This is a genomic window from Pseudomonas fragi, assembly GCF_002269505.1.
Taxonomy (GTDB): Bacteria; Pseudomonadota; Gammaproteobacteria; order Pseudomonadales; family Pseudomonadaceae; genus Aquipseudomonas; species Aquipseudomonas fragi_D.
Genome location: NZ_NQKQ01000003.1, coordinates 230,686 through 276,516 on the forward strand (window position 1 = coordinate 230,686; position 45,831 = coordinate 276,516).

36 protein-coding genes and 1 pseudogene (1 of these 37 only partly in view) are annotated in these 45,831 nt (G+C 57.6%); 24 read left to right on the top strand and 13 right to left on the bottom strand.

Annotated features, from left to right (window positions below; translation table 11 throughout):
* From CJU81_RS04855 to CJU81_RS04895, 9 genes are all read left to right on the top strand, one after another.
* A protein-coding gene (locus CJU81_RS04855; protein ID WP_095035719.1) for a long-chain-acyl-CoA synthetase crosses the window boundary here: on the top strand, window positions 1-1,667 show its 3' portion. It extends 196 nt beyond the left edge of the window; only the last 1,667 of its 1,863 coding nucleotides appear in the window; the start codon falls outside the window, past its left edge; the stop codon is at window positions 1,665-1,667.
* A gap of 150 nt (window positions 1,668-1,817) precedes the next feature.
* Window positions 1,818-3,059, top strand: a complete 1,242-nt coding sequence (locus tag CJU81_RS04860; RefSeq protein ID WP_095035720.1) for a helix-turn-helix transcriptional regulator — start codon at window positions 1,818-1,820, stop codon at window positions 3,057-3,059.
* Between the two features lie 101 nt (window positions 3,060-3,160).
* Window positions 3,161-4,198 carry a Rieske 2Fe-2S domain-containing protein gene (locus tag CJU81_RS04865; protein ID WP_095035721.1) on the top strand — a complete coding sequence of 346 codons (1,038 nt, stop codon included), beginning with the start codon at window positions 3,161-3,163 and terminating at the stop codon, window positions 4,196-4,198.
* Between the two features lie 23 nt (window positions 4,199-4,221).
* Window positions 4,222-5,409 carry an MFS transporter gene (locus CJU81_RS04870; RefSeq protein ID WP_095035722.1) on the top strand — a complete coding sequence of 396 codons (1,188 nt, stop codon included), beginning with the start codon at window positions 4,222-4,224 and terminating at the stop codon, window positions 5,407-5,409.
* Window positions 5,410-5,529: 120 nt separating this feature from the next.
* Window positions 5,530-6,147: a dTMP kinase gene (locus CJU81_RS04875; RefSeq protein ID WP_095035723.1), complete on the top strand. Its 618-nt coding sequence runs from the start codon at window positions 5,530-5,532 to the stop codon at window positions 6,145-6,147.
* Between the two features lie 546 nt (window positions 6,148-6,693).
* Window positions 6,694-9,348 (top strand): glycosyltransferase, encoded by a 2,655-nt coding sequence (locus CJU81_RS04880; protein WP_095035724.1) that lies wholly within the window; start codon window positions 6,694-6,696, stop codon window positions 9,346-9,348.
* Complete coding sequence (locus CJU81_RS04885; RefSeq protein ID WP_095035725.1) at window positions 9,348-10,787, top strand: radical SAM protein; 1,440 nt, start codon at window positions 9,348-9,350, stop codon at window positions 10,785-10,787. Before CJU81_RS04880 ends, CJU81_RS04885 begins: the two co-directional genes overlap by 1 nt.
* A gap of 13 nt (window positions 10,788-10,800) precedes the next feature.
* On the top strand, window positions 10,801-11,607 hold the full coding sequence (locus CJU81_RS04890) for a hypothetical protein (protein ID WP_095035726.1): 807 nt from the start codon (window positions 10,801-10,803) through the stop codon (window positions 11,605-11,607).
* A complete protein-coding gene (locus tag CJU81_RS04895; RefSeq protein WP_254924773.1) occupies window positions 11,600-12,280 on the top strand; it encodes an MFS transporter in 681 nt (226 codons plus the stop codon). The genes CJU81_RS04890 and CJU81_RS04895 overlap by 8 nt, the downstream gene beginning before the upstream one ends.
* 208 nt (window positions 12,281-12,488) lie before the next feature.
* Here the strand turns inward: CJU81_RS04895 and CJU81_RS04900 are convergent.
* Window positions 12,489-12,884, bottom strand: a pseudogene (locus CJU81_RS04900) (NAD(P)/FAD-dependent oxidoreductase); the annotation flags it as partial.
* A 19-nt stretch (window positions 12,885-12,903) separates the two neighbouring features.
* Between CJU81_RS04900 and CJU81_RS04905 the strand changes: the two are divergent.
* Window positions 12,904-14,511, top strand: a complete 1,608-nt coding sequence (locus CJU81_RS04905) for a metal-dependent hydrolase family protein (RefSeq protein ID WP_254924774.1) — start codon at window positions 12,904-12,906, stop codon at window positions 14,509-14,511.
* A 39-nt stretch (window positions 14,512-14,550) separates the two neighbouring features.
* Window positions 14,551-15,180 (top strand): glutathione S-transferase family protein, encoded by a 630-nt coding sequence (locus tag CJU81_RS04910; protein WP_095035728.1) that lies wholly within the window; start codon window positions 14,551-14,553, stop codon window positions 15,178-15,180.
* A gap of 62 nt (window positions 15,181-15,242) precedes the next feature.
* On the opposite strand, the gene CJU81_RS04915 is transcribed toward CJU81_RS04910, so the two are convergent.
* The gene (locus tag CJU81_RS04915) at window positions 15,243-16,334 is read right to left on the bottom strand and encodes an NADH:flavin oxidoreductase/NADH oxidase (protein WP_095035729.1); all 1,092 of its coding nucleotides are present in this window, start codon (window positions 16,332-16,334) and stop codon (window positions 15,243-15,245) included.
* 47 nt (window positions 16,335-16,381) lie between these two features.
* Here CJU81_RS04915 and CJU81_RS04920 point away from each other — a divergent pair, with 47 nt between their 5' ends.
* Window positions 16,382-16,717 carry an ArsR/SmtB family transcription factor gene (locus CJU81_RS04920; RefSeq protein ID WP_254924775.1) on the top strand — a complete coding sequence of 112 codons (336 nt, stop codon included), beginning with the start codon at window positions 16,382-16,384 and terminating at the stop codon, window positions 16,715-16,717.
* A 135-nt stretch (window positions 16,718-16,852) separates the two neighbouring features.
* On the opposite strand, the gene CJU81_RS04925 is transcribed toward CJU81_RS04920, so the two are convergent.
* Genes CJU81_RS04925 through CJU81_RS04935 form a run of 3 tightly spaced genes read right to left on the bottom strand, consistent with a single transcriptional unit; the run spans window position 16,853 to window position 20,780 of the window.
* Window positions 16,853-18,436, bottom strand: coding sequence for an aldehyde dehydrogenase (NADP(+)) (locus CJU81_RS04925; RefSeq protein ID WP_095035731.1), 1,584 nt, complete (start codon window positions 18,434-18,436; stop codon window positions 16,853-16,855).
* Window positions 18,437-18,448: 12 nt separating this feature from the next.
* Entirely contained in the window at window positions 18,449-19,441 is a 993-nt protein-coding gene (araD1, locus tag CJU81_RS04930) for an AraD1 family protein (protein WP_095035732.1), read from the bottom strand.
* Window positions 19,442-19,457: 16 nt separating this feature from the next.
* Entirely contained in the window at window positions 19,458-20,780 is a 1,323-nt protein-coding gene (locus CJU81_RS04935) for an MFS transporter (RefSeq protein WP_095035733.1), read from the bottom strand.
* 191 nt (window positions 20,781-20,971) lie between these two features.
* On the opposite strand from CJU81_RS04935, the gene CJU81_RS04940 reads away from it, so the two are divergent.
* The 6 genes from CJU81_RS04940 (at window position 20,972) to CJU81_RS04965 (ending at window position 29,655) form a co-directional block, all read left to right on the top strand.
* Window positions 20,972-22,708: an IlvD/Edd family dehydratase gene (locus CJU81_RS04940; RefSeq protein ID WP_095035734.1), complete on the top strand. Its 1,737-nt coding sequence runs from the start codon at window positions 20,972-20,974 to the stop codon at window positions 22,706-22,708.
* A 106-nt stretch (window positions 22,709-22,814) separates the two neighbouring features.
* Window positions 22,815-23,528 carry a FadR/GntR family transcriptional regulator gene (locus CJU81_RS04945; protein WP_095035735.1) on the top strand — a complete coding sequence of 238 codons (714 nt, stop codon included), beginning with the start codon at window positions 22,815-22,817 and terminating at the stop codon, window positions 23,526-23,528.
* 376 nt (window positions 23,529-23,904) lie between these two features.
* The gene (locus CJU81_RS04950) at window positions 23,905-25,392 is read left to right on the top strand and encodes an MFS transporter (RefSeq protein ID WP_095035736.1); all 1,488 of its coding nucleotides are present in this window, start codon (window positions 23,905-23,907) and stop codon (window positions 25,390-25,392) included.
* Between the two features lie 398 nt (window positions 25,393-25,790).
* Window positions 25,791-26,216: an N-acetyltransferase gene (locus CJU81_RS04955; protein WP_095035737.1), complete on the top strand. Its 426-nt coding sequence runs from the start codon at window positions 25,791-25,793 to the stop codon at window positions 26,214-26,216.
* Window positions 26,213-26,725 (top strand): MepB family protein, encoded by a 513-nt coding sequence (locus tag CJU81_RS04960; RefSeq protein WP_095035738.1) that lies wholly within the window; start codon window positions 26,213-26,215, stop codon window positions 26,723-26,725. The genes CJU81_RS04955 and CJU81_RS04960 overlap by 4 nt, the downstream gene beginning before the upstream one ends.
* A gap of 509 nt (window positions 26,726-27,234) precedes the next feature.
* Window positions 27,235-29,655 carry a glucose/quinate/shikimate family membrane-bound PQQ-dependent dehydrogenase gene (locus CJU81_RS04965; RefSeq protein WP_095035739.1) on the top strand — a complete coding sequence of 807 codons (2,421 nt, stop codon included), beginning with the start codon at window positions 27,235-27,237 and terminating at the stop codon, window positions 29,653-29,655.
* A gap of 43 nt (window positions 29,656-29,698) precedes the next feature.
* On the opposite strand, the gene CJU81_RS04970 is transcribed toward CJU81_RS04965, so the two are convergent.
* A complete protein-coding gene (locus CJU81_RS04970) occupies window positions 29,699-31,255 on the bottom strand; it encodes a TerC family protein (RefSeq protein ID WP_095035740.1) in 1,557 nt (518 codons plus the stop codon).
* Window positions 31,256-31,516: 261 nt separating this feature from the next.
* The gene (locus tag CJU81_RS04975; protein WP_095035741.1) at window positions 31,517-32,413 is read right to left on the bottom strand and encodes a LysR substrate-binding domain-containing protein; all 897 of its coding nucleotides are present in this window, start codon (window positions 32,411-32,413) and stop codon (window positions 31,517-31,519) included.
* Between the two features lie 156 nt (window positions 32,414-32,569).
* Between CJU81_RS04975 and CJU81_RS04980 the strand changes: the two genes are divergently transcribed.
* Window positions 32,570-33,871, top strand: a complete 1,302-nt coding sequence (locus CJU81_RS04980; RefSeq protein WP_095035742.1) for an NAD(P)/FAD-dependent oxidoreductase — start codon at window positions 32,570-32,572, stop codon at window positions 33,869-33,871.
* Between the two features lie 50 nt (window positions 33,872-33,921).
* Window positions 33,922-35,010, top strand: coding sequence for a polyamine ABC transporter substrate-binding protein (locus CJU81_RS04985; protein WP_095035743.1), 1,089 nt, complete (start codon window positions 33,922-33,924; stop codon window positions 35,008-35,010).
* Between the two features lie 117 nt (window positions 35,011-35,127).
* Here the strand turns inward: CJU81_RS04985 and CJU81_RS04990 are convergent, their stop codons facing one another.
* Window positions 35,128-35,973, bottom strand: coding sequence for a site-specific integrase (locus tag CJU81_RS04990; RefSeq protein WP_095035744.1), 846 nt, complete (start codon window positions 35,971-35,973; stop codon window positions 35,128-35,130).
* 392 nt (window positions 35,974-36,365) lie between these two features.
* Between CJU81_RS04990 and CJU81_RS04995 the strand changes: the two genes are divergently transcribed.
* Window positions 36,366-36,842: a hemerythrin domain-containing protein gene (locus CJU81_RS04995; protein ID WP_095019143.1), complete on the top strand. Its 477-nt coding sequence runs from the start codon at window positions 36,366-36,368 to the stop codon at window positions 36,840-36,842.
* Window positions 36,843-36,863: 21 nt separating this feature from the next.
* Here CJU81_RS04995 and CJU81_RS05000 read toward each other — a convergent pair whose 3' ends face one another.
* On the bottom strand, window positions 36,864-37,502 hold the full coding sequence (locus tag CJU81_RS05000) for a LysE family translocator (protein ID WP_095029345.1): 639 nt from the start codon (window positions 37,500-37,502) through the stop codon (window positions 36,864-36,866).
* Window positions 37,503-37,631: 129 nt separating this feature from the next.
* Here CJU81_RS05000 and CJU81_RS05005 point away from each other — a divergent pair, with 129 nt between their 5' ends.
* The gene (locus CJU81_RS05005; protein ID WP_095035745.1) at window positions 37,632-39,035 is read left to right on the top strand and encodes an aminotransferase-like domain-containing protein; all 1,404 of its coding nucleotides are present in this window, start codon (window positions 37,632-37,634) and stop codon (window positions 39,033-39,035) included.
* Here CJU81_RS05005 and CJU81_RS05010 read toward each other — a convergent pair.
* Both CJU81_RS05010 and CJU81_RS05015 read right to left on the bottom strand, forming a co-directional pair.
* The gene (locus CJU81_RS05010) at window positions 39,022-39,657 is read right to left on the bottom strand and encodes a response regulator transcription factor (RefSeq protein WP_095035746.1); all 636 of its coding nucleotides are present in this window, start codon (window positions 39,655-39,657) and stop codon (window positions 39,022-39,024) included. The two genes, CJU81_RS05005 and CJU81_RS05010, sit on opposite strands and share 14 nt — an antisense overlap.
* A 2-nt stretch (window positions 39,658-39,659) precedes the next feature.
* Window positions 39,660-41,465 carry a PAS domain-containing sensor histidine kinase gene (locus CJU81_RS05015; protein WP_095035747.1) on the bottom strand — a complete coding sequence of 602 codons (1,806 nt, stop codon included), beginning with the start codon at window positions 41,463-41,465 and terminating at the stop codon, window positions 39,660-39,662.
* Between the two features lie 180 nt (window positions 41,466-41,645).
* Here CJU81_RS05015 and CJU81_RS05020 point away from each other — a divergent pair, with 180 nt between their 5' ends.
* Together CJU81_RS05020 and CJU81_RS05025 are read left to right on the top strand one after the other, a co-directional pair.
* Complete coding sequence (locus tag CJU81_RS05020; RefSeq protein ID WP_095035756.1) at window positions 41,646-43,268, top strand: acyl-CoA synthetase; 1,623 nt, start codon at window positions 41,646-41,648, stop codon at window positions 43,266-43,268.
* A 52-nt stretch (window positions 43,269-43,320) separates the two neighbouring features.
* Window positions 43,321-45,093 carry an acyl-CoA dehydrogenase C-terminal domain-containing protein gene (locus CJU81_RS05025; protein ID WP_095035748.1) on the top strand — a complete coding sequence of 591 codons (1,773 nt, stop codon included), beginning with the start codon at window positions 43,321-43,323 and terminating at the stop codon, window positions 45,091-45,093.
* Between the two features lie 64 nt (window positions 45,094-45,157).
* Here the strand turns inward: CJU81_RS05025 and CJU81_RS05030 are convergent, their stop codons facing one another.
* Window positions 45,158-45,454, bottom strand: coding sequence for a putative quinol monooxygenase (locus CJU81_RS05030; protein ID WP_095035749.1), 297 nt, complete (start codon window positions 45,452-45,454; stop codon window positions 45,158-45,160).
* 26 nt (window positions 45,455-45,480) lie between these two features.
* The gene (locus CJU81_RS05035) at window positions 45,481-45,717 is read right to left on the bottom strand and encodes a YdcH family protein (RefSeq protein ID WP_095035750.1); all 237 of its coding nucleotides are present in this window, start codon (window positions 45,715-45,717) and stop codon (window positions 45,481-45,483) included.
* Between the last annotated feature and the right edge of the window lie 114 nt (window positions 45,718-45,831).

A 45,831-nucleotide genomic window follows, 5' to 3' on the forward strand; every position in this document is an offset into this window, starting at 1 on the left:
AGCAACGTTTGAGTTACGCCCGGATCAATGCCCGCGCCGACCGTTTGGCCCATGTCTTGTATGCCCGCGGCCTGCGCCCGGGTGATGTCTGCGCATTGGCCATGGAAAATCGCCCGGAGTTTTTCTGTTGCTGGTTCGCCCTGGCCAAACTCGGTGTAGTGGTCGGTTTCGTCAATACCCAGGTCAGTGGCCGGCCATTGGTGCACGCGCTACAGGCGATTGATGCCAAGGCCATGCTGGTCGGCGAAGAGGTACTGGGCAACGTCCTCGCCACTCAAGGCTTGCCGCCGGTGCCCTTGTGGCTGGTGGCGGATGCCGAGCAGCCATGGACCGCAGACATGCCGTCACAGGTCGATACCGGACTGGCTCAAGCCCTGGTCACTGCCCCCGATACACCCTGGCCCCGTGAGCTGCGCGCCAACTTGAGGGCCGAAAGCCCGTGCCTGCTGATTTTCACCTCGGGCACCACAGGCCTGCCGAAAGCGGCGCGTTACAGCCACATGCGCTGGATGTCGACCGGCGACATCATGGAAATCACCCTGCAGACCACGACCCATGACGTGTTCTATTGCTGCCTGCCGCTATACCACGGTGCGGCGGCCACCTCGGTGACCTCCACGGCACTGAAAACCGGCGCAGCCATTGTGGTGCGACGCAAGTTCAGTGTTCGCGAGTTCTGGGGCGACCTGCGCAAGCATCAGGTCAGCGTCTTCCAGTACATCGGCGAAATCTGCCGTTATCTGCTCAACCAGCCCGAAGTGGCCGGTGAGCGCGAGCACAGCCTGCGCTGCATGCTCGGCGCCGGGTTGACCCGCGAGACCTGGCAGAACTGGCTGCGTCGTTTCGGGCCGATTCAGGTGTTTGAAGGCTGGGGCTCCACCGAGTCCAATACCAACGTGGTCAACGTCGACAATTACCTCGGTGCTTGCGGCCGCGTGCCGTACTGGGAAAAGAGCAACCTGCGCCTGGTGCGCTATGACGTTGAAACCGACAGCCATCCACGGGACGAAAACGGCTTTTACCAGCTGTGCGAGACGGGCGAGGTGGGCGAAGCCCTGGGCTTTATCATCGATCATCCTGAGATCGGCGGCGGGCGTTTCGAGGGGTACACCTGCGCGCAAGCGACTGCCGGCAAGATTCGCCGCAATGTGTTCCGTGAGGGGGATGCCTACTGGTGCTCCGGAGACCTGCTGCGTTTTGATGAGGACGGCTATCTGTATTTTATCGACCGTATAGGCGACACCTTCCGCTGGAAGAGTGAAAACGTTTCAACCCTTGAGGTAGCCGCTGCGCTGGGTGATTTCGAGGGCCTAGAGCTGATCAATATTTATGGTGTGCAAGTGCCCGGGCAGGAGGGACGCGCCGGCATGGCGGCGGTGTTGATGCAGCCGGCCCGGGACTTCGACCCCCAAGCCTTCTATGCCCTGACCGAGGCGCGCTTGCCGCGTTACGCTGCGCCGGTATTTGTGCGGGTATCGGCGGCGGCGGACCTGACCAGTACCTTCAAATTGCGCAAGGTTGACCTGCAGCGCCAGGGTTATGCCCCCGCAGCATTCAGCGACCCGCTGTTTATCCGCGATGACAGCAGCCGCAATTATGTGCCGTACAGCGCACAGGTGCTTGAGCGCATCGGCCTGGCCGCCTTTGTCGGTGATGCCGGCCAGTGACCGGACGGGCAAGCGGGGTAGGCCATTTGGACGATGCCCCGCGGGCCATGCACAGCGACTATCGGTGAACCTCAGTCAGCAGCGGTTGCGGGCACGGCATAACAATAAAAAACGGGCAGGGCCCAGGCAGTGTCCCGTGAGGAGAGGGCGATGGATAATAGCGGTTTGAGTGTTCAGACCCTGGCAGACATGGGCTTGAATCTGACCGAGTATGACAGCCTCATCGGCGAGTTTTACGATGGCTCGCTGGACCCCAAGCTGATGGCCAAGACCCTGCGTCATGTGCGCAGCCTGTACCAGGCCAACTATGTCATCCTGATCTTGCGCGTCCCCGATCAGCCGGACCTGGGGCTGATGATAGTGGTCGGCGACATCGAGCGCGAAGGCGAGGTCAGTTACTGGGCCTACCCGCAAGCGGTCACGCCTTTCAACAACCCGCCAATGGACCAGGTGTTCACCGTCGACGACCTGATGAGCGAAGAGCAGTGGACCCGCTCGGTTTACTTCAAGACCTATGGCACCGTTCATGACACCTACCACATCATGGGCGCTGACATTTCCACGCCTGATGGCGGCAAGCTGCGTTTTCGCATCACCCGACCAAAATCCGCCGCCAATTTCAACGCTAGCGAACGCACGCTGTGCGGCATGTTCATACCGCATCTGCGCCGTGCCATGCATGTGCACAACCTGATCGACCGCAGTGAATCGATGAGTGAACTGTACTCGCAGGCAATCAGCCGTTTATCGGTGGCCACCATCGTGCTGGATCAACAGGGCAAGGCTCTGAGCCTCAACCCGATGGCCAGCGAGCTGCTGGAGCAGGCAGATGGTCTCAAGCTGGTCGGCGGGCATCTTGAGGCGACCTATCCCAGCGACAACCGCGAGCTGCAACGCCTGGTCCGCAACGCCTTTGCCGGTGACGGCAACAATGTGCAGCAAGGCACGGTGGCTGAAGCCATGTCGGTCTCCAGGCCCTCGGGGCAGATCAACCTGGGCGTGGTCGTCGAGGCCATTGCGACCCGGGACTGGGCCGAGGGCAAGGGCGCGCCAGGGGTAGTGGTGTATATCCGCGACGCTGTCGGGCGCTCGCTGGCCAGCGAAACCCTGACCAAACAACTGTTCAACCTGACACGGGCTGAAACTGCGCTGGCAATGGAGCTGGCCAATGGTCTGTCGCTGGAAGAAGCCGCCGAGGCGTTGAATGTGCGCCGTAACACGGCAAGGGCGCATCTGCGCTCGATTTTCTCGAAGACCGGCGTACGCCGCCAGACCGAACTGGTGCGCATCATCCTCAACAGTGTGGTTGCCCTGGGCAAACCCGGGCTGGCGATAGTGCCCGGCGCCAAGGCCAGCAGGAAAAAAACCGGATTGACGCAAAACAGCGCCTGAAAGCAGGCATTGTTAGTCCATGCGGAGGATGAAGGCGGCAGCGGGTTCGGTGAAAATCCAGCGGGTACAGGACCGGGGATTTTCACACGAGGACAATAACAATGACCAAACTCGCAGCAATCAACGTTGACAGTATTCTGGCCCCTCGCTTTGGCCGGGGCTGGCATTGCCTGGGTGATGCCGCTGACTACCGTGATGGTCAGCTTCACACGCTGAATGTTTTCGGCACACGCTTGCTGGCATTTGCCACGGCCAGCGGCCAGATCAGTGTTATCGATGCCCATTGCCCGCACATGGGCGCTGACCTGTCGCAGGGCACCCTGGAAAACGACCGGGTAGTGTGCCCGTTTCACCATTGGCAATACGACGCCGCTGGCAAGTGCGTCGAGATCCCGTATTGCAAGCGCATCCCGCCAAAAGCCAAGACCCGGCGCTGGTTGACCTGCGAAGAAAACAACCTGCTGTTCGTGTGGAACAACCCTGAGGGCAAGGCCCCGGCAGACAACGTGGTGATCCCCCATTTGCCGGAGCAGGACAGCGACGAATGGCTGCATGACTGGCACATGGACAAGCTGATCATCGAGACCAACCCGCGGGAACTGGTCGACAATCTGGCCGATGCCCAGCACTTCGGCCCGGTGCATGGCACTCCGACCAAGTACTTTGCGAATATTTTCGAGGGCCACATTGCCCAGCAGATTTTCCACGGTGACTCTGACCGGCTGGGCGGTGACCTGGTTGCCGAGTCTGCGTATTACGGCCCGGCGACGCACTTCACGCGCATGCGCGCAGTATTCGAGGGCATGGAAATTCACTCGATCCTGCTCAATTGCCACGTACCGATCGACGCCAACAGTTTCGAGCTGCGTTTTGGCTGCATGGTGAAAAAGATTCCGGGCTGGAGCGAAGAACAGAGCAGGGCGCTGGCCCAGGATTACGTGCTGCGCAACCGCGATGCCTTCTATCAGGACGTGGTGATCTGGCAGCACAAGATCCGGGTCGACAAACCGGTGCTGGCTGAAGGTGATGGTCCGGTCTATCAACTGCGCGACTGGTACGCCCAGTTCTTTATGGACGAAGACAGCATGCCGGCATCGATTGCCGAACGCAGCGAAATCATCACCGTCGACCACCGCTGATTCATCCCGGGCAGGAACGCGCAATGAACATGAGTGGTCGTAAAACCTTGGCGATCATGCTGGCTGCCAGTTTCGCCTCGACCATTGGCGGTTTGCCGTTCAATACCTTGCCGATCCTGCTGGGTTCGATGGTCGACAGCCAGGGCTTGAGCGTCGAGCAGATCGGTTTGCTGGGCGCAGTCTGTTTTGCCGGTTACCTGCTGGGCACCCTGATGGCCGTGGTGCTGATCGACCGCCTGAACTGGCGCTGGCTGACCCTGGGCTGCGCCACTGGCGCCGCTACGGCGTACTGGATGTCGTCATGGCTGCCCGCCACGGCGCAGTTGCCGCTGTGGGCATTGATCGGTTTTTTTGCCGCACTCATGACCTGCCTGGGCATGCGCATCATGGGCGAAATGGCCAACAAGGAGCGCGCCCTGGGCTTGCGCCTGGGCATTGAACTCGGCGTGGTGGCGGCCGTGTTGTTTGCTTTGCCATCGCTGGTAATCGCGTATTTCCACTACACCGGCGCCGTCGTGATGCTGGCAGCGATTATCCTGCTGCTAAGCCTCAGTGCCCTGGCATTGCCCAGGCGAGAGGACTTTATCGACCAAAGCAGGCTGCCACAGGGTGGTTCGGTGCTGTCACGTTTTCAATTTCCGCCGGCGGCTTATGCGGCGCTGGGGTTTTTCTTCCTGTTTGGTGCCGGGCAAATCGGCCTGTGGGCATTCCTGGAACGTCTGGGCCATGGCCTGGCCTTGCAGCCGACCGAACTGGGTATCGTTTTTGCCGTATTGAAGCTGCTAGGTGGCGCGGCGGCGCTGATCCTGGCTGCGATCGGTGACCGCCTGGGCGTACGCGCACCGCATATCATCGTCATGCTGGTGCTGGGCACCGGGCTGTTATTGCTGGGCAATGCCGAGGGCTTTGTGATGTACGCCGCGGGCGCATGGATCTGGGAGGTGGGTTTTACCTGGGGCTGTGTGTATCAGACCGCTGCAATTGCGCGGCTGGATCCTAGTGGTCGCTCGATCATGTTGATCCCCGGGGCGTTTGCCTTGAGCTCCATGGCCGGGCCGGCACTGGCCGGGCAACTGGTGGGTCAGGGTTACACGATGCTGTTGTCGATAGCCGCTGCTTGTGCGGTGATCCCGGTACTGGCGTTTACCTGTTTGCTGGCCCGACGCTTGAGTGGGGAGGGTGTAGAAGTCGAGCGGGTGGTAGCGGTGTGATAATTGGTTGATTGCTGGTTGACGGCTTTGGCCGCAACGGCTGTAAGCCTGTATTTGTCAGACCCGATAGCCCGCAATCAGGTTAGAGTGTTCATCAATTAATTAATCGTTATGTGAAGAATGAATCGTGCGCTGTTTGTTGCTCTGGATGGGCCCAAGGGATCTGGCAAAACCACACTGCTGGAAGCCGTCACCAAAGCACTGAGGGCAGACAACAAAAAGGTCATCCGCCTTTGCGAGAAAAAAAGCGATCCCTGGCGAGGTGAAACAATGGCCCTCGTGAACAAACTCGTCAGAAATCCCGACCGGGAATTAGAGTTGCGGGTTTGTGAGCGCCTTGCTGAAAGCCGTAGCTGGATTTCCCGGCATGTATTGGCTAAACAGCCACCCGACAGCATCATCCTGATCGATCGCTGGTACCCCTCTGATGCCGCATTTCGCCGGATAGTCCCGTTTGCAGAGATTCTCCAGTTGAACATTGATCGCAACGTGCAAGTCCCGGACCTGCATGTCGGGGTTGTCACCGCCCCTGAAATGTCATGGGCGAGGGCAGCGGCCCGATCGCGCGGGCTGAACAGTACGGTGATCCATAAGCTGGAAGAACATGTCGATTGTACCCGGGCGTTCGAGCGGGCGATTGCAGATCACGGCTGGGTTTTATGCCGTAATGAAGGAACAATCGAAGACGCAACGATGCAGGTGGTTTCACAGATCCATAAAGTCTTCAATGCCCCGTAAACACAGTTTGCCGCGCCGGTGTTGATACGGTTGAGAGAGGCTGTTGCGCGCAGATGCGCTGGTTTGTAGGAATTGTGGGATGGCTCTGTTAGTGAAAACGGATGAATTCATGTCATCTATGCCTCTTAATTAATACGGACGGTTCCAACAGATCCAGGACGCTGCCAAGGAAAACCGACTGACAGTGGCCTTGGCAACTGGCAAAGAGGCAGCCCAGTGCGGCTGCGTCGGCAGAGCCTGACGATTTGTCGATCACTCAGGCTTGAGTACCGACTCGATATCGGAAAAATCGAATTTGCTCGCTGCCGAACAGACGAGTATTTTCAATTAAACAAAGTGTTTATGGCGCTCTCCAAATACAAATACTGACATGACCAGCTGCGCGCTGCATCAAGCTTTGATGGCGGCGAATTAGGAAGTTTGCCACAACATTCACCTGCACTTTTCGTTGGGGCCGATCCTATATCAAAGAGCTACTGTTCTTTGAATTTGCTTGTTTGGTTCATGGCAAACAACGAAGGCTTGAGATATTGAAGGAGCAGGGGTATGTATACTGGTGCTATTTTCATATCATTTGATGCCGTTGCTGTATCGGGCATAACTGTCGAGGCCTTGAAAGTGGCCAAGCGTCTTGGGCACAATGATATCAAGTGCTATCTTGATCTGGGCTATGACATCAAGGTCGACAAAGGTAACTTCAACAAACCCTATGGCGACGAACGAGACATTTATCGAAGTGTATTTACGCTCGTCCGAGTTGAAGGTATCGATTCACTTCCGAATTACAGCGTGGGATTTATTACTCATGCGCATGACGTACTGATCGGCCAGAGAACTCCTGTTTCTCCCGAGCGTAGAGAGCAGCTACTGACCTTGATTCAGAAGTTGTCAGAGTCCCTGGCCTGGCGAATCATCAAGCTATGGGAATCATTGAGCATACGCTATGTGTTTGTTGAAAATGGAACACTTCCGGAAAATATTATTTATACAAAAGCGCTGTACCAGGCCATTGAAATATACGGAAAGAATCAGGGTCTGGGCAACTTCGTCATCTGGCGCGATCACGACTTGATGTGGAACAGTGAAAAAACGGTTATGAAGTATGGGGCAGAGCCTTATCCCCACGCGGTCAAACCGGTGCGCTCGCCTTATATCACGTATGTAACGCTCAATGAACATTTGAAAAACAGGCTTGAGCAATGGTGCGACCATCAGGTTAAAGTCGTGGTGCGCAAAAACACCTACGATTTCGATAGGCAGGGCGCCAAGGTTAATATCAGGAACGGCCTGGGCATTCGAGAAAGTGATTTGGTGATTGCCCGGACCACACGCATCATTCCTCAAAAGCGACATGACCGGGATATCTGGCTGATCCATCGACTGAGCCTGCTTTTTGCTCGCAATGGCGGGGAGCGTAACGTGTATCTTGTGGTGGCGGGGGATCCACATGAGCACTCAGCCTACTTTTCCGAGTTGAATAAGCTTGCCAGACAGCTTCAAGTCATACACCTGGTAAAGTTTATCGGTTCGTTATCCCACGCTTGTATGCCCTCGAAAGAAAACACCATCACCATCGAGGATCTTTATGACGCCTGCGATCTGGTTTCCTTTCTAACGTCGTGGGGGTATGACAGTTACGGCAACCCGGTGGGAGAGGCCATCAGCAGCCAGCGTTGTTACATGACGACCCGCTATGAATATTACCATGAGGTGTATGGTCAATACGGGTTTAAAGCGCCTGTTATGGATATTTCGCAAGCGAGTGACGGGCTGCCTGATGACAGGTTCGTCGAAGAGGTCTACCAATTACTGAATAATAAAAAGCTGGCGACGGAAATAGTCAGGCACAACTTCGAAATTGGTCGGCGTTTCCTTTCCAATAATATCGTCGATATACTGGGATTGAATGATGCCGGAGGTGTTATGCGTGACGCTATATTCGTGTCTGTCGTGTTGCCCGTCTATAACGAGTCTGACCGTATCGATACTGTACTCGAATCTCTGTTCAGTCAAAGGACTCGGGACGGGCTGATCACCCATTCCACCTATGAACTGATCATCGTTGACAATAACTCCACCGATGATTCGGTACAGAAAATCAACGCCTTCAAGGGGGATAACCCCTCTCTGGATATCCACGTCATACAGGAGCGCGTGCAAGGTGTTTCCTCTGCGCGAAAGCGAGGCATGGACTATGCCTCTGTACGTGCAACCCAGCGGGATCTGCGCCTGGGCACCCAAAGTAAACACTACATTGTATCCGCTGATGCCGACTGCACAGTCGACACTTATTGGCTGCACGCGCTGATCGAGAAAATGATAGAGCAAGACGGTGACTTGGGTACCTGTAATTACTATTACAACGAAGACTCTTTTCATAAGCGTCCCAACTTGTTCAAAGAGATCCAGAAGACTTTGCGCTGTCGTGAGCTGTCGTTTTCGTTGTTCGGCGGTTTCCCGGATGGCAAGGGCTTTGCCGTGGAACGAAGTTTCTACGATAAGGTGGGGGGTATCGAAATTTTCTATCAGCTACAAAACGGCCGCTTTGTAGAGCATCTCTCAGACGACTGGGATTTCGGTATTCGAGTCATTGCCTGGGGGGGCAAGCCGGTTTATGCCCATGAGTCGCGTATCGAAATCAACAGCCGCCGGGTAGACACCCTCCTCGACGAGGTGATCACAGGCAATGCCTATGGGCAGGACGGGATCATCATCATGAAGGATGTGCGTCCGGATGTAGAAAAGCAAACGCCCTCCCAATGCGACACCAACCCCGAACAGTCGCGCCAGGCCTGGAATTATTCGATCAAGGACTACGCCCCCAAGAACGTCGTTCTTCCCGCGTTACTCAACCCCCATATTCTGCTGGAAAACACGGCCGTGCGCCTGTTCTTCACAGGGCCTGTGGCTGACCGTCTTTACCAGCGTATTCATGAGATCAAAAATGAATCACGCATCATCGACTTCAAGCCCATACACGCTTACAAGACTCCGGCCTATCGCCTCTATTTCGAATTTCGCGAGGAAATTTTCAGTGCGCTGCGCCGTGCAGTGGGTGAGGACATAGGTTTTCCTCCGCCCTTGCCTGATTGCTTCAATGATGTGAAAACCGAGGACTACGAACGGTTCGTCTACTACTTCTGTGAAGACCGCGAGTCTGGTGAAGCCCATAACTATTTTGCCAATGGGGGTGTATTTTGATGAACAGTGAAGCGCTTGGTTCTCTAAACGACCTCGACCCGAATTACCCAGTGCCCCGGGTACATGATTTTCTTTCCCGCCCGGTCAACAGTACCTTTCTGGATTATGTTTTCAATGATCCGTTCGGCTGCCATGTTTTTCCTGGCGATATCCCGGACTATCCAATGCCTTCGTTTTTTGCAGACATGGACCGCGATATCACTCAGGCCAGGCAGATTCATCTGTGGGCTTACATTCCCACTTGCCGCTACCGCTGTCATTTCTGTCAATACCCCACGATTACCCTGAATCCCAAAAGTGCTTCATCCCGGCAAGTGTTTGTGGATCTGGTGGATTACAACATCAAGGAAGCCAGGATGTGGCTTCAGAAAGTCCCAAGCCTGGCCAAGGCCGAGGTTGGCGAATTCAATATTTTTGGCGGCACACCTTCGCTGCTCCCGGAACCCGAGCTGCGTCGGCTGATGGATTTTTACCTGCGCCATTTCAATTTCTCGGCCGCAACCATGCGTTTCGAAGGCGAGCCGGGCAGCCTTGACCGAAACTATCTCCTGTTGTTGAAGGAGCTGGGGTTCACCAAGATCAGCTTTGGTGCCCAGTCTTTCGATGACCGCATCATCTCTGCCTGTGGGCGCATGCATTCGGCCGCCGAGTGCGAGGAGACCATTCGCCATGCGCGGGAAATAGGTCTGGATTGGGTCAGTATTGATCTTATCTACGGCATGCTGGGCCAAAGCGTAGACAACATAAAGTACGACATGGAAAAGACGCTTGATCTTGAGCTTTCCCATGTGGTTATCACCAAGTTGCACATGCAAGAGTTCATGAAAACGCGAACCGGTGTTTCAGGGGACCGACAAAGCCATTGGCAACGAAAAGGGTTGATCGGAACCGACAGCATGACTTTTCCCGGTCTGGGCAAGCAGTACCAGATGCGCGAACTGGTTGAGCAGTACCTTACGCCCGACTATCACGAACACCCGACAATGTATTTTCATCAGAACCACCTGCAGCCGGAGAAATGGAAGGGGATCATTACCGATCTCGAGACCCAGTATCCGGAAGTCGCTATCGGGCTTGGCGGAAGTTCGAAATGCACCCGTGCCGAGGCCATCAACATCACCGGCTACAAAAAATACAAGGAGGCGCTTGATGATGACCGTCTTCCCATCGAAGGGAGCCGTGGTGTCTCGCCGCTGCAACGGGAGGTCAACGCTTTCAAAATGGCGCTTTCCACGCTAGTCCCTGTGGATGACGCCGTATTCAGGCAACGTTTCGAAGGCAGAAGTTTTTACGACAATCCGATCATCAGTCTTGCGCTGAAAACCCTCCTGGACAAGGCTCTCGTGACCGTCGAAGACAACAGGGTGAGCCTGACGCAAGACGGCGTGACGCTGGTCGAAGCCATCATCAACACGCAGTTCGTCACGCCGCAGGTCTGAGGAGGGATCACAGATGACCAAGCCAGATACTTGCGACACTCCGGTTTTCAGCCTGTATTACATCGCCATCGATACCGAGGCTGGCGTTACGCCGCAACAGTTTGAAAGTTTTGTGCGCCGCAAGGGCGTGCACATTGCGTGTTATCCCGGCTGGAACTGGACGTTGTTGCGAGGTATTCGGGGGGAGAGGACCGGGCAATACCTCATGCTCTTCGAAGTCGACAATGCTGCGCAACGCGATCTCTATCTGAACGCAGACGGCAACAAGACCACGCTTGCCCATGAGTTCTGGCTCGAGCATCCCGAAAGCCTGGACATTCTTGGCGAGTGGAAACGCTACGGCACGTTCAGTGAATTGCCTACCCTTTATACCGACTATCGATTGCTGGCGCAGAACACCAGAAGCAATGTTGCCTGTGGTCCGCGTTACCAGGAACGTGCCGGTCAAGCGCCTGTCGAGCGGGTCATCGGCATTCACAATCTGGCGTTGCGCGCGGGCGTTCTGGCACATACCTTCGAGACCTTTATCGCGCAGAACCACCACCGTATCGAGGACTATCCCGACTGGAAATTCCGTTTGCTTAAAGGCGAACGGGGAAACCGGCTGGACCAATACGTGGTGCTGATGGAGATCACAAGTCTGGAGGCGCTGGATGTGTTCTACCCAGAACCTGATATTGCGACCGATCAGGCCGCGACATTCGCCCGAACACATCGCGATACCAAGCAGATGTATGAGGAGTGGAAGCAACTCGCTTCGTTTTCCGGTTCACCACAGATTTACACTGACTATCTGTCGGTAGCACAGAGCATTGGTTGAGGCGAAGAGTTCGGTAACCGCGGCGAACGGCACTGGCAATCTTCACCAGCAGCGTTCAACACGAGGCATCTTCTTTATCGCCGGGCTTGCGCCGATTCAGGCTGTCGGGCTAGTCGTGATGCTGATTGCGCTCTTCGCCCTGCATGCCAGCGGGCATTTACTGGGCAGGCGTGTAATGGATAGCGACGATTGCGGCGGCGCCTTTCAGGCCCTGTCCCATCCCGGAGTCCTGTTTATCGCTGTACTGTGCTTTTTGGTCTTTTTGATCGAGGGCGCGATGCTGGACTGGTCAGCCGTGTTTCTCCATATGGAACGCGGTCTGGACAAAAGTCAGTCCGGGTTCGGCTATACGCTGTATGCCAGCGCTGTCGCATTGAGCCGGTTTTATGGCGACCGGCTGGTAAAGGCTTATGGTCGCCAACGCTTGCTTATGCTGGGTAGTGCCTGTGCCTCGGCCGGGCTGCTGCTGATCGTTGCGATCGATCTGCCGGTTGTGACGCTGGCAGGCTTTATCCTTACCGGCATGGGTTTGTCCAACATGGTCCCGATCCTGTTCAGCGCTGCAGGCAACCAAACCGATGTTCCGGCTAACTTTGCGCTGTCAGCCGTGACCCTGATCGGCTACATGGGCTTACTGAGCGGTCCGGCACTGATCGGCTATGTGGCTAATTAGTGGAGCCTGACCGCAGCGTTCAGCGCGGCAATCGTGATGATGCTGTTTATTTGTGCCAGTGCCCGACGCATTGCACGCAACGGCCTTGGCTGATGTGTATTCAAACGGCTCTAAGCAGCGCCTGTTGCCAACACACTACTCGATCAAAAATGCAGCGCCGCCGACATCCAGCCCGGACTCCTGCAGTGCTTGGTCCGCAATACGTCCGTAATCGGCTGCCATCGTTAAGTACGACGGCATCTGCTTCGATATATTCGACACCAAGCCCAGGTGCGCTCTTGAGCTTGATCGTGCCGTTAGCGATCAGTTCGCTGGCTCCGACATCGATGTAGTAACCGGAACCACGGCGAACATACTTCATGAAAAGACCAGACTCGTCGTCACCGAAATCGAGCATGAAGCCAGCCTTGGCCAGGCGCTCGTAGAAGTTCTTGTCACGCTCCTTGATCGCGTCAAAGATAGGTTGGTGGAAGCTTGGCATCACCTTGTACGGGATCGAGGCGAACAGCATATCGGCCCTGTCCGTGGTCAAACCTGTCTCCAGGGCGTCTTCCGAGTAAAGCCCGCCGAAGATCAGATCCATCAAACTGTCGGAACGCACGATTGGGCTAGGGGTGGATAGGATGAATGCCCAGGTGCCTGCAGGCAGGGGATCACCTTGCCAAGGATTTTCCGTTATTCGATCAGTGTTTTTAATTCGATCTATAGTCTCTGTTCCTGAAAATGCTTACGGAACGCTCGATATGAGGCTTAAATCTGCCAAGGCCAATTCGCGTTTTACTTACTGTCAGCCTGTTGAACTTGATGTTCATGACCTGTGCACCTGTAGCTCACCGGCCATACAGGATTTTCACGCGAGAATGATGCTCGATCTGTCTCGACGTGACGTCTATAGCGGTCTCAAACCCAAAGCTCCGCAGCTTTCTGAAGTGCGCCCATCGAGTGCTTCAGGACAGGGCTCGAACGCTGAATCCAGCGCGAGCACGCTGTTGCTCAAGAATCTTCGCTTATTCAACGGCAGCGTTGTGCTTGACGATAGCGTCTGTATCCTGATCAAGGATGGCGTGATCGACTCACTGCTGCCCGCCAATACCGATGTCGAAGGCGTCGTGGTTATCGATTGCGGGCGAAGGGTGGTAATGCCGGGATTGATTGATGCCCATTGGCACACTACGTTAGCGGGCATCACGCAACTTGACGCGATGAGTGCAGACCCGGGCTATATCCATTTAATCGCCGCCCGCGAAGCAGAAAGTACCTTGATGCGCGGCTTTACGACGGTACGCGATCCTGGGGGACCTTCGTTTGCCTTGAAGCGTGCTATTGATGAGGGCGTTATTGCAGGGCCTCGTATTTATCCTTCCGGCGCCATGATTTCACAGACCTCTGGCCACGGTGATTTCAGGATGCGATCAGAGATTCCCCGCAACTCACTCAGGCCATTGAGCGTGACTGAACAGCTGGGTGCTGCCGCCATCGCCGATGGTGATGCCGAAGTGCTCAGACGGGCCAGAGAGCAGCTTATGCTCGGGGCATCACAGCTAAAATTGATGGCCGGTGGCGGCGTCGCGTCTACTTATGATCATCTCGATAGCACCCAGTTTCTGGAGTCAGAATTAAGAATGGCGGTTGAAGCCGCTGCCGATTGGGGCACCTATGTGATGGTGCATGCGTATACGCCCAGAAGTATCCAGCGCGCCATTCGAGCCGGTGTGAAATCGATCGAGCACGGTCAACTGGCTGATGAAGAAACCGTGCGCATGATGGCAGACAACGATATCTGGTGGAGTCTTCAGCCTTTTCTGCAAGATGAAGATGCCAATGTTTACCCTGATCCTGTACGGCGTGAGCGTCAGCGCGTGGTGGCTGAGGGCACCGCGAGAGCCTATGAGTTTGCTCAGCGCTTCAATATAAAAACGGCCTGGGGGACAGATGTTTTATTTAATCCGCAGAAAACATCCACTCAGGGAAGACAGCTTGCAAAGCTGACCCGGTTTTACGCCGCACACGACGTCGTGAACATGGCGACAAAGATGAATGGAGAACTGTTGGGGCTGTCAGGAGCCCGCAATCCATATCCCGGTAAAATTGGCCGGATAGAACCAGGCGCATTGGCCGATCTGTTGGTTGTCGAGGGTGATCCCACGGTAAGCCTGGCGTTTCTGGAGACCCCGGATGCAACTATCAGCCTGATCATGAAAGGCGGGAAAGTATATAAGAAGAACTTCTAATCATCAGTAGCTGTATGCACATCATCAGAGAGAGCCTTTATGATCACACTTCACCACCTCAACGCGTCCCGATCGCTGCGTATCCTTTGGCTACTTGAGGAAATGGGAGAGCCTTACACCCTGATTCGCTATCAGCGTGACCCTGCCACTCGTCTCGCCCCGGCCTCACTGAAAAACATTCACCCCCTGGGCAAGTCACCGGTGATTGAGCTGGACGGGCAGGTGCTGGTTGAATCCGGCGCCATCGTCGAATACCTGATCCGCCGGTTTGCGCCCCGGCTGGAGCCCGCGTTCAGCTCACCGGATTATCTTCAATACCTGCAATGGATTCACTTTGCGGAAAGCTCGGCGATGGTGCCGGTGCTACTCAAGCTGTTTACCCAGTTTGAGATCAATGCCGGGACTCAGCTCAAGTTCCTGGACGGCTACACCCGGACTGAGTTTGATAAAGTCCTGGGGTTTCTGGACAGTGCGCTTGCGAACAGAACCTTTATTGTGGGGGACACATTGTCAGGAGCTGACTTTATGCTGGCCTTTGTTGCTATCACAGTGGTCGAGCAGATGAAGTGCGGGGCGCAGTACCCGCACCTGCAGGCTTACCTGCAACGTCTGGCGGCACTGGACAGCTGGAAACGAGCATTGAAGCTCGAGAGTGAACTCGACGAATAGTTGGGGTGCGTCTGGTGATGCGGGAGCGGGCTGGCTCGCTCCCACAGAGGGTGGAATCGAACTTATCTGTAGCGTTCAAGCCAGTGCGCGTAGGGCGCTGGGAGTGTCCAGGAGGCCTTTTCTACCCCCAGTTCCTTGGCTGCAAAGTACGGCCAGTGTGGATCCGCCAAGTGCGCCCGGCCCACGGACACCAGGTCCAGCTGGCGAGATTCTATAGCGGCATTTGCCAGCTGCGGGGTACCAAAGCCCCATGCAGAAGTCACAGGCAGACCGGACTCACGACGCACCCGTTCGGCGATCGGGCCTAGAAAGGCGGGGCCCCACGGGATATTGGTTTGCGGGATGGTGAAACCTACACTGACGCTTAACAGGTCAAGCCCACCGTCCTTGAAGCGTCGCGCCAACTCGATCGATTCACTCAGGGTCTGCTCATCGCGCCCGTCGTACTCGATAACCCCGAAGCGCGCAGTGAGCGGCAGATTCTCCGGCCACACCTCACGTACAGCGGCCAGCGTCTCAAGCAAGAATCGGCTGCGGTTTTCAAAGCTGCCACCGTACTCATCGGTGCGCTGGTTGGAGTGCTCGGAGAAGAAGCTCTGGCCCAGGTAGCCGTGCGCAAAGTGCAGCTCGATCCATTCAAACCCGGCATCGCGGGCCCGACGTGCCGCATCCACGAAGTCCTGGCGCACGCGGGCAATGTCTTCATGGGACATTTGCTTGGGGACTTTAGGCAGGTTGGCGCCAAACGCGACAGGCGAGGGCGCAATCGTCTGCCAACCCTCGGGGTTGCCTTCAGGAATGTGATCATCGCCTTCCCAGGGCCGGTTGGCGCTGGCTTTGCGACCGGCATGCGCGATCTGAATACCGGGCACAGAACCGGCATCCTTGATCGCCTTTACCATAGGTACAAAAGCCTGGGCATGGGCATCGCTCCAGATGCCTGCGCATCCGGGGGTGATACGTCCTTCCGGGGAAACGGCCGTCGCCTCGATCACAACCAGGCCAGCGCCGCCCCTTGCCAGACCGGCCAGGTGGACCAAATGCCAGTCATTGACCATGCCGTTTTCTGCCATGTACTGACACATCGGCGGAATGGCAATGCGGTTTCTTAAGGTGACGTCTTTTAAGGTGTAGGGTTCGAACAGGGCAGACATGGGCAGGCTCCAGTAGATTGATTCGCTTGTTCGATAGTAATCGAAGTATGGCATTCATTAAAAGCCTTCGTTATCATCGACACATGCGTACCTTCAAACATCCTGTTCCATCTGACTTTATTCTCGAGCGTTTGCTTTACGCCCTGAGCGACCCCGTCCGTCTCGAGATTGTCCGCTACCTTGCGGGCGTCACTGAAGCCTCGTGCGGCGAGCTGGATGGTGGTCGACCCAAGTCCAGCATGTCCCATCACTTTCGGGTCTTGCGCGATGCAGGGCTTGTTCATACCCGAAATATCGGCACCACGCACATGAACTCACTGCGCACGCAGGAGCTCAATCAGCGCTTCCCAGGCTTGCTGGATTGCATCCTGTCCCAGGCCTGAGTGACTGGCGACGCCTCTTCAACCCTGGGGCGTCGCAACCGCCACAACCGACGCGCACGGGCATGTAACGCAGACACACTGGTATCTGCGCACGTGATCCTGTGGTCTCGGCAATTTCCCTCTGTTACGCCAGGATCAACCCAGCGAGCGGTCTGACAATTGACCATCCACCAGGCGGTGAAGGCCCAGAGGGTTGGCGTTTTTCAATGCGTCAGGCAACAGCTTGTCAGGGTAGTTCTGGAAACACACCGGGCGCAGGAAACGATCGATCGCCAAGGTGCCCACTGAAGTGCCCCTGGCATCGGAGGTGGCCGGGTAGGGGCCGCCATGGACCATCGAGTCGCAGACTTCCACGCCGGTCGGGTAACCATTGAGCAGGATGCGTCCGACTTTCTGCTCCAGCAGCGCAGTCAGTTCGCCGAACTGTTCAATGTCAGTCACTTCGCCGATCAAGGTGGCCGTCAGTTGGCCATGCAAACTGTTTATCGCGGCACTGAGCTGAGCCTGATCCTCAACCTCAACCACCACGGTGCTTGGCCCGAAAACTTCTTCCTGCAACACCTCATCCCCTCCGAGCAATAGGCTGACATCAGCCTTGAACAGCTGCGGCCATGCCTGATTGCCCTGCTGCGCCTGCCCGGCTAGGCGTTGGATAGCGTCATGGGCAAGCAGTTTGTCCAGGCCTTGGCCGTAGCTGCGCAAGGTGCCGGGATTAAGCATGGTCTGCGCAGGTTGCTCGCTGATCTGCCCGGCCAACTGTTCAATGAAGGCCGTGAATGCAACCGAGCGCAGGCCAATGACCAGCCCCGGATTGGTACAGAACTGCCCGCAACCCTGCACAACCGAGGCGCACAGTTCGCGGGCGATGCTGGCGCCGCGTACGACAAGGGCCTGGGGCAGGGCGATCACCGGGTTGATGCTGGACATCTCGGCAAACACAGGGATTGGCCGGGGGCGTGCCGCCGCCATGTCACACAACTGGCGGCCGCCCTTGAGCGAGCCGGTAAAACCGACGGCATGAATCGCCGGATGCTTGACCAGCGCCTCACCAACGCCGGCGCCGTAGATCATATTAAAGACTCCGGCGGGCATGCCGGTGCGTTCGGCGGCACGCATCAAGGCATCGGCGACCCATTCTGCAGTAGCCATGTGCCCGCTATGGGCCTTGAACACGACCGGGCAGCCGGCTGCCAACGCCGAGGCGGTGTCACCGCCCGCTGTGGAGAACGCCAAAGGAAAGTTGCTGGCGCCAAACACCGCCACCGGCCCCAGTCCAATGCGGTACTGGCGCAAGTCGGGACGAGGCAGCGGAGTGCGATCCGGCAGTGCCTGATCGATGCGTGCAGCATAAAAATCACCACGGCGCAGCACCTTGGCGAACAGGCGCATTTGTCCGCTGGTGCGCCCACGCTCACCCAGAATACGACCCGCAGGCAATGCAGTTTCCCGGCAGACAACCGCCACGAAGTCATCACCCAGGGCATCCAGCTCATCGGCGATCGCGTCCAGAAACCTGGCGCGGCGTTCCGCACTCAACCCGCGGTAGGCCGGGTATGCCGACGCGGCAGCTGTGGCAGCATGGTCAACTTCCTCGGGGGTGGCTTGGTGAAAGTCGTAGGCGAGGGGCTCGCCGGTGCTGGCGTCGACACTCTTGACGATAACGCTGCCCAGGGCGCTGCGTTGGCCACCGATGTAGTTGTGACCGAGAATCTGAGTCATTGGGGGTTTCCTTTAAAGTGTGCCGATGCCGCCGGGCGCGAAGACCCCATCGACCGGGGTGATACCGTTGATCAAAGGCGCGCCGAAATCGGCCTGGCTGATTTCGAAGCGATCACCCGGCTGTGTGCGAATGTCATCGGCGAACGAGAGGGTCGCCGTGCCAAAAAAGTGGATATGCACATCACCCGGACGCAGGAACTGGCTGTACTTGAAGTGATGATATTCAAGGTTTTCCAGGCTGTGGCACATGTTGGCTTCGCCACTCAAAAACTCGTTTTCCCACAGCACCTCGCCATCGCGCAGGATCCGGCTGCGGCCCGACAAATGCTGGGGCAATGCACCTACCCGCAGTTCAGGACCAAACGAGCAGCTGCGCAATTTGGAATGGGCCAGGTACAGGTAGTTTTTGCGCTCCATCACGTGATCGGAGAATTCATTACCTACGGCGAACCCCAGTCGATAGGGTTTCGCGTCATGGCCGATAACATACAGGCCGCCGATTTCCGGCTCCTCGCCCGCGTCTTCGGCAAAGGGTGGCAGTGGAAATGCAACTCCAGGCCGTACGACGATGCTGCCATCGCCCTTGTAGAACCATTCCGGTTGCACCCCCGCTTGACCGGCGGCGGGCTTTCCGCCTTCCACTCCCCATTTGAAAATTCGCATGGTGTCGGTCAGCGCCGCTTCGTCACCGGCCTGCTGGTGCATTTTATCTCGCGCAGACGCGCTGCCCAGGTGGGTCAGGCCCGTACCGCTAATCAGCATATGGGCCGGGTCCGGGTGATCCAGAGGGGGCAGGATACGCAACTCGGCCAACAACGCCGGATAGTCATGGGTAATGCCCAGGCCGTGCTGGTCGACCTGCTGTGCCAGGCTCACACCCGCTTCGATGGCAGCGAGGGCCAAATCACGCACGCTGTTGGCCCCCGACACTTCATGTACCAGGTTACCGTCTACCAGGCCGACGCGACGCTCGCCGGTGTTGAGTTCAAATTGTACTAAACGCATATCGGGTGTCCCTTGATTAAAGATGAGTCGCCGCGCGGGCGCTGGCGGCAAATTCGCTCGACTGGAGCACGTGTTTACGCTCGAGGGTGCGATACACCACGAACGTCAGGAATAACCCGAACAGCATCACCCCGGACAGGAAGTACAAGCCCGAGGCCAGGTTGCCGGTGTATTCCTTGAGCGCACCGATCACAAACGGTCCGATATAGCCACCCAGGTTGCCCACCGAGTTGATCAGGGCAATGCCGGCGGCGGCACTGGCACCGGCGAAGAAGCGTCCCGGCAATGTCCAGAAGATGGCGGTACAGGAAAACAACGAGAACGCCACCAGGCTCAAGGCCGCCAGTTGCAGCATCGGGACCGTCAGCCAGGCGCTGAAGAACAGGCCGATGGCGCCCAGCACATAGAGCACTGCCAAGTGACCATAACGATCATTGAGGCGGTCGGAACTTCGAGGGATGATGAGCAAGCCGATAATGCCGAAGACATAGGGCACCGAAGACACGAACCCGGTGCTCAAGTCACTGCCGCCAAACTGTTTTATCAAGGTTGGCAGCCACAGCCCCAGCCCGTAAATACTCAGGGTGACGGGCAGGTAGAACAGCGCAAGCAGCAACACGCGCTTGTCTTTCAACGCATGCAAGGGGTTGCCATGACGGGTCTGGCCGTAGGCTTGCAAGTCCTTTTCCAGCTCGCCTTGCAGCCAGTCCTTTTCACCCTGATCCATCCACTTGACCTGTTGCGGACCGTCCGGCAAGTAACGCAGTACGGGCCAGGTCAACAGAATGGCGGGCATGCCGATCACAATAAACAGCCATTGCCAGCCATGCAGGCCAAGGATGCCATCCATGCCCAGCAAGCCGCCGGACACGGGCCCGGTGATCATCATGGCGATAGGTTGCGACAGGATAAACAGGCCCAGGATCTTGCCGCGATGGCGGACCGGGAACCATTGGGTGATGTAGTACAGCACGCCAGGAAAGAATCCCGCTTCGGCGACCCCCAACAGGAAACGCATGACATAGAAGCTGTGCGGCCCCTGCACAAAGGCCATGCCAATGGTGATGGCGCCCCAGGTGACCATGATCCGGGCAAACCAGCGCCGTGCGCCGAAACGCTCGAGCATCAGGTTGCTGGGGATTTCCATCAGGAAATAACCAATGAAAAACAGCCCGGCGCCCAGGCCATAGGCGGCATCGCCAATGCCGATATCCGCGCCCATGTGCAGCTTGGCAAAGCCCACCGCTGAACGGTCTACATAAGCAATCAGGTACAGCAGGATCAGGAAGGGAATGAGTTTAAGCGTAATGCGACGAATAAGCCGGAGTTCCTGGCTCATGAGACGGTCTCCCATTGTTTTTGTTATGGCACCTCTGGAGTGGCCTCAAGCGGGTTTTCGCCAGGATCAGCTCTCAGTGAAAAACGACTATATAGTATTACTATTTAACCAACAACTCTTCCACAATGGCTTTTTTACGGCTAATTTAGCGGCACGGAAAACAATTAGTCATACAATAAGAGCCCGCCATCATGTCAGACAAATTTCCTCCTCTGCGCTCTGCCCAATGGTTTGGCAGCGCTGATAAAAACGGTTTCATGTACCGCAGCTGGATGAAGAACCAGGGCATTGCCGATCATCAGTTCCAGGGCAAACCCATCATCGGTATCTGCAACACCTGGTCGGAATTGACGCCTTGCAATGCTCACTTTCGGACCATCGCCGAGCACGTAAAACGCGGTGTCATCGAGGCTGGTGGCTTCCCGGTCGAGTTCCCGGTGTTTTCCAACGGTGAATCCAACCTGCGACCTACCGCCATGCTGACGCGCAATCTGGCGAGCATGGATGTGGAAGAAGCCATTCGCGGTAACCCGATCGATGGCGTGGTGCTGTTGACCGGTTGCGACAAAACCACCCCGGCGCTGTTGATGGGCGCGGCCAGCTGTGATGTCCCGGCCATTGTGGTCACCGGTGGGCCGATGCTGAACGGCAAGCACAAAGGCAAGGACATCGGCGCCGGCACCATCGTCTGGCAGATGCACGAGTCGTACAAAGCCGGCGCCATCAGCCTCGACGAATTCCTCTCGGCCGAGGCCGGCATGTCGCGCTCGGCGGGCACCTGCAATACCATGGGTACGGCCTCGACCATGGCCTGCATGGCTGAAGCCCTGGGCACATCGCTGCCCCATAACGCGGCCATCCCGGCGGTGGATTCGCGCCGCTACGTGCTGGCCCATATGTCGGGCATGCGCGCCGTCGAGATGGTCCGCGAAGATTTGCGCCTGTCCAAGGTGTTGACTCGGGAAGCCTTTGAAAATGCGATCAGGGTCAATGCCGCCATTGGCGGTTCGACCAACGCCGTGATTCACCTCAAGGCCATCGCCGGGCGGATCGGCGTGGACCTGGAGCTGGATGACTGGACCCGCATAGGGCAGGGCACACCGACCCTGGTGGACTTGCAGCCGTCGGGACGCTTCCTGATGGAAGAATTCTACTATGCCGGAGGCCTGCCGGCCGTGCTGCGGCGCCTGGGTGAGAACGGCCTGATTCCGAATCCGCAAGCCTTGACCGTCAACGGCAAGAGTTTGTGGGAGAACGTTAAAAACTCACCGATCTATGGCGACGACGAAGTTATCCGGGCCATCGATAACCCGCTGGTCGCCGACGGCGGTATCTGCGTATTGCGCGGCAACCTGGCGCCTCTGGGCGCGGTACTCAAGCCATCCGCTGCGACCCCGGCCCTGATGAAACATCGCGGGCAGGCCGTGGTATTCGAGAACTTCGACATGTACAAGGCCCGCATCAATGACCCTGAGCTGGCGGTCACTGCCGACTCGATTCTGGTGATGAAGAACTGTGGACCAAAGGGTTACCCGGGCATGGCCGAAGTGGGCAATATGGGTCTGCCCGCCAAGCTACTGGCTCAGGGCGTGACTGATATGGTGCGCATTTCCGATGCCCGCATGAGCGGAACGGCGTACGGCACAGTGGTGCTGCACGTGGCACCGGAAGCCGCAGCCGGCGGACCACTGGCGGCCGTGCAGGAAGGTGACTGGATTGAACTGGACTGTGCCAGCGGACGCCTGCATCTGGATATCTCCGATGCCGAACTGACCGCTCGCCTGGCCGATATCGAGCCACCAAGAAAACTGTTGATTGGCGGCTACCGCCAACTCTACATCGACCATGTCATGCAGGCCGACCAAGGCTGCGATTTCGATTTCCTGGTGGGCTGCCGAGGATCGGAAGTACCCCGTCATTCCCACTGAGTGGCGCCACCGGCAAAGCGAGCCCGGCATGACAATCATGCAGGCGCGATTGAACCCGCGCCTGCTATGATCCGCGCTTTCAACCGAAAGGATCGACCTGCGCCCCATGGATTATCGTCAGCCCTCCGACCGCAAAAGCATGCATACGCGCATCGTTCAGGAACTCGGCCTGCAGATTGTCTCCGGGCGCTTCAAATCCGACGACAAACTGCCTGCCGAAGCATTGCTCTGCACAGAATATGCGGTCAGCCGCCCGGTATTGCGCGAAGCCACCCGGGTGCTGGTTGCCAAAGGCCTGGTGTACTCCAGGCCGCGGGTGGGTACCGTGGTCAAGCCACGCCGCGAGTGGCACATGCTCGACCCTGATGTGTTGCACTGGTTGCTGCAGGCCTCGCCCCAAAATGAATTTTTTGGTTTGCTGACCACCGTGCGCAGCATTATTGAGCCCGCCGTGGCAGCGCTCGCAGCCCAGCATGCAACTGCAGAAGATGTAGCATCGATCCATGAAGCCTACCAACGCATGGAAAATGCCTCCAGCCCTGAAGAGCTGCTGCAACCCGACCTGGACTTTCACAGCCGTATTGCCGACGCAACCCATAACGACTTGCTGGCCAACTTGTGCAACATGCTGTCATTGGCCTTGCGCGAAGCCATGAAGCACTCCAACCGTCGACCCAACCTGCACGAACTTGCCCTGCCACGGCACAAGGCAATCTTGACCGCGATCGAAAGCCGCGACGCTTTGGGCGCGCGCCAGGCCACCCTGGTACAGCTCGAAGACGCACGCATGGCGCTGGATGTGGTGTTGAGCCAAGGGTGAGGGCGGTTGATACCGGCGAGCCCGATTCGACCTGGTACGGCGCACATTGGCAGAGTTGAGTGTTTTTACCCTGGCAGCATTTGACCGAGGCGATAGAGGGCGAGCAGGGCGCTGCCCGGGCGCCGATATTGTCTTTTCATGCGGTTTTCTGGGCGGGGATGGATCGTCCTGGTTCAAACCTGCGACTTCACAAAGCTTCACATTTGCACGGCGGGAAAGAGCGGGGATATCGGTTAGCATCGCGGCGCAGCCTAGGGGCGCAAGCGTGGTAACAACAACGGCTTCAAATGGCTGACAAGCGTTTGAAAGCCGGGATCCCGGTAAATAAGGTCTCTTTATTGTGTCTAATGGCAATTCAAACCGTTGGTTAGTCCTCATGTCGGTCATTCTGGCTTTTATGCCGATTGTCCTGGATTACACCATTCTGCATGTCGCGGTTCCGTCACTGACCCTTGCGTTGCAAGCAACGGGTACCGAGATTCTGTGGATCATCGACATCTACCCCTTGTTAATGGCCAGCCTGCTGATTCCCATGGGCACGCTGGCGGACAGGGTCGGCCATCGCCGAATGCTGCTGGCTGGGCTGGGTATCTTCTGCGCAGGTTCGATATTGGCCGCCTTTTCTCCCAATGTCGGATCCTTGATCGGGGCACGGGCGTTCATGGCATTCGGCGGCGCTATGGTCATGCCCAGTGTCCTCGCGATTATTCGACAAACCTTTGAAGATCAGAGCGATCAAGCCGTAGCGCTGGGTATCTGGGGTGCTGTTGCCTCCACCGGTGCCGCCATCGGGCCCTTGGTGGGGGGCGCATTGCTGGAGCATTTCTGGTGGGGGTCGGTCTTCCTGATCAATGTGCCCGTGATGCTGCTGGTCATCCCCTTAGTGATCGCCTACATACCACGACGAAGTGTGGTCGGCGATGGAAACTGGACCATCGGCCAGTCCGTGATTCTGATCCTGGGTGTCATGGCAAGTGTTTACGCCCTTAAATCGGGCTTCAAAACCAACAGCTCTCTATTCGTTACCGGTGCCTGTTTTGTATTCGGAGCGCTGATGCTTGTCTGGTTTGTACGCAAGCAACTTCATACCTCGACCCCGATGCTTGATCTGAGCCTTTTCTCCATTCCGGCGGTCAGCACGGGTATCGTCATGGCTCTGGTAACCATGGGGGCGCTTGCCGGGTTCGAATTGCTGCTGGCTCAAGAACTGCAGTTCGTTATGGGCCGTACCCCCCTGGAGGCCGGTATCTTCATGATGCCGCTGATGATTGCGGCTGCAATCGGTGGGCCTCTTGCAGGCGTCATCCTTAGGGCGATTGGCCTGAGGTGGGTTGCCAGTTGCTCATTGCTGGTGTCCGCGGCAAGTCTGGTCGGGCTGGCCCAAATACACCTGGGCAGCGGCGGGGTGGCCGTTATTGTGATGCTGGTGGCTCTGGGGCTTTCCCTCAGCATTGGTTTAACCGCCTCGTCAGTGGCGATCATGAACAGTATCCCAATGGAGAAAGCGGGCTCTGCCGGAGCCCTTGAGGCCACAAGTTACGACCTTGGCACCGGATTGGGCATCACCATTTTCGGAATTCTTCTGGTATCCACTTATGAAAAATCCATACAGCTGCCTGATGGCATTCCATCTGCCATGGCCGAGACAGCCGTGCGGTCTATTGGTGAAACGATGATTGCGGCAAAAACACTGGGTGGCTTTCAAGGCCAGCAGCTTGCTGCAGCGGGGCAAAAGGCTTTTAGTGCCTCCCACAGCATGGTTTTGCTGACGGCGGCTGCACTGGTCGGGGTATTGAGCCTGTTGGTCTGGTTTGTGTTGAGGCATCACAAAGACAGGTCGGATCATTCCCGTGCAGCCAATTGAAAAAGTCGTCTGCGCGGGAATCCAAGCTTCCCTGTTTACGCTTACTGGCCAGGACAAGCCACTACGACGGCTTCTAGGGGGGAGATGGATTCACCGCTGGTCGTTGCACTTGGCGTGGATCGCCGCGTGTTCGCGATTGGCGCAAATGCCGTTTGGATGCTCAAGAGTTTTTATAAGATCATCCTTAATTTAACATAATATACATTATGCGTAATTGCGCGTGACCCTGTCAGGGCCAGTGGAGGTCAGATTTCAAGGCGGCGAATCGCTCTTCAGGTCAATCCTGAATCTTTCGGAAACCATATCGAACAATTCGCCCGTTCTGTACCGATCTCTGATTGATTGCGTTACGGCATAATCACCACCTTCGTGCTGCACCCGCCACAATGGAATGACAAATGATCAGAGCATTTGAACAACACGACATGGAACGTGTTGTGGAAATCTGGCTGAGCGCATCGATTAAGGCACATGACTTTATCGATGCGGCTTACTGGCAATCCCATACAGCAACGATGCGTGATGTTTACATCCCGGCATCAGAGACCTATGTGCTTGAAGACCCATCCAGCGTCCAGGGGTTTTGCTCCTTGCTGGGCAATCAACTGGCCGCGCTGTTTGTTGACCCGGATCATCAAGGCAAAGGCCTGGGCAAACAGTTGCTTGAGCATGCGAAAAACCTTCGTGGCGAGTTGAGCTTTGCGGTTTACAAAGAGAATGCGCCCAGCGTGGCCTTTTATCGCTCGCAGGGTTTTGCTGTGGTCCGCGAGCAAATTGACGAGCAGACAGGTCATACTGAATACCTGATGGCGTACCGCACATGATCCTCCCACAGCCTTTACTGACAGCTATCGAGAGCCTGTATTTGCCCGCAGCCTTAACGCATCCGGCTGATTACTCGGTAGACAGTGAAGCCCGGGAATATGGCGGTTTGCGCTTTACTCTTGCAGGTCGCAAGGTTGTCTTCAGGGTAGCCAAAGTGACGCCAACCAAGGTCGGCCAGTTCGTCACCCTGTGGAAACGACCTTGCCCAGGCGGCGAAATTGCGCCACTGGATAGCGCGGATGACATCGATTTCGTGGTGGTTCATGTGTCTGCTGAAGGACACTGCGGACAGTTCGTTTTTGATCGTGAGACCTTGTTGTCACGAGGTGTCTTTGCCATGAATGGTCGCGGCGGCAAGCGTGCATTTCGTGTTTATCCTCCCTGGAGCCAGCCTGTAGCACGCCAGGCCGTACAGTCTAAAACGTGGCAAACCGAGTGTTTTGTCGCGATTTCTCCCTTTGAACCGGCCTCAATAGTACGTATTCGCAGCCTTTTCAACTGCGTGTAGTCTTAGGCTTATATATGCATTCTAGATATAACTAAACTAAAGAACTATTTAGTAGAGTTATAAATAACGTCTTTTTGGGCACTTCTCCATTCCCCGCCCTAAACGTCATTCAAGCCCCGGACCACCACCCTTGTGGCCAGCGCACACGCTTGAGCCGTGAGCTTTATCTCCCTTGCGCTTGCTGTAATTGTGGGATGCAAATGGCATTTCTCCCATAAAAATGGCCTGCCCTATGCCTGATTGGCCCTCGCGGTTCTGCAACAAAGCTGCGGCCTCCTCTGTCACCCGGCACTGACAATTTGTCGCAGGGCCAGGTTTTTGTTAAAGTTATAAAACTAACCGTTTAGTACATAACTGTTTCGGACGTTTCCCGGTCTGTCGATCTGGCCTGTTCAAGGCCTCGGCGACACGCAGAAACGCCGTACACGCCTACGCCTGCCTTGCAAGCCGCTACAGTTAAAAGCTATGCCCTCCTCCCAACCGTTCATGCATCAATAGGGTCATGCACAATGAATAACACTCAACCTTCGGCAGCCGTAAGCCGCTGGCCCATCTGGGTCGCCGCTTTAGGTGTGCTGGTTTTCGGTTTGCTCTTCGTCGCCGGTGGTGGCTACCTCGCCACACTTGGTGGCAGCCTGTACTTCCTGCTTGCAGGCCTGGGCATGGTCGTCTCGTCCGTGTTGCTGTTCAAGCGGCGTCTGGCCGGTGCCTGGCTGTTCGCGGGCGTCATGGTCGCCAGTGTGATCTGGGCCCTGGCTGATGCCGGGCTGGTGTTCTGGCCGCTGGTTTCACGTTTGTTTGCCCTGGCCGTGCTCAGCCTGGTCGTGGCGCTGGCTTACCCTTCGCTGCGTAAGGCCAATGGCCTGAGCGGCAACGCCGGTTATGCGCTGGGCGCAGTGCTGGCCGTGGCCATCGCCGCCGGTTTCTGGGGCATGTTCCAGCCTCACGCCTCGATCGCACCGACCGGTGACGGCCCGGGCCTGACCAAGGTTGATCCGGCCAAAGCCCAGAAAGATTGGGCTCACTACGGCAATGACGAAGGTGGCAGCCGCTTTGCCGCACTGGATCAGATCAACCGCAGCAACGTCTCCAAGCTGGTACCGGCCTGGACCTACCAGACCGGCGATGTGGCCATCAGTGATGGCAATGGCGCAGAAGACCAGATGACCCCGCTACAAGTGGGCGACAAAGTCTTTATCTGTACGCCACACAACAACCTGATCGCGCTGGACGCCGATACCGGCAAAGAGCTGTGGAAGAACAACATCAACGCCAAATCGGCGGTCTGGCAGCGTTGCCGTGGCCTGGCTTACTTCGATGCCACCAGCGCCGTCGCCCAGCCGACTGACGGCAGCACGCCGGCCGCTGCAGTCACCGTTGCACCGGGCGCAGCCTGCCAGCGTCGCCTGCTGACCAATACCATCGATGCACGCCTGATCGCGGTAGATGCCGACACCGGCCAGTTCTGCCCGGATTTCGGCAGCAATGGTCAGGTTGATCTGAAGGCCGGCCTGGGCAATGTGCCTGACTCCTATTATCAGTTGTCGTCCGCTCCTTTGATGGCAGGTACCACGGTGGTGGTTGGCGGTCGCGTGGCTGATAACGTGCAGACCGATATGCCTGGTGGTGTGATCCGTGGTTTCGACGTGGTGAGCGGCGCCATGCGCTGGGCTTTCGACCCTGGCAACCCGCAGGACAAGCAAGCACCGGCAGAAGGCAAGACCTACGTTCGCAGCACGCCGAACAGCTGGGCACCGATGTCCTATGACCCGCTGATGAACACGGTATTCTTGCCGATGGGCAGCTCGTCCACCGACATCTATGGTGTTGAACGTACCGAGCTGAACCACAAGTATGGCGCATCGGTGCTGGCACTGAACGCCACCACTGGCGAAGAAAAGTGGGTGTACCAGACCGTCCACAATGACCTGTGGGACTTCGATCTGCCCATGCAACCGAGTCTGATCGACTTCGCCAAAGCGGACGGCAGCAAGGTTCCGGCGGTAGTGATCGGCACCAAGGCCGGGCAGATTTTTGTGCTTGATCGCCACACTGGCCAGCCGCTGACCAAAGTCGAAGAAGTACCGGTCAAGGCCTCGAACATCCCCGACGAGCCCTACTCGCTGACCCAGCCAAAATCCGTGGGCATGCCACAGATTGGCGCGCAGACTCTGACCGAATCGGACATGTGGGGCGCCACCCCGTTCGATCAGATGCTGTGCCGTATTTCCTTCAAGAAAATGCGTTACGAAGGTCTGTACACCGCGCCGGGCACTGACGTGTCGTTGAGCTTCCCGGGGTCGCTGGGTGGCATGAACTGGGGCAGCCTGTCGACTGACCCGGTACACGGTTTTATCTTCGTCAACGACATGCGTCTGGGCTTGTGGGTGCAGATGGTGCCACAGCAAAAAGACGCCAAGGCCTCTTCTGGCGGCGAAGCGCTGAACACTGGTATGGGTGCCGTGCCGCTCAAGGGTACGCCTTATGCGGTGAATAAGAACCGCTTCCTGTCGGTGGCTGGTATTCCGTGCCAGGCACCGCCTTTCGGCACGCTGACCGCCATTGACATGAAAACCCAGAAAGTCGCCTGGCAAGTACCGGTCGGTACGGTGCAGGATACCGGCCCGCTGGGTATCAAGATGGGTCTGCAACTGCCGATCGGCATGCCGACCCTGGGCGGTACGCTGTCCACTCAAGGTGGCCTGGTGTTCATCGCCGGCACTCAAGACTTCTACCTGCGTGCATTTAACTCGGCCAACGGTGAAGAAGCCTGGAAAGCCCGTTTGCCAGTTGGCAGCCAGGGCGGCCCGATGACCTTTGTTTCGCCTAAAACCGGCAAGCAATACATCGTCATCACCGCCGGTGGTGCCCGCCAGTCGCCGGATCGCGGTGACTACGTGATTGCTTACGCGCTGCCTGAAAGCAACTAAGCGTTAGTCCGTGCGGGAGCTGGCCTGCCAGCTCCCGCACGGTTTATGCCGCTTGCGCCTTGCTCAGCAACACCCGCGTCACCCTCCGCTCTTCTACCTCGACTACGGTCAAGGCCCAGCCTTCCCACGTCAGCTTGTCGCCAATCATCGGCAGACGATCCAGCAAACTCATTACCATACCGGCAAGTGTCTGATAGTCATCTGTGGCCTTGGCTGCAAAGCCGATGTGCTGGCGAATCTGGCTCAGGTTCAAGGCGCCGCTGACCAGATAACCCTCTTCCCGGGCAACGATATTGGGGCCCTCTATCTCGCTGGCATCCGGCAGTTCACCCGCGATCGACTCAAGAATGTCAGTCATGGTCAACAGGCCGATAAAGTCACCGAACTCGTTGATGACGAACGCAATGTGCGTCGACTCTTTGCGCATCTGCTCCAGAGCATTGAGTATCGTGAAACTGTCCAGCAGGTTGATGGCCTTGCGGGCCATGGCTTCCAGATCAGGTTCGTGACCAGCCAACAGTTCTTTGAGCAATTCCTTTTTATGAATAAAGCCCAGCGGCTCGTCAACCCGGCCTTCGCGGATCAGCGGCAGTCGAGAGTACGACGAGTGCATCAGCGTCGTGCGAATGGTGTCTGCTGAATCCGCGAGGTCGATATGATCGATCTCGGCCCGAGGCGTCATCACGGTACGAATCGGGCGCTCTGCCAGTTGCAGTACGCCACTGATCATCACGCGTTCGCGTCGGTGGAAAACTTCCTTGTCTTCGCCGCCTTCAAGCATGTCAGCAATGTCTTCGCCCACTTCATCTGCACTCAAGGTACGACCGCCCAGCAAACGCAACACTGCATGAGCCGTACGCTCGCGCATCGGCCGCAGCCCCTGCACGCTTTTCTTGCGACGCGCACGGGCAATCTGGTTCAGCACTTCGATCAGAATCGAGAAGCCGATGGCTGCATACAGGTAGCCCTTGGGAATGTGGAAGCCCAGGCCTTCGGCGGTCAAGCTGAAGCCGATCATCATCAGGAAGCCCAGACACAGCATGATCACCGTCGGGTGACTGTTGACGAATTTGGTCAGGGGTTTACTGGCAATGATCATCAAACCGACCGAGAACAGCACCGCGATCATCATCACAGACAGGTGTTCAACCATGCCCACAGCAGTTACCACCGCATCCAGGGAGAACACGGCATCGAGCACCACAATCTGTGCCACGATCGGCCAGAACATGGCGTAGCCCATGTTTGATGTGCGTTCGGCCACATGCCCTTCCAGTCGTTCATGCAACTCCATAGTCGCCTTGAACAACAGGAACAGACCACCGAACAGCATGATCAGGTCGCGACCCGAGAACGATTTGTCGAACACTTCAAACAACGGCGCCGTCAGCGTGACGATCCACGAGATGCTGGCCAGCAGGCCCAGGCGCATCACCAGTGCAAGCGTAAGGCCGATCACCCGGGCACGGTCGCGCTGCTCCGGCGGCAACTTGTCCGCCAGGATGGCGATAAACACCAGGTTATCAATGCCCAGTACCAGTTCCAGCACAATCAACGTCAACAGGCCGAGCCAGGCCGTGGGATCTGCAATCCATTCCATAGGTATCAGTCAATCTCACGAAGGTTCAGGGTTAACGACGAGCGCGCACAGACAAGCGTAGCCGCAAATGGGCTAACGCAAAACGGAGGGCTGGAGAAAGGTAAAGCACGCTCGACAGAGGTGATCAAGCGAAGAAGGGGCGCAGGTTCAGAGCTGCGACTGGGTGGTTCCTGAAGGGTGTTCATACAAGCCTTTAGTGAATTGGGGACGCAATCCTACAGCGAATCAGCACAACGCCCGCGAGCGGACTTATTACAAAATTTAACAAGTCCCCTCTCCTGCGCCTTGCTCGACCTGACGGGCAAACCATTGCAGCACCGCCGGACACGCCGGGTGCAAGTGCGCCGCAGGTTGCAGGCACAACGAATAGTTGCCACCGGTTTTCAACGGTTCGCCAAAGGGAATCACCAGTACCCCGCGCTGAATGGACTCGGCCGCCAGCGTCATGTCCGTCACCGCAACCCCCAGGCCACGCGCGGCAGCATCGAGGGCCAGTTCATCGAGATTGAACGGGATATGCCGGTAACTGTGCAGCGGCATGCCGTCATTGGCGGCGAGCCAGTCGATCCAGGCTTGCTGGTCGGCCGAGCGATGTAAAAGCGCAAAGCGCACCAGATCCGCCATTGACGTCAGCGGCCCCAAGTTGGGAGCGCACACCGGTACCAGAGCCTCGTCGAATAAAGCCATGCAGGCCGGATCAGTGGAGGGTCGGGGCAAGTACAGGATGTAGGCATCACTGTCGCTGGCCGGTTCGACTATCTCGGTGGCTACCGTTTCAATCGACAAGGCTATGTCCGGATGCTGCAAGTAGAAGTCACTGAGTTTGGGCAGTAACCAGCGCACGGCCAGCGACACATGCATACGGATACGAAACGGCCTTTTTTGCGGCGACAAGCGATCTTCCAGCAGCTTTAACTGCTCCAGAATCCCGCGGGCACTGGCCAGCACCTGTTCGCCTTCGACGGTCATGCGCACGCTGCGACTGGTTCTGGCAAACAACGTCACACCAAAGTGAGTTTCCAGTTGCTGGATTTTCCGGCTGATTGCGCTTTGGGTCAGGCACAGCGTCTGCGCTGCCTGGGTGAAGCTGCCCGATTCGGCAACCTCAACCAGTGCCTGCAAACCCTGCAATGACGGTACGTGACGAACCTTATCCATGTGTTTTTTGCATCAATCAATGAATTAATAGCGTTGGTTATATCACTTGGTACAGCATAAATTCCATCTAAAACCCGCGCCAGCAGCGGCCAGCCATGCAAATAGCGCATGTATTAAAACGCCGCTCAGCGCCATGACAGGCAAATGAGGTGAATCGTGAAGAATGAATGTGGCTGGATTGCCCTGGCAGGAACCTCCCCCAGCCGTGATCACCTCAAAGGCATAGAGAAAGCCGACTGGCTGATTATCGGTGCGGGTATCACCGGCCTCAGTGCCGCCCATTCCCTGGCACAACTGCACCCGCAGGCACGTATCGTGATTGTCGACCGGCAACGTGCTGCCCAAGGGGCATCGGCACGCAACTCCGGTTACGCGGTGGCCCATGAAAACCCGGGCGACAACGAGTTGATCGGCAATAGCGGTTTTGCCGGCTATGCCGTGGACTCGACCATCGGCCAGGCGGCCGGTGATGAAGTGCGCATGCGCATTGCGCGCCACTGCATCGACTGTGACTACCGGGATTCGGGCTACTACTTCGCCGTCAACGACCCGGGCAAATTGACCCAAGTTGAAGCCAAGCTCAAAACTTTGCAGGCAGTCGGCGCATCTGCGCACTTTCTGCAAGGCGCGCAACTGGCGCAAACGCTCGGCACCGGCCATTACCAGGCGGCCATCTGGTGCGGCAATGGCAATGCGTTGTTGCAGCCGGCGAAATACGTCAAGGGCCTGCTGGATGCCTTGCCGGCCAATGTCAGCCTTTTTGATAACACCGACATCACCGGGCTTGAACGCCTGAGTGGCGGACGCATCCGGGCCAAGGGTAGCCAGGGCAGCATTGAAGCCGCACAGGTACTGGTATGCCTGAATGCCTTTATCCCCCGCGCCGGGATCGACAAGAGTGCAACCTTCCCGATGGAGCTCAGCGCCAGCCTTACCCGCCCCCTGACTGACAAGGAATACCAGGCCATCGGCAATGTCGAGCCCTGGGGCGTGCTGTCGACCCGGCCGCTGGGCGCCACAGTGCGACTGACCCCGGATCGTCGGGTAATGATCCGTAATACCGCGGAATACCGTACGCGCGACCTGTCTGACAATGACCTGTTGCAGCGTCGAAAACACCATGCGCTTGGCCTGCAACGTCGTTTCCCGGGGCTCGGCGAGCAAGACATCCACTACACCTGGACTGGCCATCTGAGCGCTACCCGCAGTGGCCAGCCGTACTTTGCCAAGGTCGAGGAAGGCATCTATGCCGTGGCCGGCTGCAATGGCTCCGGCGTTGCCCGGGGAACCCTGTGGGGGCGCCTGTTGGCCGAACTGGCCAGCGGCGCCAGCTCGCCCCTGCTGCAATCGGTCATGGACAGAGCGCAGCCGGGCTGGTTGCCGCCTCGGCCTTTTTTTGACGTCGGTGCAGCGCTGCGCATGCGCATGGAAGCCGTCAGAGCCAAAACAGAAATCTGAACACTCTCACACCACAAAAGAATAAAAGCTCCTTGAAAAGGTGATTGAACATGCACATCAACACGGTTTCCCTTGCGGTCATGCTCGCAGCGTTTTCGGCCGTCAGCCACGCCGACGAGAGCGTGAATATTTCCAACTGGAACGGCTATATCGCCGACGACACCCTGACCAGTTTCACCAAGGAAACAGGGATCAAGGCTACCTACGATATTCACGACAGCAACGAAGTGCTGGAATCCAAGTTGATGACCGGCAATACCGGCTATGACGTGGTCAGCCCTTCGAACCACTTCATGTCCCGCCTGATCAAGGCCGGCGCCATCCAGAAACTGGACAGGAGCCAGTTGCCCAACTGGAAAAACCTGGACCCGGTGTTGATGAAAAAACTGGAAGTCAACGACCCTGGCAACCAGTACGGCTACCCCTATATGTGGGGCACGGCGGGGATCGGCTACAACGTCGAGAAGATCAAGGCGATTTTTGGCACCACGGATGTCACCCGCTCCTGGAGCCTGTTTTTCGATGAAAACAACATCAAAAAACTGAGCCAGTGCGGTGTAGCGATCATTGACAACCCGACGCAAGTGCTGCCGATCACGCTCAACTACCTGGGCTTGCCGCACCATAGCCATGAGCCTGAGGACTACAAGAAAGCCGAAGCGGCGCTGCTGAAAATACGACCTTATGTTCAGTATTTTCATGCATCCAAATACATCAGTGATCTGGCAAACGGCAATATCTGTGCGGTGATCGGTTTCAACGGTGATGTGGTACAGGCTGCGGCAAGTGCCCGGGAAGCCAGGAACGGGATCGATATCGCCTACTCGATCCCCAAGGAAGGTTCAACGTTATGGCTGGACATGGTGGTCATGCCTAAAAGCGCACCCCATGAGAAGAATGCCTACACCTACATGAACTACCTGCTGACCCCGCAAGTGATTGCCAACATCAGCAACCATATCCACTACGCCAACCCTAACCAGGCGGCAGACGCGTACCTGGCGCCGGACGTGAAGCAGGACCCGGCGATTTACCCGTCCAGTGAAGTGATCGACACCCTGTTTACCGTGGAAGACCTGCCCGCCAAGATCGCTCGCCTGAGCACACGTTTGTGGACCAAGCTCAAGACCAATACTTGATGCATTCCTGAACTGAAATGTGGGAGCGAGCCTGCTCGCGATGCTGTCCCACAGTTTTCTAGACGCGTGTCGCCTGCTTCGCGAGCAGGCTCGCTCTCACAAATCCAGGTTGCGCTCTTACAGCAAAAACCGATCTGTCACATTGCGCCGCTCATTGTCATCACGCACGTCATAGCTGACCGTGGTGGCAATGTTGGCGTGGTGCGCCAGCTTTTGAGCGATCGATACGTCGTACTCTTCGATCACCCGGGTAATAAACGAACGGCGAAAGTCGTGGGGCATGATGTCGACTCCCACCTGCCTGCCCCGCTGCTTGGCGATGTAGTAAATGGCATGTTTGGTCAGGCGGTCACGGGTGATGTGATTGCCGCGACGGATGCGATTGAACAGGAAGCTGTCATCCTCGACCCCGTCGGGCAGATTGGTCCGGCGAAATGCCAGCCAGGCTTCAAGTTTTTCAAAGGCCCAGGCCGGGGCAAACTTGATCAGCTCCTTGTTGCCCTTGCCCAGCACCTGCAAGCTGCGCTGTTCGACATCGACCTGCCACAGGTCCATGTTCACCGACTCGGACTTGCGCATTCCCGAGCCATACAGGATCGCGATGATCGCCGCGTCCCTGAGCCCCTGCGGGCGCGGGTCTGCGGCACAGACGTCCATCAGCTCGCGAATAAGGTTGCGGCGCAGGTTACGCCCCTTGACCAGCCGCGAACCGCCCCCCGCCTTGACGGCGCGGATCTTGAGCAAATGATCCTGGGTGATCAGGTTTTGTTGCCATGCCTGGTTCATCACCCCACGAATGGCATTGACGTACAGCGACGAGGTATTCGGCGCGTAGCCGTCCTCGCGCAATGCGGCCACCAGCGCGGTGATATGCCCCGGTTGCAGTTGATGCCAAGGGAACTCATCAATCGCCACCTCTTCAGCGCCCAGGCGGTCTGCCGCTTCCTGCAAGACATAGCGCATGGTCTGGCGGCTGGAGGGGGCTAGCCGCTGAAGGTAAAGCGCCACAGGCGTTTGCACCGGGTTCAGCACCAAGGGAGAAAGCGGCGGTAGCGGGGAGTCAATCGTAGACAATACCAATCTCATTACAGGCAGAAACAGTTCGCAATATACCCCATGCGCCGGGGATTTCCGCGTTTAACGCATCAACGCCATCCCACTCGCGATTTGCATGGCCTGGTCACGGCAAACATGCATTCTGCACGAATAAAAACCTCAGCCTGAAAACCTAACCAATTGATTTATATTAATTTTATATCGTACGTTCAAGTTGGTACAGCTAATGCAACATTCATCACTGAGGGTCGCATGCATAAAGGCCCATCCCTATCCGTGAAAGAGACAGGTGAGTGAATATGAATGCCATCGATTTGCTGTTGGAAGACCACAAGCGCGTCAAGGCCATCTTGAGCCAGCTCAGCGACTCCACCGAGCGCGCCGTGAAAAAACGCACTGAACTGCTCAACAAGCTGGAAATGGAAATTACTATCCACACCCGCCTTGAAGAGGAAATCCTCTACCCGGTGTTCAAGAAAGCCGGTGGTAAAGAGCAAGCCGTCATGTACCACGAAGCGAAGGAAGAACACCGCACGGTGGACTCCCTCGTATTGCCTGACCTTAAGAAAACTGCCCCCGATTCTCTGGAATTCTCCGGTCGTGCAAAGGTGGTCAAGGAACTGCTCGAGCACCACATCGAAGAGGAAGAAACCGAGATGTTTCCCCAAGCCCGCAAGTTGCTTGGCAAGGCCGTTCTCGATGAGCTGGGCAAACAGATGGAGGCGATGAAAGCCGAGTACAAAAAATCCCTGAACAGCAAGCCTCTGGCGGCGTAATGGCGCCAGCGCCTGGCAGGGTCAGCCCTGGGTAAAACCTCGCGCCAGCATCACAGCCACCCCCAGCAACATGCAGGCTGTAGCCCGTTGCAACAACACCTGTCGCGACGGGCTTTGCAGCACCCGGCGAATACGTTGGCCGAAGTAGCAGTACAGGCAACCACTGGCAAACTGCAGCAGCAAAAAGGCCAGCCCCAATACCGCCAGATCGAGCATTCTTGAATCAGTGCCCTGCCCTGCAAACTGCGGGAACACCGCACTGAACATCACGATGGTTTTCGGGTTGGAGAACCCGGTCAGCAGGCCCTTGCCGAATCGCCCTCCGAAACCGCGATCCAGGGTTGCCGTACGTTCCAGCGCCAGCCCTTTGCTGTTCCATTGGCGCCAGGCCAGATACAGCAAGTAGGCAACCCCTATGTATTGCAGAGCGCGACTGATCAACGGGTTACCCTTGATCAACTCGGCAAAACCCACGGCAAAAATCAGTATCGACACCAGGTACGCGGCGCTGGCCCCAAGCTGTACCGGCATTGACCGTTTCAAGCCTTCCTGCATGCCAAACCCCATGAGCAGCAGGGTCATGGGGCCGGGACTGAAGGTCATGGTGGCGCAGAACATCAGAAAATATAGAAATGAAGCGAGTGTCAGTTGCGTGGCCATTGCGGTGGTTCATTCCAGAAAATACGGTCGCGCAGTCTAGGCAGGCCCTGTCGGCTATTGGCAGGTCAAGCACTGACAAACTTTACCGACCTTTACTGGTAGCATGACCGGCAAAGTACGAGGCCCTGCATGCACCTACCTACAGTTGTGTTCCAACCCGGCCTGTCCAAGGTTCAGCAGATCGTGGATGCCTTGAGCCAGGCCATCGATCGGGGCCAGCTGGGTCCTGGCAGCAAGTTGCCCTCTGCACGTGAGATGACCGCGCACTGGGGGGTCAGCAAGTTCACCCTGATTGAGGCCCTGGATCGTCTGCGTGGGCAGGACAGAATCACATCCAGCCAAGGCCTGGGCTATTTTGTTGCAACAACAACGCCACCCGCCAGGCGCGCCGTCGGCCTTGATCTGCTGCCACAAGACTTGCACAGCGTCTTGCGCCGCTCCCTGACCGGCGCCAGCGGTACCCTGCGACCCGGTAGCGGGCATTTGCCGGAGAACTGGCTGCAAGACAGCGCCCTGCGTACCAACATGCGCCAGCTTAGCCGCTCACCGGCCTTGCGTTTGACCGGCTATGGTGACCCGGCAGGCTATCTGCCGCTGCGTCAGGCCTTGCAGCAAAAGCTCTTGAGCCAGGGCCTGGATGTGGGGGTCGAACAGATCATCACCACGGCCAATACCGTACTCGCCCTGGACATGCTGTTACGTCTGCGTTTACGCCCCGGCGATACGGTGCTGCTGGACATGCCCTGCTACTTCAATTTTCACGCCAACCTGGCCTTGCACGGCGTCAACGTGGTGACTCTGGCGCGCACCGCCCAAGGGCTGGACCTGCATCGCCTGGAAGCGCTGTTGATCGAGCACCGTCCCGCGCTCTACCTGACCACCGGGCTATTGCATAACCCCACCGGCCACTCTTTCACGCCCGGCCAGGCCTACGGACTGCTGGAACTGGCCAAGCGCTATGGCTGCTCGATTATCGAAGACGATCTCTACGGTGACTTGCACCCTGAGCCGCCCCCCCGGCTGGTAGCGCTGGCAGGCGTTGAGCAAGTGACTTACCTGAGCGGTTTTTCGAAAACCCTCAGTGCCAACCTGCGCGTCAGCTTTGTCGTCGCGCCGCCACAACTGGCCGCCGAGTTGACCCAGATGAAACTGATGTGTGGCGGGATTACGTCGGAGATGCTTGAACAGGTAGTGTGTTCGATGCTCAATGACGGCACGTATCACAAACATCGAAAACGCGTGGTGCAAGGGCTGCAGGCCAGTGGCGCGAGGGTTTCGAGCTGGCTGCAGGGCCTGGGCTTCACCCTGGGTGTGCCTTATACCGGCGGCATGTTTATCTGGGCCACAGTACCTGCCGGGCTGGATGCCGAAACATTGGCGCAGCAGGGTCTTGCCTGTGGCCTGGTACTGGCACCGGGGATCCTGTTCGGCCTCGATCCCCATTTAAGTAACTGCATGCGCTTCAACGTTGCTCACACTGACACGCCAGCCGTCATGGCGAGCGTCGAGGCGTTACTGGCTAACGCAATCTGAGCGGATCAACCAGCCCGGCAGCAATGGCCATGCCCACCAGATCAGGCAAGTGCTGGGCCTGCATGCGTTTCATCACCCGGGAGCGGTACAGGTCGATAGTCTTGACACTGACCTCCAGCAACCCGGCAATTTCCCGGGTGGTGTAACCCTTGACCAGGGGCATCAATACATCGCGCTCGCGGGGTGTCAGGCTGTGCAGGCGGGCGTCAAGCTCGGTGCGCTCCTGGCTTGCCGTGTGCCGTGCACTGCCGCCGCTCAGGGCCTCTTGCACACTGTCGAGCAACAACTGCTGGTTGTAGGGTTTTTCGATAAAGTCATGGGCGCCCGCCTTGAAGGCGCGCACGACGATGGGCACATCGGCATGCCCGCTGACAAAGATCACCGGTATCTTGATTCCGCGCTCCTGCAGGGCTTGCTGCACATTCAGACCGCCCATGGCCGGCATGCGGATATCCAGTACCACGCAGGCACTGAGCGCCGGGTCGCAAGCGTCCAGAAAAGCCTGCCCGTTGGTAAACGCCAGCGCATTGAGGCCCACGGACTCCAGTAGCCAGACAGTCGAATCGAGCATGCCCTGGTCGTCATCCACCACATACACCACAGGCCGGGTTTGGGTTGTCATCGTTACTCTCTTGTCGTTTTGAGTGAAGCCATCAACGGCAGGCAGCAGCACATCAGCAAGCCGCTGGTTTGGGGTCGGGCATTGAGTTCCCCGCCAAAGCCTTCAACGATGCTGCGGCTAATCGACAAGCCCAGCCCGAGGCCATCTGCCTTGCTGGTGTAAAACGGCGTGAACAATTGCTCAAGTTGCCCGGCACTGACCCCTGGCCCCTGATCCTGCACGCTGATTTGCAGGGTGGCGCCGTCAAGGGCTTGTGCCTGCAAGAGGATCCGCGAAGCTTGCCCCGGCAATTGCTCGTTGTTGGCGTCCATGGCATTGCGCAACAAATTGAGCAGCACTTGCTCCAGCAACACCCGGTCGGCGTATACCCGTGGCAGCGAGTCCGGCAATTGCAGATCGATGCTGACATGCCGTTCCCCGGCCTCCCAGGCACACAGACTGACGGCCTGGCGTGCCACCTCACTGATATCCAGCGCTTGCAGGTTACGCCTTCCTTTGCGCAAAAAACCGCGCAGGCGCTTGATCACTTGCGAGGCGTGATTGGCATGCAGATTGATCCTTTCCAGCCCCTGGGCCACGCGCTCGACCGCCGCAGGATTACTGCCCAGGGTTTGCAAATAACGTAGGCTGGCATTGGCATAATTGACCACTGCCGCCAGCGGCTGATTGATTTCGTGGGCAATCCCGGATGCCAGCTCACCCAGGGTTACCAACCGCGCTGTATGGGCCATTTCATCCTGATGATGACGCTGCTGGGCTTCGCGCAATTCGCGCTCGCGCATATCCCTGGCCATCAGTGAGAAAAATCGTTCTCCTGCGGTAGAGCGATGGGCCAACAGCAGTAACGACACCGGCACAGAAGGCTCGCCATTCAAGGGCAACAAGCGGGTTTCGTGACTCCACAAGCCCTGTTCCTCGGCACTGTGCCAGCCACTGGTCTCCAGGAGGGCCAGGTCTTGCGCGCTCAAAAAATCAGCCAATGCCGGCATGCCCTGTGCGGGCAGCAACCCAAGCAGGCGACGTGCTGCCGGATTGAGATACGACACCCCGCCAGCCGGGTCGATAAACAGCACCGGGTCCGGGTTGGCCTCGACCACATCAGCCAGCCGCCGCTTGTTCTCTTCAGCTTGAATACGCGCGGTGATATCCCGCGACACGCTGACCACCTCGACCACCGCCCCGGTATAGGTTTCACGTATTGCCCGGCTGGCTGTTTCAAACCACAGGTAGTGCCCCGCCTGATGGCGAATGCGGTACGTCATGGTGTGATAGCCGTCCAGTTGCAAGGCATCACGGGCCTGACGCAACGCCAGCTTCATGTCATGACCGTGGAACAGGCGCTGGGCCAGGGTCCCGCGCAACGTTTCGGGCCAGTAACCGAGCAGGGTCCAGGACGCCGGCGAGGCATCCAGAAAACGCCCGTCAGGGGTATGGCGTGAGATCAGGTCCGTGGTGTTTTCGGTAATCAGCCGGTACAGCCGCCGGGCCCTGGCAGCCTCTCGCCCGGCCAGCAGCTCGCTACTCGCTTCACGCCCGCGAGCCACAACGCATTGGCTGTCGGGGTCGGGGATCAGGGTCCAGAGCCACACCTGCTGTGCACATTGCGCCTCTACCTGCTCGATGGCTCTGCTCTGCCTGAGGCAGGCGCGGACCAGCTCCGGCAGATTGCCCGGCAATAGAGCGCTCGCATGGCCCAACGCCTGGCCCGCCAGCAGGCGAATCAATGCGTCGTTGGCTGCCAGCGGCAAGCCATCTCTATCGAGCACTACAGAGGGCTGAGGGTCATGGGGCAGCAGCGCGATCGGCATTTGGCATCCAGGGTTTGTACGGGTTTTTCTTTATATAGTACAACTACTATAGTGCTTAGGTATTACTTCCATATCAAACACTGAGTGAGCTATAAGTCAGACCGGACATAAAACTGCCCCGCTCGCCACCGGCAGAGCAGGCAGCCATAGAGCTAACAATCAGCCACCGGAATGACCATCATGTCGATTTTTGAGCACGGCCTTGAGCCGACTGCCGTAAACCATATTGCCCTGTCCCCGCTGAGCTTTATTGAACGTACGGCCAGCGTCTACCCTGATTACCCTGCCGTGATTCATGGCTCCATTCGCCGCACCTGGGCGCAGACCTACAGCCGTTGCCGCCGTCTGGCCTGTGCCCTGGCCGGACGCGGGATTGGCCAGGGCGATACGGTCGCCGTCATGCTGCCCAACATTCCGGCCATGCTTGAAGCCCACTTTGCCGTGCCCATGATCGGCGCGGTGCTCAATGCCCTCAATGTGCGCCTCGATGCCGAAGCCATCGCCTTTATGCTCGCCCACGGCGAAGCCAAGGTGCTGATTGCCGACCGCGAATTCCATGACGTGGTCCATGCAGCCGTGGCCATGCTCGATCACCCGCCGCTGATCATCGATGTGGATGACCCCGAGTACGGTGAAGGTCAGCCCGTCAGCACCCTGGACTATGAAGCGCTGCTGGCTGAAGGCGACCCCGAGTTTGACTGGCAATGGCCCGCAGATGAGTGGCAGGCCATTGCCCTCAACTACACCTCCGGCACCACCGGCAATCCCAAGGGTGTGGTGTATCACCATCGCGGCGCTTACCTCAATTCCCTGGGCAACCAGATGGTCTGGGCCATCGGCAATCACCCGGTATATTTGTGGACCTTGCCGATGTTCCACTGCAACGGCTGGTGCTACCCGTGGATCATCACGGCGCTGGCCGGTGTGCATGTGTTTCTGCGCCGGGTTGACCCGCAAAAAATCCTCACGCTGATTCGCGAGCATCAGGTCACTCACCTGTGCGGTGCGCCGATTGTGCTCAATGCCCTGGTCAATATGCCCGAGTCCGCCAAGGCCGCCATCGACCACCCGGTGCATGCGATGGTCGCAGGCGCGGCGCCACCGGCCAAGGTGATTGGTGCCGTGGAAGAAATGGGCATCAAGGTCACCCACGTCTATGGCCTGACCGAGGTGTATGGTCCGGTGACGATTTGTGCCTGGCATAACAAGTGGGATGCACAGCCTCTAGCCGAACGCGCACAGATCAAGTCCCGCCAGGGCGTACGCTACCCGACGCTGGAAGGCGTAATGGTGGCCGATCCGAAAACCCTGGTGCCGACGCCCCGTGACGGCGAGACCATGGGCGAGATTTTCATGCGCGGTAATACGGTGATGAAGGGCTATCTGAAGAACCCCAGTGCTACGGCCGAAGCTTTCGAGGGTGGCTGGTTCCATACCGGGGACCTGGCCGTGTGCCACCCCGACGGCTACGTCGAGATCCGTGACCGGCTCAAGGACATCATCATTTCCGGTGGCGAGAACATTTCCACCATTGAGGTCGAGGGCGTCCTGTATCGCCACCCTGGCGTGATGGAAGCGGCCGTGGTGGCGCGCCCCTGCGAAAAATGGGGCGAAACGCCTTGCGCCTTTATCACCCTCAAGGCTGATCATCAGCAGGTGCGCGAGGCCGAGATCATCGCCTTTTGCCGTGATCACCTGGCTGGCTTCAAAGTGCCACGCACGGTGGTGTTCACACTGCTGCCCAAGACCTCCACGGGCAAGATCCAGAAGTTCGTGCTGCGTGATATGGCCAAAGCGCTGTAACTGCGCCCTATAGACCCACAGGTTGCCTGCCGCTGTAACAAAGAGGTTTTTCATGCCTGAATTCAACGCTCCCCTGCGCGACATGCGCTTTGTCCTGCACGAAGTTTTCGAGGCCCCGGCACTCTGGGCCCGGCTGCCGGTTCTGGCCGATCATGTGGATGCCGATACGGCCGACGCCATTCTTGAAGAAGCCGCCAAGGTCACCGGCCAGTTGATCGCCCCGCTTAACCGCAGTGGCGACGAGCAAGGCGCGCAATGGCACGCGGGCCAGGTCACCACGCCTGAAGGCTTTAAATCTGCCTACAACACCTATATCGAAGGCGGCTGGGTGGGTCTGTCGGGCAATCCCGAGTTCGGCGGGCTTGGCATGCCGAAAATGCTCGCCGTGCAATTCGAAGAAATGCTCTATGGCGCCAATTCAAGCTTTGCCCTGTATTCGGCCCTCACCAGCGGTGCTTGCCTGGCTATTGATGCCCACGCCAGCGCAGAACTGAAAAACACCTACTTGCCACCTATGTATGAAGGCCGCTGGGCCGGTTCCATGTGTTTGACCGAGGCGCACTCCGGCACCGATCTGGGAATTATCCGCACCCGCGCCGAACCGCAACTGGACGGCAGTTTCACTATCACCGGCAGCAAGATTTTCATCACCGGTGGTGATCAGGATCTGACCGCCAACATCATCCACCTGGTCCTGGCCAAGCTGCCGGACGCGCCAGCGGGGCCCAAGGGCATTTCGTTATTTCTGGTGCCCAAGGTGCTGGTCAATACCGACGGCTCACTCGGCCAGGGCAATGCAGTGAGCTGCGGCTCCATCGAGCACAAGATGGGGATCAAGGCGTCGGCCACCTGCGTGATCAATTTTGACGGTGCACAAGGCTGGTTGATCGGTGAGGCCAACAAAGGCCTGGCCGCGATGTTTACCATGATGAATTACGAGCGCCTGTCGATCGGCATCCAGGGCATAGGGTGCGCCGAAACCTCCTATCAGAATGCCCGCACCTATGCCCGTGAACGTCTGCAAAGCCGCGCGCCCACTGGCGCTGTGGCGCCGGACAAAATTGCCGACCCGATCATCGTTCACCCCGATGTGCGGCGCATGCTACTGAGCATGAAGGCCATGACCGAAGGTGGCCGGGCCTTTGCCAGCTATGTCGGCCAGCAACTGGATCTGGCCAAGTTCTCCAGCGACCCGCACGAGCAAGAACAAGCCAGTGCACTGGTCGCCCTGTTGACGCCGGTGGCCAAGGCCTTCTTCACCGATACCGGTTTCGACAGTTGCGTGCTGGGCCAGCAGGTGTTCGGTGGTCACGGTTATATCCGCGAGTGGGGCCAGGAACAGTTGGTGCGTGACGTGCGTATTGCGCAGATTTATGAAGGCACCAACGGCATTCAGGCACTGGATTTACTGGGGCGCAAAGTCATCGCCAATGGCGGCGTGAGCCTGCGCCTGTTTACCGCGCAAATCCGTGACTTCGCGAGCCTGCCTGGCAAGCCCTACGCCAGCGAACTGCTGGACGCAGTGCAGCGTCTTGAAAACCTCAGTGACTGGTTGCAGGCACGGGCCAAGGCTGATCGCAACGAAACGGGCGCTGCCTGCGTCGAGTATCTGCACCTGTTGGGTTATGTGGCGTATGCCTGGCTATGGGCGCGCATGGCCGATGTGGCGCAGCGCTCGCGAAGTACCGACCCCGGCTTTTATGCCGCCAAGCTGGCAACTGCGCAGTTCTATTTCAGCCGTCTGTTGCCACGCACCTTGAGCCTGGAGCAAGGGATACGGGCTGGCAGCGAATCACTGTTCGAACTGGATGCCGCACACTTTTAGCCCCGGCAATAAAAACGGCGGCCTGTACCGGGCCGCCGCATGCTGTGCACCCTGGAGCCCGGCCTTAAGCGCTCAGTTCGTCGAGCAGCAGCACTTCACGATGCGCCAATAGATCGCCTACGGCCTCGGCCATCGCCTGGTAGTGCGCGGTGGTTTTGTGATGCTCAATGGCCTCCATGTCTGCCCACCCCTCAATAAACACAAAACGCTCGGGGTCGGTGCGGTCCACATGCAAGTCATAGAAACGGCAGCCCGGTTCGGCTCGCGAGCCTTCGACACAGGCGCGCAGTGCCTGCTCGACGGTTTTTCCGTGCCCTGGTTTGGCACGCAATATGGCAACGATTTTGATGATTTTGGACATATCTACTTCCTGCAACTTGCGGTGACTTAAGCGCTCAGGATCTGCGCGATTTTATCCTTGATCTGCAGCCGCTGCTCCTTGAGCGTGCGCAATACATCATCCGGGACGCCTATGGCATCGTTGGCTTCCGCGTCAACGACTTCGGCATCTTTTTCGCCGTACTGTACAAACAGCTGATTCAGATGCGGGTTTTCGCTGCGAAACTTGCTGACGGCTTCTTTAGTGAGCCCCAAATCCTGTAACAAATCGTGCTTGACTGGCATATCTGCACCTCATGGGTAATCCAGTGACAGGGCAGGTTGAATCGCCCCGGGTTTCCTAGACACTCTCCAGGCTCGCTGCGTAACGCTTTTCAAACTCTACCGGTGACAGCTGAT

Excerpts from the sequence above, each read along its gene's own strand:
- CJU81_RS04910 (WP_095035728.1), top strand. The coding sequence starts at position 14,551 with ATGATCACACTTCACCACCTCAACGCGTCCCGATCGCTGCGTATCCTT.
- CJU81_RS05010 (WP_095035746.1), bottom strand. The coding sequence starts at position 39,657 with ATGACAACCCAAACCCGGCCTGTGGTGTATGTGGTGGATGACGACCAG.
- araD1 (WP_095035732.1), bottom strand. The coding sequence starts at position 19,441 with ATGCGTTTAGTACAATTTGAACTCAACACCGGCGAGCGTCGCGTCGGC.
- CJU81_RS04960 (WP_095035738.1), top strand. The coding sequence starts at position 26,213 with ATGATCCTCCCACAGCCTTTACTGACAGCTATCGAGAGCCTGTATTTG.
- CJU81_RS04860 (WP_095035720.1), top strand. The coding sequence starts at position 1,818 with ATGGATAATAGCGGTTTGAGTGTTCAGACCCTGGCAGACATGGGCTTG.
- CJU81_RS05030 (WP_095035749.1), bottom strand. The coding sequence starts at position 45,454 with ATGTCCAAAATCATCAAAATCGTTGCCATATTGCGTGCCAAACCAGGG.
- CJU81_RS04995 (WP_095019143.1), top strand. The coding sequence starts at position 36,366 with ATGAATGCCATCGATTTGCTGTTGGAAGACCACAAGCGCGTCAAGGCC.
- CJU81_RS04985 (WP_095035743.1), top strand. The coding sequence starts at position 33,922 with ATGCACATCAACACGGTTTCCCTTGCGGTCATGCTCGCAGCGTTTTCG.
- CJU81_RS04870 (WP_095035722.1), top strand. The coding sequence starts at position 4,222 with ATGAACATGAGTGGTCGTAAAACCTTGGCGATCATGCTGGCTGCCAGT.
- CJU81_RS05000 (WP_095029345.1), bottom strand. The coding sequence starts at position 37,502 with ATGGCCACGCAACTGACACTCGCTTCATTTCTATATTTTCTGATGTTC.
- CJU81_RS04955 (WP_095035737.1), top strand. The coding sequence starts at position 25,791 with ATGATCAGAGCATTTGAACAACACGACATGGAACGTGTTGTGGAAATC.
- CJU81_RS04940 (WP_095035734.1), top strand. The coding sequence starts at position 20,972 with ATGTCAGACAAATTTCCTCCTCTGCGCTCTGCCCAATGGTTTGGCAGC.
- CJU81_RS04935 (WP_095035733.1), bottom strand. The coding sequence starts at position 20,780 with ATGAGCCAGGAACTCCGGCTTATTCGTCGCATTACGCTTAAACTCATT.
- CJU81_RS05015 (WP_095035747.1), bottom strand. The coding sequence starts at position 41,465 with ATGCCGATCGCGCTGCTGCCCCATGACCCTCAGCCCTCTGTAGTGCTC.
- CJU81_RS04990 (WP_095035744.1), bottom strand. The coding sequence starts at position 35,973 with ATGCGCTATGTCTTGCAGGAAGCGGCAGACCGCCTGGGCGCTGAAGAG.
- CJU81_RS04880 (WP_095035724.1), top strand. The coding sequence starts at position 6,694 with ATGTATACTGGTGCTATTTTCATATCATTTGATGCCGTTGCTGTATCG.
- CJU81_RS04975 (WP_095035741.1), bottom strand. The coding sequence starts at position 32,413 with ATGGATAAGGTTCGTCACGTACCGTCATTGCAGGGTTTGCAGGCACTG.
- CJU81_RS04970 (WP_095035740.1), bottom strand. The coding sequence starts at position 31,255 with ATGGAATGGATTGCAGATCCCACGGCCTGGCTCGGCCTGTTGACGTTG.
- CJU81_RS04950 (WP_095035736.1), top strand. The coding sequence starts at position 23,905 with ATGTCGGTCATTCTGGCTTTTATGCCGATTGTCCTGGATTACACCATT.
- CJU81_RS05035 (WP_095035750.1), bottom strand. The coding sequence starts at position 45,717 with ATGCCAGTCAAGCACGATTTGTTACAGGATTTGGGGCTCACTAAAGAA.
- CJU81_RS05005 (WP_095035745.1), top strand. The coding sequence starts at position 37,632 with ATGCACCTACCTACAGTTGTGTTCCAACCCGGCCTGTCCAAGGTTCAG.
- CJU81_RS04890 (WP_095035726.1), top strand. The coding sequence starts at position 10,801 with ATGACCAAGCCAGATACTTGCGACACTCCGGTTTTCAGCCTGTATTAC.
- CJU81_RS05025 (WP_095035748.1), top strand. The coding sequence starts at position 43,321 with ATGCCTGAATTCAACGCTCCCCTGCGCGACATGCGCTTTGTCCTGCAC.
- CJU81_RS04925 (WP_095035731.1), bottom strand. The coding sequence starts at position 18,436 with ATGACTCAGATTCTCGGTCACAACTACATCGGTGGCCAACGCAGCGCC.
- CJU81_RS05020 (WP_095035756.1), top strand. The coding sequence starts at position 41,646 with ATGTCGATTTTTGAGCACGGCCTTGAGCCGACTGCCGTAAACCATATT.
- CJU81_RS04920 (WP_254924775.1), top strand. The coding sequence starts at position 16,382 with ATGGCATTCATTAAAAGCCTTCGTTATCATCGACACATGCGTACCTTC.
- CJU81_RS04945 (WP_095035735.1), top strand. The coding sequence starts at position 22,815 with ATGGATTATCGTCAGCCCTCCGACCGCAAAAGCATGCATACGCGCATC.
- CJU81_RS04865 (WP_095035721.1), top strand. The coding sequence starts at position 3,161 with ATGACCAAACTCGCAGCAATCAACGTTGACAGTATTCTGGCCCCTCGC.
- CJU81_RS04885 (WP_095035725.1), top strand. The coding sequence starts at position 9,348 with ATGAACAGTGAAGCGCTTGGTTCTCTAAACGACCTCGACCCGAATTAC.
- CJU81_RS04965 (WP_095035739.1), top strand. The coding sequence starts at position 27,235 with ATGAATAACACTCAACCTTCGGCAGCCGTAAGCCGCTGGCCCATCTGG.
- CJU81_RS04905 (WP_254924774.1), top strand. The coding sequence starts at position 12,904 with ATGAATGCCCAGGTGCCTGCAGGCAGGGGATCACCTTGCCAAGGATTT.
- CJU81_RS04915 (WP_095035729.1), bottom strand. The coding sequence starts at position 16,334 with ATGTCTGCCCTGTTCGAACCCTACACCTTAAAAGACGTCACCTTAAGA.
- CJU81_RS04875 (WP_095035723.1), top strand. The coding sequence starts at position 5,530 with ATGAATCGTGCGCTGTTTGTTGCTCTGGATGGGCCCAAGGGATCTGGC.